Origin of the sequence: Aeromonas sp. QDB34, from assembly GCF_027705405.1 — a bacterium.
Taxonomy (GTDB): Bacteria; Pseudomonadota; Gammaproteobacteria; order Enterobacterales; family Aeromonadaceae; genus Aeromonas; species Aeromonas hydrophila.
Window position 1 is genome coordinate 168571 of sequence record NZ_JAPDBT010000007.1, and the last position, 56401, is coordinate 224971.

A 56401-nucleotide genomic window follows, 5' to 3' on the forward strand; every position below is an offset into this window, starting at 1 on the left:
CTGTTTGCCACCTTGCAGGAGCGCATCGGCGAAGAGACCCATGTCGGTGAGTGGTTGCTGGTCAGCCAGCAGATGATCAACGAGTTTGCCGCCGTGACCGGCGACAACCAGTGGATCCACACCGATCCGGAGCGCGCAGCGGCCGAGTCACCGTTCAAGACCACCATTGCCCATGGCTTCCTGACCCTGGCGTTGTTGCCGCGGTTGACGGGCAGCATCAACGAGGCCGCTCCCGAGTTTCCGACCGCCCGCATGGTGGTGAACTTCGGCCTGGATCAGGTGCGTTTCCCGTATCCCATCAAGGTGGACAGCAACATCCGCGCCCGCACCAAGCTGGCTCGGGTTACCCCGATCAAGGGCGGGCTGGAGCTGCTCAAGGAGATCAAGGTCGAGATCGAAGGCATTCGTCGCCCAGGCTGCGTCATTGAATCGGTCACCCGGATCTACTTCTGACGGGGTGACGGTGTCACCTGCTGGCACGCATCGTATTGAAAAAAACAGGCTCACCTCGGTGAGCCTGTTTTGTTTATGGCGTTTGTTGCACTTGCCGATGTCGCTTCTATATAGGCGCCGCTCGCGCATCCATGGCTTGCCCCGAGGGCTAGAAGCTGGCCCCCAGGCTTATCAGATGACGCCACTCTTTGCCTGATAAGGGTGTTTGCACACCTTGATAGTCCAACCTGGAGTCTTCCCAATCGAGCTCGCTCGACCAGGAGAGGCGCAGATGATCGTTGAAGTAGTAGCGCATCCCCAGGCTGCCCTGCACGGCCTGCTCCCGGGTGATGTAGGGGGATGGCTGGTCCAGATAGCGCTTGTAGGTGCCCTTGCTGAACAGCTCCAGTTGCTCCGACCAGAGCGCGATGGGTTGCCGGTAGTCCCAGCCAAGGCCCATCAGGGGATAGTTGATGATCCTGTCGTTGAACAGATCGATGATAAAGATGGTGTTGATGTCATCCGGCCGGAAGTAGGAACGCTCCAGCCCGGCCTGGCTGATCAGCTCCAGCCGTCGCCGCTTGTCGTTCCAGAACCGGTAACCAGGTCCGGCCACATAACCTACATCCATGTATTCGGGGCTCAGCATATGATATTCAAAGTCGACGGCGGAGCGTAGAAACCAGCGCTGATCGAAGAAGAAGTCCAGCATGGGCTTGAGCCGGTACTCATGGCTGTTGGTGACGTTGTTGGCGGTCTCGTAGATGTACTCCCCATCCAGCGTATAGCGCCAGTCGAGGTTGGCCACCTCGGTGGAGGCTTTCAGGTTGACGTTGTTGGTCTGCTTGTCGCTGTGCTTGAGCTTGACGTTCAGATCGCTGCTACCGCTCCACAGCCAGGCTTTCTGGTCATCTGGCGTCAGGGCCAGCAGGGTAATGCCGGTCTTGACGGTCGGTTTGGGTTTGTCCTGCTTCTCGATGCGCCAGCGCTTGACCGCTTCGCGCTTGACTGTGATGGGGGCGCTGTAAGGGAGCGCGATGCGCACTTGCTGGTCACCTATCTCCTCTATGGTGCCGGTCAGCCGGTCACCGTTGTCCATCCAGAGGATGTCGGCCGATACCGCCGGGCTCAGCAGCAGGGCCAGCAGATAAAAAATGCGGTAGCTCATGAAGATCCTCGTGAACATGGTTGGCCATCAGCCGCTGACGGGACGGGGGATACCGTTCTTGCTGTTTAGCACGCTGGCGGCCTTGTCACCATCGACTTCCGGTTTGGCGATGAAGGCTTCCACCTCAGGGGAGAGGATCAGCGGGGCGCCCTGTTCCAGTTCCAGTTCGGTACGGGAGAGCGGTGAGTGCACCTCCAGCCAGTGGCGGCCATCAGGCTCGATGGCGGTTTTGACCGGCTGGTTGATCACCCGCACCTGAGTGCCGATGGGGACAATCTTGAACAGGGCCTCGATGTCGTCGGGGCGCAACCGAATGCAGCCTGCGCTGACCCGCAGACCGACGCCAAAATCCTTGTTGGTGCCGTGGATGAGGTAGTCCTGCTTGCCATAACCGAGGCGCATGGCGAACTTGCCGAGGGGATTGTCGGGACCGGGCGGCACCACCGCCGGCAGGGTGATCCCCTTTTGCTCGAGCCAGGACTTGCGCACCATGGGGCCGGGCACCCAGGTCGGATTAGGATTCTTGGCGATCACCGTGGTGGTCATCTCCGGCGTCTCCCGCCCTATGTCACCGATCCCGATGGGCAGCACCATCACTTCGTTTTTGCCTTTCGGGAAGTAGTAGAGGCGCAGCTCCGGCAGATTGATGACGATGCCCTCGCGAGGCACGTCCGGCAGCAGCATCTGGGTTGGCAGGGTCAGCCGGGTGCCCGGCTTGGGCAAATAGGGATCGACCCCTGGATTGGCTTCGAGCAGCGCCAGAAAACCAATCTGGGTGTGCTTGCCGATGAGCTCAAGATGTTCATCTGGCTGGACTATGTAGTCCTCCAGTTCGCCGATCAGGCGGCTGCCTGCCGGGGGCAGCGGATAGATGGTGGCGAGGACCGGAGCCGTCAGCAGGCTGGCGGTCAGCGCCAGCAATGAGAGGGTTCGTGCTATGAACATGTACTTCCTGTCTGATTGAGATGAGGGGGCCGCGAGGCGACCCCCTTGGGTAAAAGGGGGAAATTGTCAGTCAAACGGGTGACGATTGCCAGCTTGGTAGGCCAGGGTTACAGCCGGGTCCCGACGTGGCAATCCATCATGTTGACCGTTTCTTGCCCGTTTTTAATGCAAGGCAGCATAACCTGCAATGAACAGCATGCTTGGAGGGCGGTGGGAGAGGGGATGAGTGGTGAGTAGCGCCGGCGGCACCCATACAGGGGGTGTGTCTCGGCGTCGGTACTGCATCGACAGCAGGCACGACAGCGGGGAGCATCTCGCCACCGGGTGCGCGCTCATCTGCTGGTTTTATGTGCAGTCGTTTGATCTTTAAAGAGATTCAAGTTGATTTCCAAAGGCGGCTCCGGTAACAATGATGCCCCGTGGAGAGATGCCGGAGTGGCCGAACGGGATTGACTCGAAATCAATTGTGGCAGCAATGCCACCCAGGGTTCGAATCCCTGTCTCTCCGCCATCTTCAAGGCCCAAGCTGCTAGCCAGCTTGGGCTTTTTCGTTTTTGCGTCTACGAGTATGCCACCCCGTATTCCATGCCAGTGGATCCCCCCGGCTTATCTAGCCAGTGTTGAGCTGTTCGAAACATTGCTTTCACCTTATTGGCTCCCCCGTTGCTCTGCACGGCCTGCCTGCCAGCGCTGCAGGCGCTCCTGCGCCCCGATGATGAAGACAAAAAAGACCGGCACGAAGAAGATGGCCAGCAGGGTGCCGCTGATCATGCCGCCGAACACGCCGGTGCCGATGGCATGCTGGGTCTCCGCGCTGGCACCACTGGCAAGCATCAGCGGCACCACGCCTAGGGTGAAGGCGAGCGACGTCATCAGGATGGGGCGCAGACGCAGGCGTGCGGCGGTCACCGCAGCGTCAAGCAGCGAGCGCCCTTCGCCGTGCAACTGGCGGGCAAACTCCACGATGAGGATGGCGTTCTTGGCCGACAGCCCGATGATGGTGATCATGCCCACCTTGAAGAAGACGTCGTTGGGCATGCCGCGCAGCATCACCGCCGCCACGGCGCCGAGCAGGCCCAGCGGCACCACCAGCATCACGGAGAGCGGAATGGACCAGCTCTCGTAGAGCGCGGCCAACACCAGGAACACTACCAGCGCCGACAGCAGCATCAGCAGGGGGGCTTGCGCCGCCGACTGGCGTTCCTGCAGCGACTGTCCCGTCCAGGCCACGGCGAAGCCTGGCGGCAGTTGCGCCACCAGCTGCTCCATCTCCGCCATCGCGGCGCCGCTGGAGATGCCTGGCGCCGCCCCCCCGGCAATACGCACGGCGGGGAAACCATCAAAACGCATCATCTGTTGCGGTGATTCCCGCCAGACCGGCACCACCACCTCCCGCAGCGGCACCATGCCGCCGCTGGCATTGCGTACCCGCAGGCCGAGCACATCATCGAGCTGCATGCGCGACGACGCATCGGCCTGCAGGATGACCTGCTGCATGTGTCCGCCGTTGGGGAAATCGTTGACATAGAGGGACCCCATCGCCGCCGACAGGGTACTGCTCACGCTGGTGAACGAGAGCCCCATGGCCTCGGCCTTCTGCCGGTTGATCTCGAGGTGAACGCTCTGGCCGGGGGGCAGACTGTCCGGGTAGACATCGCTCACCACCTTGCTGTTGGCGGCCAGCGCCAGCAGTTGTACCTGGGCGGCCAGCAGTGCGGCTTCTCCCCGATTGGCCCTGTCCTGCAGAAAGAGGGTGAAGCCGGAAGCGGTGCCCAGCTCGTCGATGGCAGGCGGCATCAGGCTCATTACCGTGCCTTCATGGCTGTTGGCCATGGCCGCTTGTGCCTGCTCTGCCTCTTCGGCGGCCGTGGCACCATGACGCTGATCCCAGTCTTTGAGCATGGTGAAGGCCATGGCCGCATTGGGGCCGGCGCCGGAGAAGCTGAAGCCTTGCACCACCAGGTTGGTGTCGAGCGCCTCGCGAGAGGCCACATGGGCTTCGAACTCCTTGATGACGGCCAGGGTGCGCTCGCTGGTGGCACCGGTCGGCAGCTGGATGGAGGTCATGAAGTAGCCCTGATCCTCGTCCGGTAGAAAAGAGGAGGGCAGCTGGGTGGCCGCGATGGCCAGCACGGCGCAGAGGGCGGCGAAGGTGGCCATCACGCGTCCGCTGCGCCCGACTAGCGAAGTCACCCGTGCGCCGTAGCCCGCCGTGATCCGCTCGATGCCCCGGTTGAAGGCGCCGAAGAAACCGCGCTTTTCATAGTGATCCGGGCTGATCGGCCGCAGCAGGGTGGCACAGAGCGCTGGCGTCAGGGTCAGGGCGAGGAAGGCGGAGAAGAGGATCGACACCGCCATCGACAGGGTGAACTGCTGGTAGATGACCCCCACCGAGCCGCCGCCGAACGCTATGGGGATGAACACCGCCGTGAGCACCAGGGTGATGCCGATCACCGCCCCGCTGATCTCCTTCATGGCCTGCGACGTTGCCTCCCTGGGTGACAATCCTCGGCTGGCCATCAGGCGTTCGACGTTCTCCACCACCACGATGGCGTCGTCGACTATGATGCCGATGGCCAGCACCATGCCGAACATGGTCAGGGAGTTGATGGAAAAGCCGGCCAGCAGCATCACCGCGAAGGTGCCGAGCAGGGCGATGGGGGCGACGATGGCCGGGATCAGGGTGTAGCGCAGGTTCTGCAGGAACAGGAACATCACCAGAAACACCAGCACCATGGCTTCCAGCAGGGTGTGGATCACCTTTTCGATGGAGACCTTGACGAAGGGGGCCGAGTCGAACGGGATGGAGTAAGCCATGCCCGCCGGCAGGGTCGGTGCGAGCTGGGCAAGGCGCGTGCGTACCGCATCGGCGGTGCGCACGGCGTTGGCGCCGGGGGAGAGCTGGATGGCGGCGCTGGTGGCGGCTACGCCGTTCTCGCGGTTGGCAAAGGCGTAGGATTGTGCTCCCAGCTCGACCCGGGCCACATCACCCAGCACCAGCTTGGCGCCATCAGTACCGGCCCGCAGCACGATGGCGGCGAACGCCTCGGGAGTCGTCAGCTGCCCCTCTACCGTGAGGGGGACCGTCAGGCGCTGGTCAGGCAGGGCGGGTTCGTCGCCGAGGCGCCCCGGTGCAATCTGCACGTTCTGCTGCTCGATGGCCTGCGCCACCTCGCTGATGGTCAGCCCGTAGGCGGCGAGCTTGCCCGGATCCACCCAGATGCGCATGGCCTGCTCGGCGCCGAACAGCTGCACCCGCCCCACCCCATCGATGCGGCGTAGCTCCTGCACGATATTGCGCGCCATGTAGTCGTTGAGGGCGACCTCATCGAAGCGGCCATCCGGTGAGGTCATGCCGACCATCATCAGAAAACCGGAAGAGGCGGATTCCACCTGCAGGCCATTTTGCCGCACTGCTTGCGGTAAACGGGGTTCGACCGCCTTGATGCGGTTTTGCACGTCCATCTGGGCCAGCTCCGGATCGGTGCCCGGTTTGAAGGTGGCGGTGATCTGCGCGCTGCCGGAGGCGTCTACCGATGACTCGAAGTAGAGCAGGTTCTTCACCCCCGACAGCTCGCGCTCGATCAGGCTCACCACCGCATCGTTCAGGGTCTGCGGTGTGGCACCGGAATAGGTGGCATAGAGGGTCACCGATACCGGCGCCACCGAGGGGTAGCGGGAGATGGGTAGCTTGGGGATGGCGATGACGCCTGCCAGCACGATGAAGAGGGCGATCACCCAGGCAAACACCGGGCGATGAATGAAAAACTGCGGCATAGAAAACTCTCCGATTCAGCGGGTGCCGGCATCAGCCTGCTGGCTGACTGCGGGGGATGGCCAGGGATGGGCAATGACTTGCGCCCCCGGGGTCAGGCGGTCGATCCCCTCGATCACCACCTGTTGTCCGGCGCTGAGTCCGGATGCGATGCGGTAATGGCGCGCCACCAGCTCACCGGTTTTGACCGGTATCTGCTGTGCCTGCCCCTGGTCATCCAGCACCCACACGCTGGTCTGGCCCGATGTACGCACCACCGCCTGCTGAGGCACGCTCAGGGCGTTGGCATAGTGAGCCCGGGGAATGCGCGCCTGCACGTAGAGACCGGGCAACAGGCGCCTTTCGGGGTTGTCCACCAGCACCCGCAGCAGCACATCGCCGGTACCTGCATCCACCTCGATGCCGGAGAAGAGGATGTGTCCCTGCATCCCCAGCGGCTTGCCGTCGCTGCCGAGGATCGCCACCGCCAGTTCCGGTGCCGTCGAACCAGCCTGCTGGCGCAGGGTGTCCAGCACAGAGGCCGGTTGACGCACATCGACGTAGACCTGATCGATCTGCTGGATCCTGGCCATGGGGGTGGCATCGGTAGGGGACACCAGGGCCCCTTCACTCACCAGCGCCTGATCGATGCGCCCGGTGATGGGAGCCTCCACGCTGGCAAATTGCAGGTTCAGCTGGTGCCGGGCCAGGGTTGCCTTGGCCTGGGCCACGTCGGCGGCCGCCTGATCCCGCTGGGAGACGGCATCGTCATAGGTCTGGCGGCTGATGGCCTCGGTGCGCAGCAGCGGTACCAGACGGTCAATCTGGATACGGGCGCGGGCCAGTACGGCCTGGGCCCGCTGCAATGCCGCGGCGGCGCTGTCGACATCCGCCTTGAAGGGGGCCGGGTTTATCTGGAAGAGCACGGTGCCTGTGCTGATTTCGGCGCCCTGCTCGAACAGACGGCGCTGCACGATGCCGCTGATCTGGGCCCGAATTTCGGCGCTGCGTAGCGCGGTCACCCGGGCGGGCAGATCCTCGCTGATGACCAAGTCCTGACCTGCCAGCGTCATCACCGACACCTGAGGAAGGGCCGGCACGTCCTGTGCTTGCGGCGCCCCATCGCAACCTGCCAATCCGAATACGGCAATGACGGCGAGCAGGGCGCCCGCATACCGCTGTTTGACAAACATCATACTCACCTCGTTAAACCGTCTCCCGGGCATGGTGTTGCCGTGAGAGAACATAGAGCGGGCATTATGGAGAGGGGCTATTGCGAATGATTCGAGGCTTTGTGGAGAATCCATGGAGGCGGTGATAAAGTTCAAGCCCACCATTTTCGAGTCAGACCATGTCGTATCTTCCTGCTTCCGCCAACCCGGCGGCCCAGTCACTGGTACTGATTGCAGAGGATGAAGCCGAGATCGCCGACATCCTCGCCGCTTACCTGCAACGCCACGGATTGCGCACTTTGCATGCCGCCGATGGCCGCGAAGCCCTGGCCATGCACCAGACATGCAAACCCGATCTCCTGTTGCTGGATGTGCAGATGCCACGGCTCGATGGCTGGCAGGTACTCAGCGAGATCCGCGCCCGTGGCGACACGCCGGTGATCATGCTGACCGCCCTGGATCAAGACCTCGACAAGCTGATGGGGCTGCGCATGGGGGCGGATGACTATGTGGTCAAGCCCTTCAACCCGGCCGAAGTGGTGGCTCGGGTACAGGCGGTGCTCAGACGCAGCCAGGCAGCAAAACAGGCTACGGCCAGGGTGCTGCGGGTCGGCCCCTTCCAGATCGATCTGGAGAGCCACGAGGCCAGCATTTGTCGCGATGAGGGGCAACAGATGCTGGATCTGACCCTGACCGAGTTCAAGTTGCTTGCCTCCCTGATGCGGGCCCCAAAAAGGGTGTTCAGCCGCGCTGAACTGCTGACCCACTGCCTGCCCGAGGGGGATACCCAGGAGCGCACGGTGGACAGCCACATCAGCAAGCTGCGCAAGAAGCTGGAGGCACAGGGCATCCAGGGGGTGCCCGCCAGTGTCTGGGGCGTCGGCTATCGCTTCGGGAGCGATGCGTGAAATCGGCACCCGGCCTGCGCAGGCAGATTATCCACTCCCTGGGCTTGATGGCGCTCGGCATCATCTCCCTCGCGGTGATCGGCACCTATGTGTTCTACGCCATTGCCGTGACCTATGTGCCTGGCAGCATCTCCGAGAGCTGGATGCCCTCCAGGGTCGAGATGATCTGGATAGGCTCAACCATTCTCATTGCATTGGGGATGGCGCTGTACGTGGCGGTGCGCCTCTCTCGTCGCATCCTGACTCCCCTCAACTCGGTGGCGAACAGCCTGCGAGAGGTGGCACAGGGTAGGCTCGACGCCCGGGTGCCGCTGGATGAACAGGCGATCGGGGAGACGGCGCAACTGGTGCGCGATTTCAACACCATGGCCGAGCGACTGCAGAGCATGACCCGCGAGCGGGAGTTCTGGAATGCAGCCATAGCCCACGAGTTGCGTACCCCGGTGACCATATTGCGCGGCCGCTTGCAGGGGCTGGCCGAAGGGGTATTTCCGCCAGAGCGTGCGCTCTTTGAAGGGCTGCTGCGCCAAGTGGAGGGATTGACCCACCTGATCGAAGACTTGCGGGTGCTCAGTCTCAACGACAGCGGCCACCTGGAGCTGCAACGAGAGGAGATCAGGCTGGCTGACGAGCTTGCCGTGGTGCTCGAGGCGTTTGCCACCCCTCTGGCCGCGAGCGGTTTCACCCTCAAGCGGGAGCTCGATGCCGAACTCTGTGTCGGTTGTGATGCACTTCGCATCCGTCAGGCCCTGATGGCGCTGCTGGAAAATGCCCAGAAGCACGCGGTGCCCGGCATGCTGACTGTGCGCCTGCATCGTTCGGGCGTCCAGTGCATCCTGAGCGTGGAGGATGAGGGGCCTGGTATCAGCGAGGAGGTTGCCGCCTATATCTTCGAGGCGTTTCGCCGGGGGGATCCGTCACGCTCACGCAAGAGTGGCGGCAGCGGGCTCGGGCTGGCCGTGGTCAAGGCCATTGCCGAGGCCCATGGCGGCAGTGCGGTTTGCCAACCAACCGAACGTGGCGGAACGACATTCACGCTCTCCTGGCCAATCTAGGCCAACAGCCTGCCGGCAAGAGAGGCTATTTCCCCATCTCATGGTGATGGGGTTGAGGCATGCGATGGGGGCATGTATGTCACGGGAACGACAAGGGGATCAAATATGAGGCCCAAGCTGCCAAGCAGCTTGGGCCTCATATTTGCACGCTTGCCGGCTTGTTACCCGGCAGGGCACGTCACGGCGTTACATGCTGGAGAAGACATTCATGATCACCCCGCCCGAGATGATCAGCGCCATCGCCAGGATGGCGGGCAGATCCGGTTTTTGCTTGTAGAGGAGCATCGAGCAGATGGTGACCCCGACGATGCCGAAGCCACACCAGAGCGAATAGGCTACCCCGACCGGAATGGTGCTCATGGCACGGGTGAGGGCGAAGTAGCACAGGCTGTAGGCGCAGACGACCAGTATGGATGGCCCCAATCTGCTGAAACCGTTGGTCTTCTTGATCATCGAGGTGCCGGTGATTTCAGAGCCGATAGAGAGCGCCAGCCATAAAAATCCGAAATTAAACATGGGTCATTCCTTTTGTGTCAGTTGGCGATGTTGTTGTTCATGGGGGGAGTGAGCGGCTCGGCGGAGGCATCGCTGCCCTCTTCGCTGCCCATCTTGGAGAACAGGTTCATGATGACGATGCCGCTGGCGATGACGGCCATGCCGATCATGGCGGCGGTGTCCGGGTGTTGGCCGTAAAACGCCATCCCCAGCGTGGAGACCACCAGAATGCCGGTGCCGGACCAGGTGGCGTAGGCAAGCCCAACGGGAATGTCTTTTACCGCGCGGGAGAGGGAGTAGTAGCAGGTGCAATAGAGCAGCACGAGCAGACCGAGCAGCAGCATCTTGGTGGTTCCTTCACTGCTGCCAAACATCTTGAGGGTGGAGGTGGCCGAGGTTTCGGACACGATCACCAGCAGCATCCATAGCCAACATTTTGTTTTTGAAGACATAAGTTAAACTCCGGGTTTGTTATTTAAGGTAAGGTTGTTTTTCTTTTCTTCTGCTTTTCAAAAAATCGATGGCGGCATCGGTCAGCTGGGCCTCGGCCGTCTGTGCCAGCGCGGGATCCTTCTCTACATCGCTGACCGTGAGATAACGGCGCGCCGTGCCCGCCGGCACCGGGGCCGCGTTGTTCGCCGGAGCCAGCCTCTCCAGCAGCTCATTCATGGTGCACAGCACCACACCGATCTCGCCCAGACGGCTGAGCGCCGCCTGCATGTGCCCGGCGTATGGCGCGCTCGCTTGCGCCCCCAGCAACTGGTTCAGTTCGCTGGCGGGATCGCAGTGATAGCGCAGCGCCAGCACCGGCAAGCCGCTCAGCAGGGCGTCGTGCAGCCGCCGGGCGACGGGGCTGTGCAGCGAGCCGCTCAGCAGGTCCATCGCCAGCGGATAGTCGAGAAAGGGCAGCACCAGCGCGCGATAGGGGGCGGGCGGCAGGGCCTGTTGCCAAACGCTGGCCGGCACTGTCTCCCCCAGCGGTTGCCACAGCGCGCCATCCTCGATCTCTGCTGCCAGCGCAAGCTGCAGGGGCTGCCCACAGCCGGCCAGACGGTTTCGAATGGCCTGCCGATAGCCCTGGGCCGCGGTCACCATCACCAGCAGTGGCGGCTGCAGGCGCCTGAGCATCTGTTCGACCAGGCGTTCAATCTGTTCGTCGGTCATGGGGATCTCCGTTAGCCGAGCAGCCTGACCTGCGCGCCGTTTTTCAAGCCGGCGGCGTTGGCCTCTTCGGTATCGATGTGAAATTCCAGGGCGAAATCGTCGCGCACCCGCACCACCACCTCATCGAAGGTCAACTGGCGCTCACCGTCGCTGCGCACGCTCACCTTCTGGCCGTGGGTCACGTTCAGCTGGCGGGCATCTTGTGGCGAGAGGTGGATATGGCGCCAGGCGCAGATCACCTGGGAGCGCAACTCCACGTGGCCGGCGGGGCCGATGAGCAGGGCGCTGCCGGTATTTTCCAGCTGGCCTGACTCACGGACCGGCGCCTTGATGCCGAGGGTGAAGCAGTCGGCGCGGGAGATCTCCAGCTGTGAAACCGGCCGGGTCGGGCCGAGTACCCGTACCCGGGTCAGCGAGCCCTTGGGGCCGACCACGGTGACGCACTCTTCGGCGGCAAACTGGCCCGGCTGGCGCAGCGGTTTGAGCGGCGTCAGGATGTAACCCTTGCCAAACAGGGCCTCCACATCCTGTTGTGCCAGGTGAACGTGGCGATTCGAGATGCCGACCGGGATCGCCGGGCTGACCAGGCTCAGACGGGCGGCGATCTTTTGATGCAGCTGGGGATCGATCATGCTTTCTTCCCTTTTCTTGCCGCGGCCTGTCGGTCTTCCGCCTGATCGGCGGCAGGCTGGGTAGCTGGTGGAGTGGCCGGCTCGGCCTCGACACCGGTTGGCGGTGGCAGGGCCGAGGTGTCGCTCGTTGCGGCTGTCAGCTCGGTTCTGGTGCTGGCCGGTGCACGCGGCGGGTAGCCCTTGAGGTTGCCGAGCGCCGCTACCGCGCTTGGCTCCGGACGGGCAATCACCAGATAATGGACCTGCTGGTCGATGGTGGCGGCCACCGCGACGCCACGCTCGATGGCGGTGTGGATGGCGCTGATCTCCCCTTCGAAGCAGACACTCACCAGCCCGGAACCCACCTTGCGATAGCCGATGCAGCTGACGCCTGCCGCTTTGCAGGCGGCGTCCACCGCCTGAATGGCGGCGACCAATCCTCGCGTTTCAATTACGCCCAAACTTTTCATCGTCGACTCCTGTTAATGGCGGACCAAGCGAATATCGAAATCAAATTGTGCAAAGAAGCTCTCCAGCCGATCCAATTCGTCCGGTGTATAAGAGGGGTCTTGCGCAATGGGGTAGGGCATATCCAGCCGCTCATATTTCTTGCGGCCCAGCTGGTGGTACGGCAGCATGTCAATCCGCAGGATATTTCCCCGCTTTGCCAATTTCTGTACATATTCGATGGCGCCGGTAATGGCATCCCATGAATCGTTATATCCACGGATGAGCGGCATGCGCACAATCACCTTGGCGCCGTAATCAACCAGCCATTCCAGATTGCGGCGAATACCTTCATTGCCGATACCCAGCATCGCCTTATGCTGTTCACTGTTGATTTGCTTGATATCGAACAAAAAGGTATCGGTGACGGGCGCCAGCTGCTGGTAATTGGCCAGCGAGGTGGTGCCCTGGGTCTCGATGGCGGTATTGATCATCATCTTCTTGCATTCGCTAAACAGCGCGACGGCAAAGTCGGTCTGCAGGCTCATCTCGCCGCCGCCGATGGTGACGCCACCGCCGGAGGAGATGTAAAAGTCATAGTCCTGCATGATGATCTCCATCAGCTCGCTGACGGTGACATCCTTGCCCATGATGTCCAGCGCATGCTGGGTGCAGACCTCTTCGCATTTGCGGCAACCGATGCAATCCTTATTGCGATCGACGAAGTGTTTCATGCTGCCGTTCTCTTCGGCCCGGTAATGGACTCCGGCCGGACAGACATTCACGCAGTCACCGCAGTTGATGCATTTGTCGTGCGAAAACATCACCTGAAATTGGCTGCTGAGCCCTTCAGGGTTGGCGCACCAGGGACAGCGAAGGTTGCAGCCCTTGAAAAAAACCAGCGTGCGAATGCCATCGCCGTCATATATCGAATATTTCTGGATATTGAATATGCGGCCGGTTAATTCATTATTTGCGATCACGCTTGCCTCCTCTCCGGATGTGGCAGGTCGCAGTCGCATTATTTGCGACCTGCCATGACGGAGTACTTCCGGTTATTTTTGCGATTAAGAAAGACGGGTTATCAACGCATCGATCAGAACTTCTCAATCACGGTGCGGCTGATGATCTCGTCCTGCACCTCTTTGCACAGCTCGACGAAATAGGCGCTGTAGCCGGCGACGCGCACGATGAGGTCGCGGTACTTCTCCGGCTCCTGCTGCGCCTTTTTCAGCACTTCGTTGTCGACATAGCTGAACTGCATCTGGCCATTGCCGAGGATGGAGGCGGTACGCAGCAGGGTGATGAGGCCATGGCGTCCCTCCTGGGTATCCAGCAGCCCCTTGAGGAACTTGAAGTTATGCACCATGCCGATGTTCATGGTCTCCACGTTCATCTTGCTGACGGACTTGATGATGGCCGTCGGCCCCTGCTTGTCCGCCCCCTGGGTCGGGCTGATGCCGTCGGAGAGCGGCATCCAGGCCAGGCGCCCGTTCGGCGTGGCGTTGGTCAGCTCGCCGATGGGGGTGTTGTTGGAGATGGAGAGGGTGCCGTGGCTCAGGGTGGAGTAGAGCATCTTGTACTTGCGGCACTCTCGCTCGGTCCACTCGGTGATATCCAGCGCGTACTGGTCGACGTAGTTGTCGTCGTTGCCGTACTTGGGCGCATTGAGGCAGTCGCGGCGCAGCGCTTCGAACCCTTCGAAGTTGGCCAGCAGGGCATCGCGAATTTGTTCGAGTGTGTATCTCTGCTCCTCGAACACCAGCTTGCGGATTGCCGCCATGGAGTCGACATAGGTCGCCAGCCCCGAGAAGATGAGGCCTGGACCGTGGTTGACCACGGCGCCACCGGCGGCAACGTCCTTGCCCTTCTCCATGCAGCCTTCCACCAGCAGTGACATCAGCGGTTTCGGCGCCACGTCGCGGTGCACGCGCTGGCTGATCACGGTGCCGATGGCCGACAGGCGAACGATGTGGGCAATCTGCTGTTTGACCGCCGCATCGAACTGTTCGAAGGTGCGCAGCTCGCGCAGGTCGCCGGTATCCAAACCCTGATGGCTGTCGAACAGCACCATCCGTCCCCGGTTGAGCACGAACTCGATGGCGATGGGCCACTGGGTGTAACCGGTGGAGGTCCACTGATAGATGCGCCCCGATTTTTGCGGCTCGACGCAGCCCATCAGGCAGTAGTCGCGGGCGTCTTCAAAGTCGAAGCCCTTGCGCAGCATCATCTTGATGTGGGAGTCGTCGAAGTGGCAGGCCGGGAAGCCCATCCCCGCCTTCACGACGTCGACGATCTTCTCCATGTATTTCTGCGGTGACTGGTTGTGAATGCGGCAGGCCAGCGACGGCTGGTAGACCTTCACGAACCGCACGGCATCCATGATGAGGTAGGTCAGATCGTTGCAGGCATCGCCGCCGCTGCGCTTCTGGCCGCCCACGGTCAGGTTGATGAAGGGCTGATAGCCGGCGAAGTATTTCGCCCCCAGCTCGCTCGACATCCACATCAGCTCGGCACACTTGATGATGAAGGCCTGCATCAGCTCGAGCGCGCTTTCGTGGGTCAGACGACCCTCGCGGATATCCGCTTCGAACATGGGGTAGCAGTACTGGTCGACCCGACCGAGTGACAGACCGGTCTGGTTCTCTTCGATCTCGAACAGCGACTCCACCGTCCAGATGCTCTGCAGCGCTTCTTGCAGGGTCTTGGGCGGGTTGGCCGGCACGTTCTCGTTCACCTCGGCGATGGTCAGCAGCTCGGCGCGGCGCTGGGCATCCTGCTCTTTCACGGCCAGTTCACGGGCATGGGCCGCGATGCGGCGGGCGTAGTTGACCACCCCTTCACAGGTTTCGATCGCTGCCTTGTAGTAGTAGATGCGATCGATGTCGTCCGGGTTCTCCATGCTCAGCTGGTCGAGATGGGCCTGGGCGTCGGCCTTGATGCCGTTCATCCCCTTGGTGAACAGCAGCACGTCGTAGCCCGGGCAGGTGTCGCCACCCCCGTTGATCTGGTGGTAGGAGAGGTCGCTGACGAAGGTCTCGCCGCTGAAGGCCCAGACGCCGGCTTCCCGGTACTGCGCTTCGCAAATCTCGTCCAGCGAGCGACCTTCCCAGAACGGCACTATCTCTTCGCGGATGGTTTTCTTGTCCGCCTCGCTGATTTCAAAGGGATCTTGCGGACGGGTGCTCATGGTATCGAGCTCGTCGCGTACCCAGCGCCAGGCAATGTCCGGCGAGAAGGCGCCGGCGCGCGGTTTGCCGCACGGGTGGCCGACGATCAGCTCGTCGTTCTGGATAAGGATGGGGGCGGTTTCACAGGCGTGACGAAACGCCTTGGCCCGCAGCAAGATGGTCGGCATGCCAGGGTTGGCCTTGACGACCTCGGTAAAGGCCAGTGCCCGGTAGATGGAGACGCTGGGGCGCACGGTCAGATAGTGGTTGCGCAGGCGCTGCAGGCGCGGTGTCAGCCCCTCCATCACCGGCGTATCGGCACAGGCGGCGAACGGGGCGACAGAGACGTGCTGCACTCCGCGAAAGAGGCGAACCGGCAGCTTGAGGGCGCTCAGGTTTTGCTGGGCGCAGAGGAACATCTCGGAGAGCGGGTTGATGCTCGCTTGCTCCAGGCTGGCGCCGTGCAGCAGGGCATCAAACATGGGGTAGCCGTCGATGGCGCAGGTGGCGCGCACTTCGCTCAGCTCTGCCAGCTTGAACCACAGGCACTCGACGATCTCGTACGCCTGCTGCTCGGTCAGCGCGCCGTTGGCGATGTCGCGCTGGAAGTAGGGCAGCAGCGCCTTGTCGGCCCCTTCCGGGTTGACCGCATAGCTGCCGTTGTCGAGTTGGAGCGCCAGCTGGAACAGGTAGAACGACTGGCAGGCCTCTTTGAAGTTGCGTGCCGGGTGGGCCGGTACATGATGCAAAATGGCGGCGCTGTCGCGCAGCTCGGCTTGGCGGAACGGGTTGGTTTCGGCGGCGGCCAGGGTTTCGGCGCTGTTGGCCAGGTTTTGCGCCAGTGCCATCAGGGCGTCGCAGGCATGGATGGCGGCGCGGCAGCCGTTGACCTCGTCCATGCCGCTGCGGCTGACGGCGCTGCCCAGCGCGCGGGTTTTATCTTCCAGCTGCTGCCTGATGGCCAGCACGCCCTTCTCCACCACCAGCTTGTAGTCGGGGGAATCGATGGCGCTGTTCAGATTCAGGAACTGGAAGGTGGACGGGCGCTGCCCGGCACTTTCGTCGTGGAAAATGGCGCCGTGCGGGGTGCGGGTCTGGTTGCCGACAATCAGCTCGTCGGCACTGATGGTCAGCGGCAGCTGGCGCATCAGCTCGTAAAAGCGGCGTGCCGGTTTGACGGCGGCGGGAATGCCCGCGATGTCGCCATCCAGCCCGCTCAGAATCGTGGCGTGTTCGCTGCACAGGGTGCTGGTGTGCGCCAGTAAACGTTCAGCCAGCACGTTGACGCGCGGCGTTAAGCTGTAGTGTGCCATGAGGTAGGTTCTCCAGTTCTTGTTCTTAGTGGCCGGCGGCGAGAGTGCCGCACCATGCCTTGCGATAGAGTTCGGTCAATGCCCGGGCATCCGGTGCGCGCGGGTTGGTCGGGGTACAGTTGTCGCGCAGCGCCTGGCTTACCATCTCCGCCAGCCGCTGGTCGAAATCGGCTGCGAGGAGGCCGGTATCGCCAATGCCGGCCGGCATCTTCATCTCCTCTTTGAGCGCCTGGATGGCCACCAGCAGGCTGTTGACTCCCTCGCGCGGCGTCTGGGCGGGCAGGTCCAGCAGGTGGGCCAGGCGGGCATACTTGTGGGCGGCCTGGGTATCGCACTGCCCGTCGTGGTCGGCGTTCCATGCCACGACCTGCGCCATCAGGAGTGCGTTGGCACGCCCGTGCGGGACGCGGAACACGCCGCCGAGGGCATGGGCCAGGCTGTGGGTGATGCCGAGCGAGGCGTTGGTGAAGGCCATGCCCGCCATGCAGGAGGCGTTGTGCATCTTCTCCCGCGCCAGCAGATCGTGGCCGTCGCGCCAGCAGGCGGGCAGGTAGCGAAAGACCTGCTGCACCACCTTCTCCGCCAATGCGTCGGAAAAGTCGCTGGCCGCCCGGGAGACATAGGCCTCCAGCGCGTGGCACAGCACGTCCATCCCGGTGTCGGCGGTGATGGCGGGCGGTACCGATGCCACTAGCGACGGATCGAGAATGGCGATATCCGGCAGCAATGACGGGTCGACCAGTACCAGCTTCTCGCTGCGGGCCTTGACCACCGAGAAGCTGGTCACTTCCGAGCCGGTGCCGCTGGTGGTCGGGATGGCCACGAAGCAGGGGCGCTCGCGCCCCAGGTTCGGGCGGGTTTGCGCCAGGGCGAACATGACCGCTTTGGCTGCATCAATCACCGAACCGCCACCGAGCGCGATCACCAGATCCGGATAGCAGCTGTCCATGAGCTTCATGCCGCGCACGACCGTGGTGATGTCCGGATCGGCCACTACATCGTCCCAGCTCTGGAGCGGGATGCCGCGCTGGCGCAGGATCTGCGTCACCCGGTCGGCCAGGCCAACTTTCACCATCATCTGATCGGTGACCAGCAGCGCCTGGCGGGCGGGCACTTCGGCCAGGGCGGACAGGGCGTCCTGACCGAAGCGGATCCGGGGTTTCAGCAAAAATTCACTCATTGGGTCATTCACTCCTCAAGCGTCCCGAAACACCTTCTCGACAATGGCGACCACCGACATGGCCTTGTAGCGGTCTCTGTTGAGCGCGAGGTACTCCTCGGCCAGTACGACGTCGTGCATGCCTGCGCCGACGCTGTCGACAGCGACCCAGGAGCGGTCCTTCATCGGTTGCTGCTGATCGTCCAGCTGGGTGATGAGCAGCAGGTTGCTGCCGCGCAGCTCATCGCACTTCTGCGTAGCGACGACATGTCCGGTTACCTTTGCGAGAATCATGGTTTTTATCGCCTTATCTCAATGGGTTACTTGCCAAGGCGCTCAAGCACCTGACGGATGACCCGCTCCACGTTCTGCTCGCTGATCTCACCGCCAGCCTCGGCGCTGGCGCCGGCAAAACGGTCGTCGGCGCTGTGGCTGGCCGGTGCCGAGGCACTGAAGCGGGCATCGTCGAGGATGCTGCAGGGCTGGGGCGCGGCCGGGGCGGCGCTGGCGGGCTGCACTGCAACCGGCTGGATGGGGGCGCGCAGCTCTTCAATGGTGCGCACGCCGTAACCCACCTTGCGGATGTTGAGCAGGTTCATCGGGCCGACGTTGTCGGAGCTGGAACCGCCGCCGACGGCGCCGCAGCCGAGGGTGAGTGCCGGCGTGAGGTTGGTGGTGGCACCGATGCCGCCGAGGGCGGCCGGGGTGTTGATCAGGATCCGGTTGACCGGTTTTTCCAGGCTGAACTGGCGGATCACGTCCTGGTTGCGGGTATGGATCACCAGGGTGTGGCCCAGCCCTTCGTTGGTCAGCAGCTCGACCACCCGATGACAGGCGGCGCGCCACTCCTCTTCCACGTAGAGGCCGAGCACCGGGCAGAGTTTTTCACGGGAGTAGGGGTTGCTGTGGGAGACGGTGGTCTGCTCGGCCACCAGCACGCGGGTGCTGGGGGGGACGCTGAAACCGGCCAGCTGGCTGAGATGGAGCGCCGTCTTGCCCACCACTTTCGGGTTGATGGTGCCGTTCGGGCGCAGCAGCAGGGCGGCCATCTTGGCTGCTTCGTCTTCGTTCATGAAGTAGGCGCCCTGGGCCGCCAGCTCGCGATGAACCTCGTCGTAGATGCAGCGTTCGACGATGATCGACTGTTCGGAGGCGCAGATCACGCCGTTGTCGAAGGTCTTGCTGGTGATGATGTCCTTCACCGCCTGGTGAATGTCGGCGCTGCGCTCGATAAAGGCCGGGCCGTTGCCCGGGCCGCCGCTGATGGTCGGGGTGCCGGAGGCATAGGCCGCGCGCACCATGCCTTCGCCACCGGTTGCCAGGATCAGCGACACGTCCTTGCTGTGCATCAGCTCGGAGGTGGCCTCCAGGGTCAGCTGGGTGACGCCGTCCACGATGCCCGCCGGAGCACCGGCGGCTTCGGCGGCGCGCTTGACGATTTCGATGGCTTTCCAACTGCACTGGCGTGCGCCCGGGTGCGGCGAGAAGATGATGGCATTGCCCGCCTTGAGGGCGATCAGGGTTTTGTAGAAGATGGTGGAGGTCGGGTTGGTGGAGGGTACCAGCGCGCAGATCACGCCCAGCGGCACGCCCACGTCCATCACTTTTTTCACCTGATCGTCATGAATGATCCCGACGGTCTTCATCTCTTTGATGGCATCGTAAACGTGCAGCGAAGCGAACCGGTTTTTCAGCACCTTGTCTTGCCAGTTGCCAAAACCGGTCTCTTCTGCGGCCATTTTCGCCAGCGTTTCGGCATGGCGCGCGGCTTCTTCGGCCACGTTCTTCACGATGGCGTCGATTTTCTGCTGCGAAAAGGTGGCCATAATCACCTGCGCCTGTTTGGCGTTGCGCACCAGTTCTCTCGCGTTCTGGCGGGAGAGCAAATCGGTATCGAGTTCAATCATGAATCTATCCTTCATCAGACTAAAAAAGTGCGGGCGGGGCGTGCCCTCTCAGGTCATGCCTTGTGCTGCGCCGCGATTTTTTCGATGTCGTTGTGCGGGCGTGCGATGACGCGAGAGGTGACCACTTCGCCAATGCGTTTCGCCGCTTCCACGCCGGAATCCACCGCCGCATTGACCGCGCCGACGTCGCCTTTCACCATGGCGGTGACCAGGCCAGAGCCGACGTTCTCATAGCCGATCAGCTCGACGTTGGCGGCCTTGCACATGGCATCTGCCGCTTCGATGCAGGCCACCAGGCCTTTGGTCTCAATCAGACCAAGCGCTTCTTTCATCATGTTCTCTCCCGTTATTCGGCAATTTTGTAGTGGGCGACAATCTTGCTGATGTCGTTGTGCGGGCGGGCGATGACCAGCGAGGTCACCACTTCACCGATGCGCTGTGCGGATTCCACGCCGGAGTCCACCGCGGCTTTCACGGCCCCTACGTCGCCTTTCACCATGGCGGTGACCAGGCCAGAGCCGACGTTCTCATAGCCGATCAGCTCGACGTTGGCGGCTTTGCACATGGCATCCGCCGCTTCAATGCAGGCCACCAGGCCCTTGGTTTCAATCAAACCCAATGCATCACCCATTTGCGATCTCCCGGCCTCAAGCCTTGTGTTTAATGACGATTTTGTTGATGTCGTTGTGCGGACGGGCGATGACCAGCGAGGTCACCACTTCACCGATGCGCTGTGCCGACTCCACGCCGGAATCCACCGCCGCTTTCACCGCGCCGACATCCCCCTTCACCATGACGGTGACCAGGCCGGAGCCGATGTTTTCATAGCTGATCAGCTCCACGTTGGCGGATTTGCACATGGCATCCGCGGCTTCAATGCAGGCCACCAGCCCCTTGGTTTCGATAAGCCCCAATGCATCACCCATGGTGATCTCCTCAGAACAGATTGTGTGGTGTGGTTAAGGAACCCCGTCCGTGTCACGGTGTTGAGCCACGGTTGCGGCGTTCAATCGCCACTATAGGTATTGGCGGCATTTGTGGAATTTGAATCTGTAAAACTGAGATATTTAGTTTGTTATTCTGTATTTGTGATTTTTATAAGCCGTATTTATCTATTTATGCTGCGACCACGAGGCTGTTTTCGCCTTGCATAAGGCCGAATTCAGGCCCGGGAAAAGATCGTTGGTCGATGTTAATGAGTTGTTGGGCAATGGGGGCCGAGAGGTAATTTGGCCGGCTGCTAACTGTGGCGGAGCTCATGTTTTGCCGGCGAGGCTAAATGTAAAAACCGAGCCGGGTGTGACGGGAAGAAGAGATAAAGGCGGTGACGGCGAGTCAGGCGGGGGGAGGTGGCATTGAGAGCGAGGCGCGCGTCATGTGGATGCCGGCGCGAGAGTGGATGGGACGGGCTGGAAAAGTAGCGGGAACCGGTCCTGCCTAGTGATGCGCAAGGGGCGTCTTGTCAGTACGGATGTGCAGTCGGGGGAAGGGGGGGGCAGGCAGCCACCACGGCATTGCCTTCACGGCAAAAGGGCGGGCAGGCCGCATGAGGGCAGAGTTATCAGGGGCTTGCGCGGGTCAGGTTGTGGGGGCTGGGCGATATGTGCGCGTCATCGGCGCTTGGGTCGGGATCGCTGCCGTATTGCCGGGACTAGTTCAGTTCGCTGCCGGATTTGAGGGTGCAGATCCAGAGCGGCGAGTTGATGGAGCTCAGCAGTATGGCCTGCTGATTGAGTCGCTGGGCACTCAGAAACAGCCCATCGTGACTGTCGGACATCTCGCGCATGAAGTAGTCGAAGATGACGTCCGGCGACTGATCGATGGAGGAGGCGCTCGCTTCCCATTTGTTGATGCGGTACTGACGCTCGGTGGCGGAGACCCGGTTGCTGCTGTAGGTAAACGTGACGTAGCGCTGGAGGTAGAGCCAGCCTGCGGCCGAATCGGTATAGCCTTCAACCACCATGGAGCCTTTCCCCTGGCGGCCGAAATTGAAGTGGATGTTGCCGTTGACGTTCTCTTTGTGCATGTCCTCAAAGCGCATGATGCCTTTGGTGGCGCAGCTCATGACGCCATCATTTTGGGTCGGCAGCTGGTAACAGGCATAGAGTGCCGCGGCGAGGAACAGGGTGCAGGAGAAGAGAAAGAAGGGACGCGGCGCAAGTCTCATCACGGCTTCCAGGAGTAGTAGAAATAGTTGTCGCAGTAGCTGAACGGGTTGTCTTCGTGCATGGCGCAGTGGGCAAGAAATACCCGGCCCAGGCCGTTGGTTTCCAGTCTGTCTCCGTAGAAAAACAGAAAACGCTCACCCGGTTTGCAGCTGATGTTCAAACGCTGGCGCACCTGCTCGAAATGCTCACCATAGGTCGTGGCGCTGACCGAGCGCAGCATCTCGTCGCTGGCCAGCAATTCGCACTGGCTGTTGGGGATCCCGGTCAGGGTGACGGGGCGGGGCTCACGGCCATTCAACAGACCGAATGCCACCAGCATGAGGGCAAACGCGAGCATGCAGCCCCCCGCGATGTACCAGCAGATGCCGCGTGAACGGGGGGTGAGGGGAAGTGGCCACTCGGCAGAGTCGAATGCCGGCTCGGCGGTGGCAACCGTGGATGGCGGAGGCACTATTTCAATGGACGGTGCAGGCGCATTTTCAATAGGCTCGATGATGACCTCGGGATTGAGCTGCAAATAACCGCGCGACACCGTGATGATGATATTGTCGATATCGTAGTGACGAAAAGCCTTGCGCAATATGCTCAGGTATTGGTTGAGGTTGCTGTTCGATGAGGTTAATCCGTTATCGTCCCAGACTTTTTTAAGCACTTCCTCCCGGCTGACTATCCCGGTATTTCGCAAGAAAAAATAAAACAGCGCATTGGCGGTGATGGATAATTGGCTGTCCGGCTCAACGCTTTCCCGCTGAGTCAGGGAACCATCGGTCGCGTCATAAATGAAGCGGGCATTGATGTGGTAGCGCATCTCGGCCTCAATCCATCCGCTTCACGTGGGGAGTGTCATATTATGCAGGGTCTTGACCAGCGCCTGACGGTGCTCGGTGCTCATGGTGCGCCCTTCGGTCAATTCCGATAGCCAGATGCCGTCTGCGGCATAACGTACCAAGGTGCCGATATGGCCATTATCCAGCTCATCCCCTTGCGCCAGATGCGCCAGCATCCAGTCACGCCAGCATTGTCGCAGCACCGGTTCATCCGGCATGGCCAGCGAGAGCACCATCAGCTGGCGGCTCTCCTGAGTGTCCGTCAATTCAGGAGCAGAAAGATAGTGCAGGTAAGCACGGGTAAAGCGACCGTAGGCAGTCTTGTCTGCCGCCATCAGCGCTGAGATGGCCTCTTCCATGATGGCCAGCAGACGCGCAAACAGGGCAAAGATCAGCGCCTGCTTGTTGGGGAAGTGGTGCAGCAAGCCCCCCTTGCTCACCCCGGCCTCAAAGGCAACGGCGTTCAACGACAGGGCGGCGATACCGTCCCGGCCGGCAATGGTGGCTGCCGACTCCAGCAGTTGTCGATAAAGACGTACAGGGTCTTTTTTTCTATGTTGGGTTTCGATGTTCATGGCCCAATCATACCGACCAGACGGTATGATCATTCTTGATCGCCATCAATATGAGGAAATGGGGAACGGGAGGAAAAGTCGTTATTGTGTGGTGCTTCACAAATAGCCTTTAAATAAAGATGGAAGAGTCGCTTTAAATATTTAAATTGGATTTGTTTGAGAACTTAATTTGTCAATTAGTCACGACTTGCTTATCTCCTGGTTAAAGTCATTTTCAATGAGAAATAACTATTTTAAGGAGTCGGGATAGGGATTAAGTTGTCATTTGCATACCTCATTGCAGCAAACATTTTCCTGAGGATTTATCTCTTCTTGTTAACCAATTAACGGTTGCTTTTTAGCGGGAAGGTATATATTTCTGCCACCTTTGGTTATGGCAGAAATATAAAAATAAGTGTGCCTGTTGGCGTCACCTTATTTTTCAAGGGGGGCGTCAGCCTCTTGCACCAGCTCGAGGAAGGCGCGCATGGCGGGGGTGATGCTGTGCTGGCGGGTGATGAAGGCGGTATGGCCGATGTCGCGTTGCGGCGTCAGCGGCAGGCAGACCAGATCCGAGAGCTTGCTGGCGGAGCGGGCGAGGCCGGCACTGACGATGGCCCAGCCCAGCCGGTGGCGCACGGCGCTCACCAGGTGAAACAGGGAGTCGGTTTCCAGCACCACGTCAAGCCGGATGCCGGCCCGCTCGGCGGCGCGGTCCAGATACTTGCGAAACTGCATGGTGCGGCTGGGCAGTACCAGCGGCCGCTGCTGCAGTGTGGTCAGGGTCAGCTCGTCGCCGGGGAGGCGCTGATCCGCCTCGTCGCGGTTCATCAGTACCGCCATCTGGTTGTGGCCCTGGGGATAGAGGTGGAAGGCCTGTCTGGCGGCGCCGGTGAGCGGCTCGTCAAACCCCAGCCCGATGTCGCACTGGTGCAGCTCCAGCTGTGACAGCAGGGCTTCGTTGCTGAGCACCGAGAGACGAATGACGATGTCGGGGTAGCGCTGCTTGCAGCGGGCGATGAGTGGCATGATGTCGACATTGGACTGGGGCACGATGCCGATGCGCAGGGTGCCGGAGAGCTCGCCATGAAACAGTGCCAGCTCCTGCTTGAGCGCTTCCTGCTCCAGCAGCATCCGCTCGGCATACTGGCGCACCAGCTCGCCTGCTTCGGTGAGGGCGACGAACTGGCTGGTACGCACCACCAGATCGGTGCCGAGGTTCTTCTCCAGTGCCGTGATGCTGGCTGAGAGGGTCGGCTGGGTGATGTGGCAGGCCTTGGCCGCCCTGGCAAAATGCTGGTGTTTGGCCAGTTCGTGGAAATAGTGCAGCTGCTTGATGTTCATGATCATGCGGGAGACGAGGATGAATCTAAAAATTAATCAATTGAAAAAACTCCGTCAATAGAATAACTCTATTGCCATATAGATTTATTTCATTGGTTTTGCGTCTGCCGCCTCTCTAAACTTGAATGCAGTTTGCATTTTTAGGCCAACCTGCATGCCTGCCTACACGCCCGTCGACATCCCCGTCAATTTGCCTGCCTCGCCCGCACTGGATCATCTGGTGGAGGAGGTAGCCGTCGCCATCAACATCAATGGCATCAACCATGCGGTGATGATGGCGACCCCGGACGATCTCGACGACTTTGCCGTCGGCTTTCTGTTTGGCGAGGGGATCATCCGGCATAACCACGAGGTCCATGACATCCAGATCGCGCCGGCCGAGCAGGGGATGGTGCTGGACATCACCATCGCCAACCGTTCCCTGGCTGCTCTGGCCCGGCACAAACGCCGGCTGACCGGGGCGACAGGTTGCGGCATCTGCGGCGTGGCGGCGGTGGAGCAGGCGCTGCCCGCACTGCCGGTGCTGCCGCTGACGCCGCCGCTGGATGGGGCCTTGCTGGCGGGGCTGCGCCCGCAGATCGCCCTGTGGCAGCTCAAGGGACAGCAACACGGCGCCCTGCATGCGGCGCTGGCGCTGGATGCCGAGGGGCGGATCCTGCATTGCCGGGAAGATATCGGGCGCCACAATGCCCTCGACAAGCTGATCGGCCTGCTGCTGCGTCAACACAGCGCGTGCGACACCCTAGTGGTGACCAGCCGCTGCGGCAGCGAGCTGGTGCAAAAAGCCGCCCGTTTCGGTGCCCGTCACCTCATCTGTCTGGCATCGCCCAGCCAGCTGGCGGTCAGGCTGGCCCTCAAATACAACCTCAACGTCGTTCATATTCCCAAGTTTGATGCCCCGGTCAGCTATTCGAGCTATCGCCCGGCGGATCCCATCGGAGAGTGCCATGAGTCATATTGAAAAGCCCGCCAAAGCCGGCGGTTTTTCGTCCCTGCAATCCACCATGAAACAGGTGCTGCGCAGCCAGAAGACCCGTCAGAACATCAAGAACCTGCTGCGGGTCAACCAGACCGACGGCTTCGACTGCCCGGGCTGTGCCTGGGGGGACAACGACCACGGCACCTTCCAGTTCTGTGAAAACGGCGCCAAGGCGGTGGCCTGGGAATCCACCGGCAAGACGGTGGGGGCCGAGTTCTTCGCCGCCCACTCGGTGCGCCAGCTGGCTACCCAGAGCGACTACTGGCTCGAGTATCAGGGGCGGCTGACCGAGCCGATGCGCTACAACCCGGCGACCGATCACTACGAGCCAACAAGCTGGGACGATGCCTTTGCCCTGATCGCCGATACCCTCAAGGGGCTGAATAGCCCGGACGAGGTGGAGTTCTACACCTCGGGGCGTGCCAGCAACGAGGCTTCTTATCTTTATCAGCTGTTTGGCCGCCTGTTTGGCACCAACAACTTCCCCGACTGCTCCAACATGTGCCACGAGGCGAGCGGGGTGGCGCTGATCCAGTCGGTCGGCATCGGCAAGGGGACTGTGGTGCTGGATGACTTCGACCAGGCCGATGCGGTGTTCGTCTATGGCCAGAATCCGGGTACCAACCACCCGCGCATGATGAATGCCCTGCGCCAGGCGGCGCGCGGCGGCTGCAAGATCGTCAGCTTCAACAACTTGAAAGAGGTGGCGCTGGAGCGTTTTGCCAGCCCGCAGAGCCCGCTCGAGCTGCTGACCCCGGCGGCCACCACCATCAGCCACCAGTACCTGACGCCGAAACTGGGTGGCGACATGGCCGCCATCCGTGGCATGGCCAAGTACATGCTGGAAGAGGCGCCGGAGGCGGTGGATCGCGACTTCATCGCCCGCCACACCCGCCACTTTGCCGAGTACGAGGCGCAGGTGCGTGCCACCGACTGGGCGGCGATCGAGCAGCAGTCCGGCCTGACTCGCGCCGATATCGTGCAGGCAGCCAAGGTCTTTGCCGCAAGCCAGCGCATCATCAGCTGCTGGGCCATGGGGGTGACCCAGCATCTGCACTCGGTCGATACCATCCGCGAAATCGTCAACCTGCATCTGATGCGCGGTCAGATTGGCCAGCCGGGGGCGGGGCTCTGTCCGGTACGGGGCCACAGCAACGTGCAGGGCAACCGCACCATGGGGATCAACGAAAAGCCCACTGCCGCCTTTATCGACCGGCTTGAGCGTCACCTGCAGGTAAGCCTGCCACGGGCCCGCGGTCACAATGTTTACGAAGCGCTCAAGGCGCTGGACGAGGGCAAGAGCAAGGTGCTCATCTGCCTGGGTGGCAACCTGGCGGCAGCGGCGCCCGATACCGACTTCACCTACGGGGCGATGAAAAAAGCCGAGCTCAACGTGCAGATCAGTACCAAGCTCAACCGCAGCCACCTGCAGGTGGGCAAGGCGGCGCTGATCCTGCCCTGCCTTGGTCGTACCGAGCTCGATATCCAGCGCAGCGGCAACCAGAAGATCACGGTAGAGGACACCTTCAGCATGGTGCACGCCTCGACCGGTGCGGCCGAGCCGGTGTCGCCCCTCTGCCTTTCCGAGACTGACATAGTGGCGCGGATGGCTCACGCTACCGTGGGCAGCGAGCGGGTCGACTGGCTGGCCCTGCGCGATGACTATGGCCGCATTCGCGATCTCATCGAGCAGACCATCGCCGGTTTCACCGATTTCAATGCCCGCATCCAGCAGCCGTGCGGTTTTCACCTCGATAACTCCGCGGCGCTACTGACCTGGAATACCGCCAGCGGCAGTGCCGAGTTCCGTGCCAGCACCCTGCCGCAATCGGTGTTGCCGGAGTGTACCCGCCATGCCGAGCAGATGGTGGATCAGCCGGTGTTGCTGCTGCAGAGCCTGCGCTCTCACGATCAGTACAACACCACCATCTACGGCATGGATGACCGCTATCGCGGCATCAAGGGCCAGCGTAACGTGGTGTTCATGAACGAGGCGGATGCTCGCCAGCTTGGTTTTGCCGAAGGGGATCGGGTCGATATGGCGGCCATCTGCAACGACGGGCGCGAGCGCAGCGTGACCGGTTTTGTGGTGGTGATATACCAGATCCCGCGTGGCAACATCGCGGCCTACTATCCGGAAACCAACCCGCTGGTGCCCATCGACAGCATAGGGGCGGGCTCGTTTACCCCCACCTCCAAGTCCATCCCTGTGCTGGTGACAGCCTCCCGTCAACAGGAGAATCTGTTGCTGCTATGAACCGAGAGGTTGGCAGGCTTGAGCCGGTTCAAGCCTGCCAGCCCAATACGGCAGAGCCCGGACATTCTATAAACAACAACGCCGCATAAGACATGCGGCGTTGTTGTTTACGTGATTGGTGCCGGTAAGAGGAGTTGAACCCCCGACCTTCGCATTACGAAGTCAATAAACTCACGTTTAATCCTGTCTTGATAAATCCAACAAACAAATTAATTTACATTAAATTCAATGGGTTAAATACACATCAAATTCACTCTTGTCCAACAACATACAACCCTATACGATGCCAAATGTGGTACCCCATGTGGTACCCCAATACGAGGTTTTAGGATGATTTCTCAAGATCGACAAGTCGCGGCAGCAGAGCTTAAAGAAGGTGCAACCGCAACCCGATTTGCTATCAGCTCTAAACATGGTAACGGGTTATCACTCGAGGTTCGGGCCGGTAAGCAAAAACGCTTCGTGTATAGATTTAGGCTACTTGGCAAGCAACAAACCATGGTCCTTGGACTATACCCTGCGATGGGACTTGCTCAAGCTCGTGAGCGACATTGTGTTGCGGTGGGGCAAGTCAAACAGGGCATCGATCCCCGTCAGGTTGTTGCAGAGGCTAAACAAAAGAACGAACAGATGCTCGTGCTTGATGAACTGTTTGAGCAATGGCTTAGCCACAAAGCCAGCGTAAAACGCCGTGATGGCGTTCGATCAGAGATTAGCCTTCGAACTGTCACTGATTATCGTCGAATTTACCAAACACACTTGCAAAAGGTCCTTGGTAAATATCGAATTTGCGATATCACCATGGCCGTCCTCCACCAACACTATCAGAAGCTACAGAAGGTCTCTCTGGAAGGGCTCCGCAAAGCAATGGGGATAATGAACCAGGTGATGGAGGAGGCTATGCGACGACAGCTTATCGAGATGAGCCCCACGTTGGCACTCAAACCCAAAGTGTACAATGCGACCCCCAATCCACCTCGAGAGCGTTGGCTACCAATCTCTGAATTACGAGCCTTGTGGCATGCATTAGAAGAGGGCGTTGAAGGTGGCGGAGCGTTAACAGCTGGTGGCCGTGGCATTGCTACGACTTCTGTTCTTTCTGGAAGTGTCGCCAATGCAATTAAAATCGTCATATTGAGCGCGGTTCGTCGAGGTGAAGTGATATCGATGCAATGGGCACACTTGGATGGTGATCGCTGGACGATCCCGGAAACCAAAAATGGGCGCCCGCATGTGGTGACCTTGTCACCTTTGGCTCAGGAAATCATTTCAGAGCAGCGAATGATAACCTCCTCTACCAGTCCATATGTGTTCGAATCGACGACGAAGCTGGGTCATGCCATCACTGGTGACGCACTTATGCGCGCCCTTGACCGGCTACAGAAGCGTAAGCTGGCTGAACTTGAGCCTTTTAGCGTACACGACCTGCGGCGCAGTGTTGCAAACTGCTGTGGAATTGAACTTGGTGCAGGACCTCTAGAGATAGAGCATATGCTGAACCACCAGATCAGTGACAAACTCCTGCGAACTTATCAGGCGGGTGCTTTACGTAACCCTGAAAAACTGAGAAGTTTATTTCTTCGGTGGGGGGATATTGTGAAACATCAAATAGCCCAACATGAAGTAGAAAAATCACCTGATGTTATGGGGAACGTAATCCAAGGGACATTCGGTAAACGCTGAGTTTTCAGCTCAATCAGACCTAAGAAGGAAACGGCCGATGGCCGCTTCCTTCTATGAGCCTGTTTAGCCTGATATGCTACGCAGCCACCTGATGGGCATACAGCTGATGCGGCGTCTTCCCTGGCCATTAGCCTTGCCTGTCAGGTGGTCTGCTGCAGGTGATCCTGATAGACCTTCTGCCACTTGGTATACTCCGCCTTATTACCTCTGGCCTGCCAGAAAGCACAGATGCTCTCGGCCAATTCTGCGGCCATAGCGTGATCTCCATCACGACGGCAAATCAGATACTGGGCCAACCATTTTTGGTACTACTGCATTTTCAATCTGTTCTCTATGTTTAGAGCTCCAAGACTCATTGCAACAAGGCGGCCATTTCTTTCATGCCATTGGCTTGCTGGTTGGTCAATTTAATACTTTCCTTCACGCTATCATCCACCTTGGGCAAGGTGGCACGCTCGCCGGGTTCAAGATATTTGGCTTGGCGATGCAGTTGATAATTGGCATCACTGTTCACTTGTTCCTTCAGTTGCTGACTTTCTTTCGCAACCTCTGCTTGTTCACTACGAATGGCCTCTTTAGGCAACTGCATGGCATAGAGGTAGCATCGCTCCAATCCATTGGCCTCGATGGGTTGAACTGCGACAGGTAACAGGGACTGAGCCAGTACACGCGCATCGGCTTGCAAGAATGCATCAAATTGGGCTGGCTTATCTTTATCGATGCTTGAGTGAGCCACTTGCTTGATTTTTTTAGCCTGCTGTTCGAAATGAGAGGGTGTACCGTGGTCTTGGCAAAGGCGGTCATATAAGCGATCACCTAAATAGCGAGCATAGTTTGTTGAGCTATGCTCTGGCGCGTCAATGGCTTTTCTATCAGGATTATCAAGGTCAGCACGGCTATATTGCCTAGTGACTAACTCATATGCTTTCTGAGCATTCGCGCCAATTAAGGAAGGCGCAAGTAGCGTTTTAATCTGGATATTTTTTCTGTGCTTGCTGGCATAAGCCGCAAACTGCCCTCTGCTTTCGTAGCCAGTACCACTATCTAAATAAGGTGTATTTCCTGTATCATAATTCATGCTGAAAGCAGCAAAGTGAATTATTTTCCCGTGATGCTGATAGTCTTGATTATCGAGATGACGGCGAACTTCGGGTGAATATTTCGCAGGGGTAGGATATGGCAATAGCGCGGTGCTAAGAGCCAACAACATGCGCATGCTAAAGGATGTTTTGAATAATGTCATTAGAGCTGACCTGAGTCATGCGACAGATCATTACCGAATATTCCAGGTTCGTAGCGACGAGGGCTGTCATTAATTGGGTCACGGAGCCTGTAAACAGAAAGGCCACACCGTGAGGGCATGGCCTTGTCTATTTAGATGAGGAAGTCATCCAGCTGACGACCTTGCTCGAGCTGCTCAGCCAGGAACTTGGGGGTTCGGCCCTGACCGGTCCAGGTTTTCTCTACGCCATTCTCAACGTAACGGTATTTCGGGGGCCGAGGTGCTCGTTTAGCTTTCGTGTCGATTGCTGCAAGCAGTTCGGCCGGTTCAATCCCTGCCTTTTCCATCAGCGCTTGGAACTCAGCCAGCTTTTGCTCATGTGCTGTCGGCATCGTTTGCCCCTGCTGCATCGAGTTGATAACCCACCCTTTTTGTGCCCCTTTACCAAAGGTACGAATTTTTTTGCCACTTGATAGCGTAGTATCTGCATACGCCAGCACATCTTGAATAAACAAGTCGTTAATATCATTAAGCATTTTTTGTTTATTGGTAGCCGGTTGAAGGTTAATGCGGCTTCGTGTGCCTCGATACGAGAACACATCTCCATTTTTAACCTTCGCCCGCCACATCTCACCAATTGATTCCATGATATTAAAATGTTTATCCCAGTTTTCTTTTAAAAATAAAATAACATGAAGGTAGTGCCCCCTGATGGAGCAGTAATCCATCTTCCATATATAACCATCAATGTATTTCATTATGGGGTTTTTAGCACCATTTCGAAACACTGCATTTCTGCCGGTACGTAGCATCATTAGCCTGTAGTCATTTACCTGAGAGGGTGTTTTCAATCTCAATTTCAACGCCTTTTCAAACTTAATGTCATACTCATCATCAAACGGGCAATTGAACCCAAGGCAAAAGCGTATGGCATGAGCGCTACCATTTTTCATGATGGCATTAGCGTGCTCCATCACTGAATTCACGTTCTCCTGCACATTAAATAGCCGTTTACTGGTTGCTTTTTTATAGGCTGGTTGATTGAATATCAAATTGAATCGGTTAACGAATGCAGTAATCAAATCTATCGAAAAGTAATTTTCAAAGTCACAGCTGTTTGTTATATCTATTTTGTTTGCATTAACAGTGTTGATGAAAAGCGACACCGCTGGGTGCACATTGAAGTGTTGCAAAAAATCATCATGTCCCAAAATGGCGCTCACATTCATTTTCAACAAATGCCTTATTCTCTCCTTTATATTTCTTTTTTGTGCCTTGGTGAATACACGCCGTTGATTTACATTTTCTATTTGCACGTTACTTTGAATATCTGAGTTCAAATCTTCCAGACTGTTGTATGTCTCGAGTCGGCGACCAATCCGAGGGGGTGTGTGAAAATTAAATTCTCTGATAGAGGAGATAAAGCACAGAATGTCATATATGCAAAGAAATGTATCATAGTCGACTGTCAAAAATTTTTTGTCACTGTACACTGCATCAGATGATTTGTTTTCCGCTATAAATATATCTATCTCGGCATTGTTACCTGCACTCAATCCTTTTTCACCTAATCCCTCTCGTAAAAATGCACCATGTATGTTTGTCCTTGTTCGCTTGGCGGCGGCAATCCATGCATTATTGCAATCATATATTGCATAGGGTCTCGATATATTGGGCTCACTTTTTTTCTCATTCTTTTTTTTGGGGCTTCTTCTGCGCGAGGGTTTTAAGTGTGCTTTAGGGGATGCTACTTCTCCCTCATTGGATGAGCTGCCCGCGGAGGGTGAATTACTGGATGTAAGCTTATCATCTTTATTCTCTGACTTTCTAACGCTAACTCTTCGTTGGTTTTTTGCCACTTCTCCAATTTCGCGCGCCAACTTACTTTTTACTTTTTTAGCCATCTCTTCACCGCCACTCAAACAGACAATATCAAAATAATTAAAGTGCAGGATAGCGCATTACTTCAAGGTAAGTCACGCTTGTTTGACATTATTTCAATCAGCATCACATGCAAGAGTCTTAGGTATCTTTTGGTATAACGTGATTGCAGTTGACAGGTTGTGTGTAATGGTCGTTTTACATGGTGTGCGCCACCGAATGGCTATCAAAAAGCCCACTCAAAACCTACATGATGTGGTACGTGAAGCAATGCCTGACATGCCTACAGCTGACCTTAATAAGGTAGGGGGTATGCCTCCATGCAATGCTAAATAGTTGCTGGCTACAATGTAATTTTTTCATTGGGCTCTCACCCGCTAGAGCTAATCATGTGTTTTTTAACTGGCCCGCTCTTCTGATGAAACAACCCACTACATCATCAGGAGTACACCATGAACAACACCATCAAAGTCCTGCGCATCAAAGACCTCACCAACAAGATTGGCATGGCCAGGTCTACTATCTATGACTGGCTTAATCCCAAGTCTCCTCGTTATGACGAGACCTTCCCTAAACCCTTCAAGATAGGGCAGTCCTCTATTGGCTGGTTTGAGCACGATGTTGATAGCTGGCTTATTCGTAAAAGCCAGTCTTGAATACATTTTTTCCATCCCTAGTGAGCTCCATAACTTCCAGTGTTATAAATCATGCCTTGATAGGCTCATGGGTTAGGGAAATAGCCATTCCTTCTTATATATGTTTTGGGTGTTTTCGTAGGTAAGGCATGCGTATCACGTTTAGGTATATTTATTATTTAATATCACTACCATTCATTAAACATCACTTCTATTCAATACTATTCCTACGCTATGTACAGCCACCCATATACAACCAATAACCATTACCACTATCGCATACCATTACACCACTCCCATGTGGTGGTCATGCTACCACCAACATAGTTAGCCAATACCACTCCACCAATCGCCCCTATATACGCGTGTGTCTATCACACAGCGTAGGGTTACTCTTGCCTAAGCGAGGCCAGCATGTTTAACTCAGTCAGACTATTAGATATCCTATCCATAACAGACCTGTTCCAAAATACAACGCTTCCTATTGTCAGGGCTGTTGATTCAGCCCCTGGTAAGTCACGCATCACTTGCATTGACCGTAGGCAATCAACCAAACTCTTTAATGCGTTGGATACCGTATGTGATTATTTTTATTGTCATGAGGAGGTATCGTCAGCGCATCCAACGGTAGCGCTATTCCTAACGCATATGCGAGAGGTTTATGGATTGCACCTCATCCATGAGAGATCTCTCGATAGTGATGTCGGTGACGAATTAGCCAGGGATATCAATAACGCGCTGTATGCGTTTCTAAGAGAGCTCAAGAGTAAGGCGCACCGTAAGCGCCTCAATAACCTCAAACGCGTTCAGAGCCGCAATCAGTGCAGTATAGCGACGTATGTTAATAGCCTATTCGACCAGCATGCCAAGCTATTAGTCATCCGATTGGATATCGGCTATCACGAAGACTACTACGACCAGCTCACGTTAGACCTCGTGACGAATGACCGGAATTGTTACCTTCGTCGCATACAGAATAAATATCCTGCATTGGTGGGGTATATCTGGAAACTGGAGTACGGGGTTGATAGACGTTTTCATACCCACATTACGTTCATTTTTAATGGGGCTGTACACCAACGAGATATCTCGCTGAGTAGAGCGATAGGGGGGCTGTGGGAGGATATAACCGACAATAACGGGATCTATTACAACTGCCAGGTCAGGCGGGAGGAATATCAGAGATGGGGTACTGATGGGATTGGGATGGTGCACTACAGCGATACAGTCAAGCGTATACACCTGATTAATGCGCTGAGTTATCTGACCAAGCTGGATACGCAAATACTGGCAATATTGCCAGCCGGTCGTCGGACCTTCGGGCGTATGGAGAGACCATCACGCCAACCTCGCCTTGGCAGGCCAAGGAGAGAGGAGGAGAGTCGATAGTTTTAAGGGATATTCTGTCCTTCTTTTTGTCGTGGTCAAGTTGGTTGGTATGGAAAGGACACATTATACGCTTTAGGACGCTGGGCCTTGTCAACGGTGTGATAGATTTGATCACTTGCTGGTAGACAATGCAGAGTAGCAGGCTTACTGCTTAACCAATGTATGGTCGAACTAGGGGGCTAACGCGATAGTCCTCACCTGTTTTTCTTGATCAGCCAGCTCCTGTACGAGCGCACTAACCAGTGCCTTTTCCTCGACCCGAATTTCTTCCAAGTACAGACCAGAGAATAGCTACAGCGATGCTACATAAGTCTCATCGCTGTAAGCTCTTCAAGATTGGAGTGCTCCCATATCGGTTCAAGCAGAGGATGAAATTCACCGGCTAATCCGAATCAATGTTAAACGATACCCCTCGGCACTTTCGAAACTGATTGTAAGCTTATCGCTCTAATTCTACAGCCAGCGTTGAAGCCATGCTTTAAGTCGAGTCCAGATACTAATTGACTGGACAGGAGAACACTGTTCTCGGGGAGGAATAGCATTCGACAACTCAGTACATGATTCATTCAATACACGGTAGTGTGCAGCCTTGGCTTTTTTGTCGCGTAATCGTTCCGCCTCTATCTGGCCTTGCGACCAAGGTCCCGACTCTAAAACACGTCCTCGCTGAATGATGTAATGCGACCGACATTTCTGATTCCAGTTGCCTATGGAGGGGTGGAGCGAGATGGACTCTCCATCGAACGTCATTCGCCAGTCGGTCGGGGTGAATGGGGTCACCACGCGGTCCCCGCAACCGCAGCAGCATGAGTGCACTGCGGTTGCATAGTCCATCGAGATATACAAGATGCCAGGCTCCAACTCGCGTGGAACATTTCGCACAAAACGATGTTCCAGACTCTGATAGCGAATCATGTTTGATCTCCGTTGAGCAGCATGCTCCCATCGGTCGTGTACGTACTGTGATGCTCGCCCTCCAGGTCTCGATAGAATCCGCAAAGCTTTTTCCACTTCACGACTGCGAGACAAGCATTCAAGGCATTAAGGTCGGCCACCTGGATATTGGATGCGTACACGTCCTGACCTCCGCCACCAGCAAAAGAAATGCGCCCTGCGTGGACATGCTCGCGTTTCGCCGGCGTGCTAGTTGTCACCCGCAGAATACCGCCCAAGCTACCGTTGCTAAGTTCAAGCCCCATCCCGACGTCGATGAATGGCACTCCAAGTGCTTCGAGTTTCGCCACCACGGCCCGCTTTTCCTCACCCGCGTCCATGCTGATGAACGCAAATGTGATGCCGTCAAGCAGCCCCAGCGTCTCCGTTTTCATCTTCACGGGGTGAGCCACGATCCCGCGATGCATCCGTTCATAGATGCCCTTCAGGTAGTGCACCTTTTTGGGGGCGTCCCGCAACTCCTCGAGCGATGGTGCCCCGGGCGCACGGAACGCGTTGTGGGAAAGAAAGTCGTCATCGTCGAAGATCCGGATTTCCCTAACCGGCGTTTTCGCGACCAGATCGAGGATGTACCCACCGGTACCACCTGCGCCGAGGATGCCCACCACCTCACCTTCCAGCTTGCTAGATAGCGCGCCCAGGCCTACCCGGCTGGATGCTGTATCGAGGTAGTTGAAGACGCTGGGCTCATTCTCATCGTCAGCACCACGGATCAGCCGTGGGCTGACTCCGGGCTGCAGGACGGCCGCCGGGCCGGCCAAGATGGTCGCGTACGTAGCCATCTTGGCGTAGTAGTCCGGGTAGCCATCCGGATTGGGTTTACTGGAAAAGCTGTGCCTTGCGGTGAGCCCGTAACCGAGGTCGGTGTTGGGCGACGCATGGGAAATGCCTGGCAAGGGCGTTCCATTCGCGCTGCAGGGGAAGTCGCCGTCCCAGTGGATTACGTGTGTCTCTGGCTTGCGCGTCCGATCCCCAGCCAAGTCAAGGTTGGACACCAGCGAGCCGGTACGCACACGGCATTGAGCGTCGACATAGGGTACTTCCAGCATGACTAGGAGACTCCCCTGAATGCGAACGAAGTAGCCCTCCGTACGCAACCGGGCCAGATCGGCATTAAGACTGAACAGTTCTTGTGACATTGAAAATTGTCCCCTGTTTTTTGACTTCAACGGAGCCACCCTCAGCGAGTTCACCAGCGCGGGGGTGCGAGGCAGCATTGCGGTACGTCATCGAGAACTTGACGTTAGTCTCTGCTGGCGCGTTCGGATGGGACAAATTGACCACCTGCTCGAAGGTGACATGCTTGTCAGGCACAATCTCCTCGACAGCATTGACCACGATGACGTAGCTCTTTTGCGGCTTGAGGGCGGTGATAAACCGCTCAATGCCAGGGTTGTCGAGATTGATTTTGTCATCCGGCTCGATGAGGATGTCTTCGCCGCCCCGTACTTCCAGGAAGATGGCCTCTTCGGGCGAGGCTTCGGCTAGGTCATACAAGACGCCGCCAGTCAGCTCCGTATGCCCCCACGCCATCTGGCGATCGTTCAATGAAAACTTGAAGTCGCGGTCGGACTTGAACGCAATGAAGCGTTCAGCACCCTTGCCTCGCAGATCCACTGTCTCGTCGAGACGAATGTCCTCAAAATCACCCGAGGCGAGAAGTGCATAGAGTAGATAGTCGCTGCGGCGATCGAGCCCCGCGCTGTCCAAGATTTGCCGGCCAGTGGGGACCGGGTCAGGCACGTCAATGTTACGGAAGGTCAGTCCTTCCAAGCCGAAACGGATGCGGTAGGCGCAGGCCTCTCGCAGTGGACGATCTTCACGGATCGCGTCACCAACGTCGTCAAACGGAGAGTTTTTCATATGGTCCTCTAAAGTGTTGCGACAGAGTTTGTTCTGCCTTCAACTCTCTAATCGGACCCAGCGACTGCCGCCGGTAAACTTTTTTCAGAATTGTTTTAAGAAGGTTCCATGGGGGGCTGCACCACACACGAAAAAGGCCGGGCAGTTCGGGCAAGTGGCGTCCGAAGTATTTGTTGGGAACTGGCCGTCTCGGATACCGCGGAAAATCTCGCCCAATTTTTCTTGGCGATTGCTCAACTCTTTGGGACTGAGTTTCAATGGCTTGATTTCAGCATCAGCTAGGTAGACCAGTTCCAGCTCAGCACCCGGGAACTCCGCCTGGGCCGCTAGTACAAATGCAGCTGCACCAACGTCCTTGCTGTCACGGCTGGGCGCATGGCCAGTTCTCACCCGGCGTATGGCCCGCTTTCCGTCTTTCACGAGGACATCATCCGGTGTTACCTCGATCTCATGGCCGTCTAGCACAATTCGCAGTGGGGTCGGAGCTTCAACCTGCGCGCCAGCCCTCGATGCCAGGAAATATTGGAGCATGGTGGAGGCTATCGTACGGTAGTCATCGATATAGCCATGTTCATGAAGCCCCTGAGTCGCGAAGGCCTGAGAAAGCAGGTCCTCCCACTCAGCACTAGAGCTGCCCTGCGCGACGATCTTCCGGTAGACCTCACGAATCGCTTCATGCATATGCATAAATGAACTCATGCCGCGCCGGCCACCCACCTGAAGCAAGTGTGTGTAGAGGAATCGCCGTGCACACGACTCGTAAAGCGCGACCGCATCTGAGCTGAACCGCGGGGTTCCCGAGAAGACGATGGGTATTTGCGTATCGTCCGGGGCAGGAGGTAATACAGTAGTAGGCGTGACGGCGCGCCGTTGAGCTGGACCAATGCGATCCAGGAACTGCGATAGCGGCCTGGCACGCCCATTTGATGTTGAGGTTGCTCCGTAAAACGCCAGACGTGTCTTCGCCCGGGACATTGCGACGTAGAACAAGCACTCCTGCTCTTCGTTGTGGGCCGTCCGTGCAATATCCTCTACGCTCCCTTGACCACCAGCGACCATGCCTGCGGGTAGTGGATACTTTGATGTCCGAAGCGCCCCTGGGATGGAGTCCTTGTTGACGCCCGCAATGTGAACCACTGGAAATTCCAATCCTTTCGAGCCATGGATAGTCATGAGGCGAACCGCATCAATCCCCTGGGCTGCCGTGGGTAGCTGCCTCAAATCTCTATCGTCCCGAAGGCGCAGCAGTCTCCTCACGCGATCAGAAAGCCGCTGGATCGGGAGACCCTGGCCGTTAGGCTGTGCCCGAACGAAGTTCATGAACTGCCAGATTGCGATGCCCTGAGCCTGGTCCGAGACGCAGGCTGAAGACGCTATGCGGGCAGCATGTCTAGTCCGGTCGAGCAGAAGGGTTGCCAGCACGGTCCAAGGTTGGGAGGTCGCGTCGAAGCCTGCAAGAGCTGCATTGAGGTAAGACAGAGCAGCCTGACCAGCAGGTGTCAGTTCAGCTGGAATGCTAAGTCGCCAAGCGCCAGGTTCCGCGTCGGTACCTCGTAGATGCTCAAAGACACAAACTACATCCTCCAAACTCATGGCGAATTCCGGCCAACAAGCCGTCCGGATCATCCCCATCGCGCGCCGATCCACAAGTAGTGATAGCACCGCGACAAGGTCTTTTACTTCCGGGCGCTCAAACAGACTGCCTAGGAAAAGCACTGGAATGCCGGCACGCTCGAGCTCACGTCCAATTTCCGAAAGTCGATCGTTGCCCCGGCAAAGGACTGCCTGGTCCCGATACCGATAGCCCGACTTACTAAGCTCTTGAATGCCATCAGCTATGGCCGAGGTCAGCAGGGAGGCGTTGTTCACTGTGATGACTTCGGGCAGCGTTCCGCTTGGGCCTCTATCCGCCTCAAGGGCCTCTTCTCCATCAGCTGTGGACATACCTGTAGCAAAAGCAGAAAAAGCATGGACAACTTCAGGGGTGGAACGGTAGTTGATTTTCAGGCTGTCCCGGACCGCTCCAGGGAAATCTTGGCAACCGAATCGGGCCATGTTGAACGAAGAGGCGCCGCGGAACCGATAGATTGACTGCTTGGCGTCCCCCACCACCCAGAGGTTATTACCTGACGGCTTCAGTGTCGTAAGAAGCCGAACGCTACTGTGGTTCACGTCCTGATACTCGTCGACTAGAATGTGGTCATAGTCGCTCTGCAACTGCCTTCGAACGGCTTCATCGCTCTCCAGTAGTTGAACCGGGCGCATAACTAGGTCACCAAAGTCGACACACTGAGCGAGTGTTTTGAGCTCTTCATAGCAAGCGTAGACCTTGGCGACTTCTGCTGCTTTCTCCGCAGCCTCCACTTCGCTCGGGTTACTCGCCGCGTTAGCCATTGCATTGGCTAGCGCAAGATAGGCCGCCGCATCAACAACTTCATCCTTGGCTCGTGAGATCGCGGTCAGGATATCCGCAGCTGTCTGGGATGGATCGTAAAGATTGCGATAGTGGGTTAGACCTAGCCGAGGAAATTCGTTTTCAAGCAGTTCTACTGCTTCGGTTCGGTCCATTAGGCGGGGATCGACCGGAAGGCCACATCGATCGTTGAATCGTCTGAGGATGTCCAAGCCAAAGCTATGGAAGGTCCCGATGCAAAGAGCTGCGGCTTCCGCTGGCCGCGTCAGCGCAATCCGCTCGGACATCTCCGCAGCAGCCTTGTTCGAGAAGGTTAGGAGAAGGATACGTCTTGGATCTACCCCCTCATCCAACAAGCTCTCAACTCGCGCCACCAGCGTACGGGTCTTCCCGGTGCCTGGTCCTGCTTGGAGAAGGAACGCGGCCCCACGATGGTTAGCTGCTGTTTGTTGCTTCTCGTTGAGTGGAATTTCAACAGGCGCTTCTGCTGCAACTACTGGCACTGGGGGGAGCAAAAGCGCATCAAGCATCTGCTGTGCGACGACCTCGAAGGGAGCCCCCAACCGGTTTGCAATCTCCGAACAGGTCTTCCCTTGAGTGACGTGCAAGTCGAAGACTCGCGACCGTGGCAACAGCAACTCTCTTGCGAAGAGGTCCATCTGAACTTCTCGGCGCTGCCGTCGGCTGTAATCGACCACTCGTTCTATCCCAACTGGCGAGACCTCAGAGGTTCGTGTTGGATCGATTTGAGATGCTGACCCTTCCTCTTCCTCACCGTCGCCAAGCACGGCGTGCCCGATTTCATGAGCTACGAGAAAGGCTTGCTCGAACGGAGTTCCTAAGTCCTCATGAACAATCAGCGGCAAGGCGGCATCAAACGTTGCGCGTGCCCCATCGAGGATTGAAGCACCGGGGACGCATCTTTCAACCAAGATGCCCAGCTTCTCCGCTATGTCTTCGGCGAACCGATAAGGAGACCATGGATCGGTGCCGTGTTGGACAGCTTCATCATGCAATTGTTTCGCGTACTGTCGAGCAAGTTCTATTGGGTCCATGGTCACTCATCGTCGAGCAGTTGCTTTGAAATGCTTGCCTCATCCATTCCCGCCTCTCTTAAAAGGCGTTCAAGCGGGACTTTTTCGGCTAAGGCGGGTTTGTCATCGGACTTGTTTGAACGAACTGATGAAGCCTGCGCAGGCAAAAGGAGAAATGACTGAACAACAGTTACTGATGTTTGTAACTCGTTCGCTAAACGTGTGAGGAACCGGCTTGGCAGCGTCGCAACATCAATTCGTCGCTCGCGAATGGCGACTCCGACTTGTATGGGTAATCCGAGAGCTTTGGCTGCGGCAGCGAAGATCTTTGGCGAAGCAGTTTGCAGCGTTTCCATCGTGACTGTGGACTCGTGGAGCCGATCCATTTTAGCGCTTATGGCGGCAAGCTCTTGCACGCTCAGCGGAAGGTCCTCGTCGACTTCCCGAGAAAGCTCTCTGGCAAGATCGACAAGATCGGCAGCAAACTGGGGGTAGTCAGCTAGATACTGTTTGAGGATGTCAGTCTTAGGCTCGAAATCCATCGCGAAAGCGTTCATGACGTCTTCGCTAGAAATAGGCGAACGCTTAGTCATCACTGTTTCCCCTTGCGTTCAAGGCGCAATCGTAGAGTTGCAAAGGCCTTGTCACGGTGTGTTCGGATAGTCTTCTCACTCTTGCCCAACGCTTTGCTTATGGTAACGGCAGAGGGCTCTTGAGAGTCGATGGGAATGTCTTGAAGGAGCATTTCGATGATTCTTCTTTGGATTGCAGGTAGACCATCAATCGCATTGTCGAGCTGTAGTCGGTAAGATTTTTGATCAAGATCGTGAGGGTCAAAAGGATCATAGCCGCTGATTGCCGCCCCAGCAGCAAGAGATACATCATCTGTGAATAACTCTTCACTCCGATTTTCATGCTTCCAATGGCGCTTGCTAGCATCCGCACGGTCTTTCGCAATGGCCGAATTGAAGTTGATCTCGTAGTAGTCCAGCCGGTCGTCGTATGACGACCTGTCACTAAGTAATAGATCGATGAATCGGTCTATAACATCATCTCGGATGTTTGCCTTGGTTAGTGAGAGGGTTGATTCATCTGAATTTTCAGCGCGAGGAAGACGACAGTAAACTCGTTGGAGTAAGAATTCGATTGGCTTCTTTCGAAGCCCCCCTTCTTCCAAATTCCGAACAAGATGCACTAATGCTTCTGATGAAACAAAGCAGGGATCGGTAGGTGAGAGAATTGACGTTCTGTATTCAAGTTCCGCTTGGCTAACGGTTGCCAACTCTTGAATTTCAGCTTCAACATTTTCACGACGGGAGTACAAGGTTCCATCAAGTTTGCTTTTGCGAAGAGGGCGAACCACAGATATTCCTCTGTTTTATTTATACTCCGGCCCTTTTAGTAAAGGACGCTAAGGTAAAGTAATTTAGGTGTATTACTACGCTATAAGTACCCGTACAGAGCTTATCATCGCAGTCAGTGCGATTGAATACAATCTCAGATAGATATCATCAGGAGACACCAAGCAAAGATCGCCGTAAGTCCGCTTGGGAACGCCATTGCGGCCTCCCAAGTTATCGGTCCTAGTATCCCATCGGTCTGTCATCGATGCGCACTGTGAGTCATTAAGGCGCCAGTCGTGCTACCAGCTTATCAACCACCTCCAGCACCAGCGCTCTGTCAGCTGTATCGAGTTTGGCCAACTGCTGGCTGAGCACAATGCCTTGTTCGGTGGGGCGGTTGCTGGTCTCACGCAGAAAGTCTGCAAGCTCACAGCCAAGCAGCTGAGCCAGCTCAGCGAGCCGCACGACGGTCGGCACCACGAGGCCTCGCTCCATTCGGGAGACGGCTTCCATACCTATCTTCAAGTGCTCTGCCACTTGCTCCTGAGTCAGCGCCGCCTGCTGGCGTTGGCGCCCAATCGCTTTGCCCACGCTCTTGGCCAGCTCTTCAGAGTTGATGTTTGTCATAAGTCCTCCAATCAACCCTGATAGTTGACTATGGACTTTTATTGACATTAAGGACCCTTTGCGATGAGGATCATCCCATTAGATCTAATTTATTGAAATAGTCACCCCAACATCGAAAGGAGTTCGACACGACCTAACCTCACTCCATCCACTTGGTGGCATTTGGCTATCAGCCCGCACCACCATTAACTCATTACGTTTGCCCCCGTTAGGCCGAGAGGTTCACCTCGTCGGTCAGGCATCCTTTTGCCATTTTTATTAAGGAGAGATCATGAATCGCACACTGCTTTATCCCTTGTTGCTGGCCTGTGGCCTATTACTGAGCGCTTGCGATACTGCATCCGCTAATGGCCCCGAGTTCAGTCTGGAAGTGGAGTACACCGCCATCGGAAGACCACAGATACGCGTCACCTCGCTCAACGATCAAGTTACCATTCAGAAAGTGCTGATTAATGGCGGCAAGAGTAAATGCCGGGTGATGCTGCGCAATGACTTGATGGGGTCGGTGGGAGGAACCCATTTCCCACTCAAGCTCAATTACACCGAAAGCTGGCGGCTGGTCATGACCGAGCCGTGCCGATTGAGAGAGGTGACCCTCTTCACCAATCTGGGCAATGCCTCTTACACCATTGAATAATTTGTCTGGAGAGTGACATGACAGAAAAAATCAGACTGGCACTGTGGTGCACATGGTTATCGCTGTTTGCTTTACCGACCTGGGCTGCGCCTGAATTCACTGTGCCAACAGTCACTAAACGGGTACCGGCCAACGTTGAGGGCACCCTCAATTTCGCCAGCATGCAGTTTTGGATAGAGACCGCGAAAGGGGAACGCATCATGTTGATGCCGCTGGATGAAGATGAGCCACAGCTCATTCCCAGTATCACCCAGCAGGTTTCACTGAACGGTTTTATGCTGACCTATTCAGATGGCAGTCGTTACTTCGAGCCCTCCTTTGCACCTGCGTCAGCTGCATCAAGTACCACGTCATTGACCATCGTGAAAAATGACGATGACAGTATCGAGATCCGGTATGGGGGTGAGGTGCTGCTGCGCACCGATGAATATGACGCCATCAAACTCACGCACCGTTTGCCGCTGGCCAACGGGCAGGCGGTCTTGTTTGAGCTGCACAGTGGCGGTGTGGCATGCCCGGTGCTCTATCAGTTAGCGGTCGTTCAGGCGGGGGCATTGACCATGCTTTCATCGCCTTTTGGTACTTGTAGTGATGAAGGCAAGCTGACCTCCGAACCCAACGGTTTCCTCCTCGACCTGCCCGGCAATCCTCGTCAGCGCTGGGTATGGGATGCCAACAGCTTGACGCTGCGCAAGCAATCCTGACCACCAGCCACCACACATTCATCACCATCAGGGCACCTTCGGGTGCCCTCTGTTTTATGCCGCATTTTATTTAAGGAACTGTTCATGCCATTACCACAATCAGGGGACCACCTCGTTTCCCCCCGCACCGGTTACCAGCACCACGGTCTCTATCTGGGGGACCATCAGGTCATCCACTACCAGGGGGCCAGTGCCGGTATACATTCCGGTCAGATAGCTATCACCACCCTTGCCGAGTTTAGCCAAGGGCGGGGCTATCGCATCCAGCACCATCGCGCACGAGCGTTCAACCGGAAGGAGAGTATCGACCGCGCTTACTCCCGTCTTGGAGAGGCGCACTACAGCACGCTCTTTAACAACTGCGAGCACTTCGTGCTCTGGTGTATCGAGGGCTTTCACTACAGCAAGCAGATTAACCAGCTGATTGCCACGGGGTGTATCGCACATCAGGCGCTTCGCACTGTGGCTCGGCAGCCTACCCTTGCGGCCCTGCCTGGCATGGCCAGCAGCACGGCACTGAACCCATCAGCAACTACCGCTGTGACCGCCGCAGTCGGTGCGCTGCTTGGGAGCTCGGCCACCTCGCTGGTGGCCCCTTTGGCTGCCACCTACGGCCTCTACCGCGCCTGGCGCTGGTTCAGGGATTAACGGCTCTCACATTCGATATAAAAAGGACACACCATGATGACCATGCCATTTCACCTGGCAGGGATGACCCTGCCGATCTCGCCTGAGCTACCTGACTTGCTGCGCCGTGTCGTGCGGGAACAACAGCTTGACCTCACTCACCTCTCGACCCTGACCTTCAACTTTCGCAACCCCGGCTACAGTGCCGAAACGGGTGGCGTCCATCCGGTCGAGTTGCGGCTGATCCGGGGATTACACGGCTGGGTCTTCGATTACATCACCGACTTCAGCTACCAGGGCCTCGGCCAGGATGCAGAGCTCGGCAAAGAGCTCGACTTCAACCTCTCCTGTGATGAGCACTATCTGCAGGGCTGGGGACCACTGCCCGGCATGGAAGCGCGGGAACTGTTTGCCCTGTGGCAGAGCAATTTCATCGCCTATGGTCAGCTGGGGTATTTCACCGTCATCGTGCGTGGGGATTAGGAGGTGTGTGATGACTAACGAACTGCCGCTGTCCCACTACTCGCGCCAGTGGTTGGGACTGCTCGCGGCCAAAGCCGAGCTGCAGCCGACTCGCCAGGGCGAGTGTTGGTTGCTGCACCTAACTCCTGGTAGCACAAACGCCCGCACCGTCACGCTGCATCTACGTTGGTCTGGCATGCAGTGGCAACTGCGCTCTCTCACCAATGCCGAGGATTGGCGCTCCATGAGTCAGCCCGTGGATGAAATCTGCGTTGATCCCAAGCGGCACTGTTTTTGGCGCAGCCAGGCAGGACCGGTTCCACTCTCTGAGCAGCCCCGCGTGCTGGGGCGCTTTTTGAGCAACCTGCAGCGTACCTGCATTCATCACGGCTATCGCGTCGAGAGTGATCCCTTACCCCAAGAGGAGGCACACGATGCCCAAACAACCGATAGCCGTTGAGCTGGAAGCCATCAATCGAGATGGCGAGACGCAGGTGGTGCGTGACAGTGGCCTGACCGTACACGGCTACAGTGTCTACCTGCGAGCGATGGAGGCAAGCGAGCTGGCCCTGGCTACCTGGGTAGCTGACTACGACACCATAGGACCGGCCTACCAACTGGCAGAACGGCTGAGTGTGGCACTCGCTATCCCGCTCACCATACTGGTCCCCGGACCGCTGATGCCGGTGAAGCGGGAACCCACAGCCACGGCAAGCCCCATCACCACGGGCAGCTGAACCATCCTGAAAGAGAACCAACAACCGCTCTACCTTTGACCCCGACATGCTTCCTGCGTGCTGGGGTTTTGTTTATTTGGAGAACCCTACATGCGTTACCACAAACTCAAAGCCGGAGAATGCCCCGGCACTTATGTCGTCACCGAACCCGTGACCGAGCAAGACCTGCTGCGTATTGCCAATCAGATTGCCCGTAAACGCCTGGCCAAAGGCACTGCCATTACCAGTACCACTGAGGCCGCCGAGCGGCTGCAAACCCTGCTGCAGGACCGGGAGCATGAAGTGTTTGGGGCACTGTTCCTCGACTCCCAGCATCGCGTACTGGCTTTTGAGGAGCTGTTTTGGGGCACCCTAGACAGTGCCAGCATCTACCCACGGGAAGTGGTCAAGCGGGCCTTGCTGCTTAACAGCGGGGCCATTATCGCGGTCCACAATCACCCCAGTGGTGACCCGGAACCCAGCTACTCTGACCGGGTCTTTACCCAAGCCCTCAAAGAGGCCTTGGCGCTGGTGGATGTCCGGTTGCTTGACCATCTGGTGGTCGGTGCTGAGGGCGTGGTATCCCTGAAAGAGAGAGGTCAGCTATGAACTTGGTCCCAGGCACATCACACCTCACCGCCCTCGATATCCTCCTCGAATTGCGCTTTTGGCTGGCAGACAACGTCGAGATGCAGGCAGAGCCCGCCATCGTAGCCCACCTGCCTAACGGCTACCAGCTCACCCAGGCTGACTGCATCGAGGTCATTGATGTGCTGCTACATCAGCTACACCATTAGTTGCACCAAGAAGGGACAAGCACCATGCGATTACCCAATCCCTATTCCCTTGAGGAAACGCTCGAGAAGCTACGCCATTGCCTGAAAACCACCAGTAATGAGGATGCGCTGACGTTGCTGGAAAAGGCCTTCACCAAGGCTCGTGATGACGAGGTTTATGCCAAGCAATTTGAAGAGACTTTGCTGCATGGCTCCACCATCGAGATACGCGAATGTCTTAGCTGCTTTGGCGACTACTTCGAGCGTTCCAGAGATGTACCGCCCTATTACCCGCATCACGATGCCGTCAACGGCATTGATTGTGCGCTCTACGCCATCCTGTTTGATGCTGCTCACCCAGACGCAGAGCAGGCACACGAATAACGCCAGCATCCCCAAAACCGGATCATCAGCGCCAACACAATGATCCGGATATCCCGACATCACCCACAAGGCCACCTCACCGAAGGTGGCCTTTTGCATTTCAAGGAGTCACCCCATGTCTGCCTTCATGATCGATCGCCAGGATTACCTTGCCTTTGCCGTGCAGTTACACCGCTTTTGCAATGCCCCGATGCCACCGCACTACACCCTTGAGTTGCTGCGCTCCCTCTGGTGGCTACCGCCAGCAGACACCACCAGTACCTGGACGTGGCGGGTAGATCGGTTAGTACGACTGATGATGCTCGCCAATCGGCGGGCGGTCTGGCATCGCTATCAGCTAGGGCGTCAGCAGGATCAGAAGGAACCACGCCAGCACTGCTCTACCAAACTGAGTCCATTTAAACCTGCCCACCGTTACCACCAGGCACCACTCACCGATAGCGAGCTGGTGGCGCTGTACAAATTCACCTGCTGCGCCCTGTACCAATCGAGTGAATGGAGCGGGAGCCCTGAGCAGGCTCCCCGGCTGGTGAAAGTGATTCAGCAGTTGCAACAGGCTCTCGCGCAAGACGTGCTGACCCGGTTGTCACTGTGGGAGCAAGCCCCTTGGGGGGAGATGTGATGGACCTTTCCATCACTCTGACAGTGACAAGCTCACCATCGAGCTCAACCGCCCAGATAGCACAACGTATCTCTGATGACATGGCATACCTGCATCACCGTCTCGGGGATGGGGTCAGCGATGAACTGAGCATCAGCATCAGTTACCTCGTTGAACAGTTTGCGCTGCTGGCAACGGCTTACCGAGCACCTGCAGAAAGGGAGAAACAACCATGATTGAGTTCAATGACAGCTTTAGCCAGGCCGCCGTAGCGGAGGCCATGTGTGCCCATCCAGCACTCGCCAAGCTCATCAGTCAGCAGTTGATGCTGCCGGGCTTTGCCTATGCCCACGATGTAGAGGGGCGGCGTATTGGTGGCCCGCTGGTGGCCCCCAACCCGGTGTTGCACAAGACCACGCTCTTTGTCAGTCCACGGGATATGCGTGAGCACCTGCCACGAGAGATTAACTTCGCCCGCTTTCGCTGTGCCTGTAATGCTGCGGGTCAGCCGGTCGGCGAGTGGCAACGGGTGATAGTCGGAGCCTACGTCAACCATGGCAGCAACGACGCGCCGGATTGGAGCAGCCATACATGACAGCGCCCACTGCATCACCAATGGCCCCAGAGGCTGCTATCGCCAGTCTCCGAGCACATATCGAGGAGTTCATTGCACTGGAGCTGACCCAAAGGCTCGATGTACAGCTGGCTAACCTAGTGCGTTCCGGCGTGTTGGACCTGGATAACTGGGACGGGGCAAATCTGGTTTTGCCTCGCACAGTGACCACGGCACTGCTGGAGGCTGCCGCCGAGCGGGTGATTTGGCACAGCCACCGCCGTCGCTATCAGCGAGACATCAACCGCCTCAAGCAATCGCTGTAGACAATCCTCCCCACAACCTCATGCAGCCCCTCACACCGAGGGGCTGTTTGCATTTTAAGGAACCCACCCATGCACGACCTGCGTGATTACAAGACCCTGACCGCTCGGCAGCTCACCACTGCCATCGGTCAGCTCAACCACAACACCGCGCCGAAGATAATGACCCATCTGGCCTTGCGGGCCACACAGCAGCATCCGCTCGGTAATCAACGCAGCAGAGCCAAGGCGCTCAAGCTGCTGCGCCGAGTCAAGAAGGCTCACAAGGCGGGGCGTATCCAACTCGAGCTCACCGTAACCGGCTGCCGCATCGACCGGGGTAGCCATCAGGCCGACCGTTACTACTACGACCGAATGCTGCTGGCCCAAGGCTGGCAGCAATACGACACCGAGGAAGATGCATGGTATTTCGGCATCTGGATTAACACCGAGAAGCTGGAGACCTTTACCTATGCCGAGGGGGATACCCACCATGTGATTGCGCTGAACGTCGAGGCGTTTCGGGCCGAACTGGCGCGGCTCTATCAGTACCACCCGCAGGCCCCAGCGTTTATCAGTATCGACCCAGAGGCTGGCGTTGTGACCCACCATTTTGAAACCAAGCCGGAGGTGTGAGATGGCCAAACACATCACCATCAAAGTACCGGGCAAACACCCGCAGACCGGTGAACTCACCAGTTTTGAGCTCAAGGGCCAGCGCATCGATATCGACATCGGCGGCCAGGCCGTGCCTTTCCTCATTCATGGGAGGGGCATTGGGACCTCGCTCACCCACATCCCGAGTGGCTATCGCATCGCGCTGATCGGTGGCTGGCTCACCGCTCGTTACGCAATACCAGAGAATAAGCCCAGCAGAACGGCCTGTGCCCAGATGGCCATAGACCGGCTAGTGGCTCAGTACGGCTCGCTGCACCTGCAGGACCGACTCAATGGCAAACCGGTTATCAATCAGCTGTAACGTACAGCCAAGACAACAAGGAACGATGCAATGACCAACACCCTACCTGCAACAACGAACCCACTGGCAGGCCATCCCGTGATGCAGATGCTGGATGTCGCCATGAGCGCCATCGTTGGCGATTACGATGACGCAGACCTTGTGCCGGAATGGCAATGGGTCAAGCGCATGGTCTCCCATGAACATGTTGGCGTGAAGGATGACTCCGCCTATGAGTACACCCTGAACCTGGCCGTGGATCTCGATGCCATCCCGCCAGCACTGCAGCCCCTGCTCACTGCCGCCCAGCAGGCTGGCGTGAACTACATCCTGTTTTACAACGGCTAGCCACCGTGACCTGGTAGCGGTCAACAACCACAACCACCCAGCCCCCCTTATCCACAAACAGCATAAAGGGCCAGCCCTCACAGGCTGGCCCTTTGCATCATTGGAGTCACCGAACATGACCCGTCTTATCACAGGGCTCGAGGTACATCGCTATGCCCCCGAGCTCAACAAGCTACACCTGCGCAACCGCCAGACGTTACCAGCGCCCGGCATCACCACCATCAGGGAAGCCAAAGCTCGCCTGTTTGGCCGCTGGCAACCAGGGCATCAGGTGACCATCACCGTGAGCCATCCTGACTACGTCAATCTCTCCCGGCTCTACCGAGGGCGACTGACAAACCTGACAGATCTCCCAGTGCACCTGACCAGGCTACGCCAGCGCCACAACGTGCCCGGCACCTGTATAGACATTCAACTGAGGTATCGCTAATCATGACCACGACCCATCCCACACACTCTCCAGAGCACCAGACTCTCACACCGCTCCCCAGCATTTGCTGGGGTCTGCCGCGTGATATCTCCCCACGCTTTGGCGCTCGTCTGATACAGAGTCGCTACCGGCTCGATTTTCTATCCGATCGAGCCAGTCTGATAGGTGAATGGAGTGAGACGCAGATAGCCAAGCTCGACCTGGCCTTCCCGGCAATCATCAAGGCACTGGAAGCCAAGCTGCTGACCTGCGAATTGGATGCCCAGCTCCAGCACTGCATCACTATCCAGCACGGCGGCTTTACCTGCGAAACCGATACCCTTGGCAGCTACGGCTATGTGTACTTGGCCATTTACCCAGCGACCAACATGGGCGTCAATCCTGAGCGCAAGGCGTGACCACCAATCCGCTTGTGGTTACATTTTGGCACCTACTCATCCGTGATTAATGGGATAGGTCGTGGGGAAGGCCAATTCATGGCCTTCCCTTTGTTTTTTGTCCGCCAACTTGAGGCGTTGACCATTTCATCTCTGCAATAACAACGATGCTCCGTGATCGCCATTACGCGTGACATTACGCATAGTGCTGCGGGGTTCATTTGTATAAACTGCCCGCCAGATAATGGATAGACGACTGACGGGCCGGACTTTTTCTCGCCGATGCATCATCTTGGCTGCATCGCCTTCTGTTGACCCACCACCCTGAATAGGTCCCTGCTGTGCCCGCGAGGCTCGGCATGTGCCGCCCCGTCAGTCTTACAACTTGGCCCGCATCCTCACCTTGGTTTTCGCGCAGGTGGGTTGTGACGGCAACACGCATAACCGGAGAACCCCATGACCGACCCCAACGAGCTCAGCCAGGCGCTGCTGGCCGCCGTTCCTGAAGATGGCAGCAGTATCGGCAACCAAGCCCTGATGGAAACCTTGAAAGCCCAATTCAGCGACCTGACCGATGAAGCCTTTACCGCCGCACGCGAGGGCCTGCTGGAACAGGGCGTACTGCGCAAGGGGCGTGGGCGGGGCGGTGCAGTGCTCCGGGTGTTGGAAGGCGAGGCTGCCGTGGTTGCACCGCGCAAAGCGAAGGCCAGTGGCAGGGCTAAGCAGGCCAAGGATGCGCCGCAAGCTACCGGCATCGAGGGGCTGAAGAAGACCCTGTGGGCTGCCGCAGACAAGCTGCGTGCCGACATGGACGCCGCCGAGTACAAGCACATCGTGCTGGGCCTTATCTTCCTCAAGTACATCTCCGACTCCTTCGCCGCCCGTCGCGTCGAGCTGACCCGCCGCTTTGCCGATGAGAGCGACGAGTACTTCCTCTACGACTGTGACGATGAGCTGCTGGCTGAGGAGCTGGAAGACCGTGACTACTACCGTGAAGTGAACGCTTTCTGGGTACCGGAAGGGGCCCGTTGGGAGGGGCTGCGTGCCCATGCCAAGCAGGCCGATATAGGCAAGCGCATTGACGATGCGCTGACCCTGATCGAGCAGGAGAACCCGCGCCTCAAGGGCATCCTCGACAAGCGCTACGCCCGTGCCCAGTTGCCCGATGGCAAGCTCGGCGAGCTGGTGGATCTGGTTTCCAAGATTGGGTTTGGCAGTGATGTTGGTGAAGCGCGCGACATTCTGGGGCAGGTCTACGAGTACTTCCTTGGTGAGTTTGCCAGTGCCGAGGGCAAGAAGGGGGGCCAGTTCTACACGCCTGCCAGTATAGTCAAGACTCTGGTGGCGGTACTTGCTCCCCATCATGGCCAGGTGTACGACCCCTGCTGCGGTTCAGGCGGCATGTTCGTGCAGTCGGAGAGGTTTATCGAAGCCCATGGCGGCAAGCTGGGTGATGTCTCCATCTACGGTCAGGAGTCGAACCCGACCACTTGGCGGCTGGCGGCCATGAACCTCGCCATCCAGGGGATGGACTACAACCTCGGGCGCGAAAACGGTGATACCTTCACCCGAAACCAGCATCCTGACTTGCGTGCAGACTTTGTACTGGCCAACCCGCCGTTCAATATCAGCGACTGGTGGCATGGCAGCCTCGAAGGGGATCCGCGTTGGGTCTACGGCACACCACCTGCGGGCAACGCCAACTACGCCTGGCTGCAGCATATGCTCTACCACCTCAAACCAACTGGTCGTGCCGGTATCGTGCTGGCCAACGGCTCAATGAGTTCCAGCCAGAACAGCGAAGGCGACATTCGCCGTGCCATGGTGGAGGCTGACGTGGTGGAGTGTATGGTGGCGCTGCCGGGCCAGCTGTTCTTCAACACCCAGATACCGGCCTGCCTCTGGTTCCTTGCCAAGAACAAAACCCGCCGCCAGGGCGAGGTTCTGTTTGTCGATGCCCGCAAGCTGGGTACCATGATCAGCCGGGTGCAGTGCGAACTCGATGAGCTAGCGATTGCCCGTATCGCCGATACCTTCCACGCATGGAAAGGGGATGGGGAGTGCGATCAGCCTTACGAGGATGTAGCGGGCTTCTGCCGCAGCGTAACCTTGGCCGAGATTGCCGAGCACGGCCATGTGTTGACCCCCGGCCGCTATGTGGGCGCCGAAGAGGTGGAGGAGGACGATGAGGCCTTCGCCGACAAGATGGCTCGCCTAACCAAACAACTCGGCGACCAGATGACCAAGGGGGCCGAGTTGGACCACTTAATTAAGCAAAAGCTGGGGGGGCTGGGATATGCGTTCTGACTGGGCAGAAGTTCAAACTATCGGCGAACTATTGGCCCGCGAAGGCGGTTCAATCAAGACTGGTCCATTCGGGACAGCACTAAAAGCCAGCGAGTATGCTGATGTCGGAGTCCCGCTGATTTCGGTCAGAGAGATCGGTCACGGCACATTTCACATCGACAGAAAAACCCCTCGCATTTGTAACGCTACGTTAGCGCGCCTTCCTGAATACATATTACAAGAGGGCGATATTGTCTTTGCGAGGAAGGGGGGGATCGAACGTTGCGCTTTGATTCGCAAACCACAGTCTGGGTGGTTTCTCGGTTCGGATGGCATTCGACTTCGACCACCAACAGCTTGTGACGCACGATTCATCGCATATTCTCTTCAAACGAACGCGGTGAAAGACTGGCTGGTTCAAAACTCGACAGGTTCAACGATGGCATCGTTGAACCAAGCAACGATTGGACGGTTGCCAATCGCATTACCAGCTATTTGGGAACAAAAAAGGATTGCGGACGTACTTGAGGCGTTCGACGACCGCATCGCCCTGCTGCGCGAGATCAACGCCACATTGGAGGCAATCGCTCAGGCGCTATTCAAGTCGTGGTTTGTTGACTTTGACCCGGTCCATGCCCGTGCTCGTGGCGAGCACCCAGCAGGTATGGCCCCCGAGGTCGCGCCCCTGTTCCCCGACAGCTTCGAAGAGTCCGCTCTCGGCTTGGTGCCGAATGGGTGGCGTTGGCGCACTATGGATGACGTATCGACAGTCGGCATTGGAAAAACACCGCCTCGGAAAGAACCTCAATGGTTCTCCGAAAATCTGGATGATGTTCCTTGGGTGTCGATCAAGGACATGGGCACCGCTGGAGTTTTTATAAATAAGACCAGCGAGTTTTTGACACCTGCGTCAATTGACCGGTTCAACGTCCGAGTGGTGCCAGACAATACCGTTTTGCTCAGCTTCAAACTTACGGTTGGGCGATTGTCCATAACTGATGGTGAAATGGTTACCAATGAGGCGATCGCACACTTCAAGCTAGGTGAAGACTCACCACTATCGAGTGCCTACATATACCTCGCGCTCAGGCAATTCAATTTCGAATCACTCAGCAGTACGTCGTCCATTGCAGAGGCGGTTAATTCAAAGACGGTCAGGGCGATACCAATACTGGTACCATCGCCAAGCCTAGTCGCTATGTTCAACGATCATGCCAACCCAATCTTTGAGCGTATTAAGTTGCTTGAGAAGCAAGCCCAAACCCTTGCCAACTTGCGCGACACCCTGCTACCCCGCCTGATCTCCGGCCAGCTGCGCCTACCAGAGGGCGATGCAATGTTACAGGATGCAGGGATATGACCGAACTTATAGAAAACGTAACACCGTCACGGTCCACCTATTTACTGACGTTCAACCCTAATAATTATCAGAGTGATCGCAATTTATGGGTTAGGGATGGTCAGGATAATCGTTGGGCCTGCCTCTCTACCAAGCCGCAACCTGGGGACAGAGTCTATGTTCTGCGTCTCGGCGAGGAGCGTGGAGGAGTGATCGCTAAAGGTACAGTAACCAAGGGCTGCTTTGAAGACGAGGACTTGCGTAATCCAGGTAAGACTCGCAGCTTTATCGCGTTCCGTGCAGAAGAGACTCGGGTTGATTGTGTCGCAGGCTTGCTGCCCATGGCTGTGCTCGAGAGACTTGGGCAGGGCTTCTTTTGGAGGATTGCAGATGACTCGGGAGTTCTGATACCCACCGATGTGGCGCAGCGGCTTGAACAAGCCTGGGAGGATGGGCGTGGTCAGCATAGCCTTGCACAGTGCGCACGCTGGTATCGGATGCAGTTAGAGTGGCATAACGATAGTTGGAGGCCGCAATACAGTGAGCGCGTTGCGACCTTAGCAGCCATTAAGGCGGGCAAGCAGTTGCTGGATGACGCTATCTTGGATTGGCTTTGGCGTGAAGGAAGTAACGGGGTTTGTACCGTGTCGCCAGGGCATCTATCTACCAAAGAGTACGAACAGAATATTGGGTTATTACGGGAACTGACAGAGTTGATCCTAGAAGACCCAGGGCGTGAGACTTACAACATTGTCTTTGAACGCTGGAGCGAAGCGCAGAAGGAAGGGCGTTTTCGCCAGTGTTCTAGGGCGGTGATACGCCGTGTATTTGCAGCCATAGCCCCCGATCGTTACACCACGCTGGTAAAGGTCGGACACTGTCGCGCACTGCTCAAACGATTTGCCCGCGAATTTGGGACCAAGGCGGTCATGAGCCAAGACTGGATTGATCTCAATCAACATATCAAGGAAGTGATGGATCTGGCGAAGTTGCCTCAGGACCACCCCATTGACAACAACATTCTGGCTTGGTTGCTGTCTAGTCCCATGGATGAGCCCGCCAAGACTAATTCTATCGACGAACCTGCGGCCCCAGCATCAGCAACTAAAACCGTGAATAAGGACCCCGTGATGAACGAGTCCCCGCTTAACCAGATCCTTTTTGGCCCACCCGGCACCGGCAAAACCTACTACACCATCAATAAGGCACTGGCTATTCTGGAACCGGAGTTATTGACTGAACCTGGGGTTACACGAGATGAGCTCAAGGCTGCGTTCGATCGATACCAACAGGCAGGGCAGGTCGCCTTCGTCACTTTCCACCAAAGCTTCAGTTATGAGGAGTTTGTCGAGGGTATTCGGGCTATTACCCGGGATGACGGGGCATTGGAGTATAAGGTTAAGGCTGGGGTGTTTGCCAAGTTATGCGAGCAAGCAAGTCGCGGTGTAACGGCCACCGAGGACTGTTTCGAACAGTCCTTGCGGCTATTGAGGGAACAGACTGAACAGACAGATGACAACCTGCTACTGATGCACACCACCAAAGGCAAGCCATTCAAGGCATGCTACTCCGGAGACAAGACATTCCTTATTTACCCTGCCAGCAATCCAGGTCTGAGTAATGGTTACAGTGCCAACATGGAGCATGTGCGTGCTCTGTACCAGACTGGCGAGAAGGCGGGGTATAACACCTCCTACGTATGGGGAATGCTTGACTACCTCAAGCAGCACTGTCAGTTACCTGCCGAGTACCAAGCACCTCAGCGCGGTGAGCGCAAGCCGTTCGTACTCATTATCGACGAGATCAACCGGGGCAACGTTTCGCGCATCTTCGGTGAGCTGATCACCCTGATAGAACCCAGCAAGCGGGCTGGGGCAAGCGAGGCGCTGACCACTACTCTGCCTTACTCCAAGCGTCCCTTTAGCGTACCGGACAACCTCTACCTTATCGGCACCATGAACACCGCCGACCGCTCGTTGGCTGGACTCGATATCGCGCTGCGTCGCCGTTTTGTGTTTGAAGAGATGC

The 56401-nt window shown here is 57.5% G+C and carries 59 protein-coding genes and 1 tRNA gene (2 of these 60 running past the window's edge); 30 read left to right on the plus strand and 30 right to left on the minus strand.

What is annotated here, in order from left to right:
* A protein-coding gene (locus tag OKC29_RS12090) for a MaoC family dehydratase (protein ID WP_073349412.1) crosses the window boundary here: on the plus strand, positions 1–453 show its 3' portion. 267 nt of this gene lie to the left of the window's left edge; the window shows 453 of its 720 coding nt (coding positions 268–720); the start codon falls outside the window, past its left edge; its stop codon occupies positions 451–453.
* A 148-nt stretch (positions 454–601) separates the two neighbouring features.
* Here OKC29_RS12090 and OKC29_RS12095 read toward each other — a convergent pair whose 3' ends face one another.
* Together OKC29_RS12095 and OKC29_RS12100 are read right to left on the minus strand one after the other, a co-directional pair.
* Positions 602–1600, minus strand: a complete 999-nt coding sequence (locus tag OKC29_RS12095) for a DUF481 domain-containing protein (RefSeq protein WP_073349415.1) — start codon at positions 1598–1600, stop codon at positions 602–604.
* A 27-nt stretch (positions 1601–1627) separates the two neighbouring features.
* Positions 1628–2545 (minus strand): L,D-transpeptidase family protein, encoded by a 918-nt coding sequence (locus tag OKC29_RS12100; protein WP_073349417.1) that lies wholly within the window; start codon positions 2543–2545, stop codon positions 1628–1630.
* A 421-nt stretch (positions 2546–2966) separates the two neighbouring features.
* Between OKC29_RS12100 and OKC29_RS12105 the strand changes: the two genes are divergently transcribed.
* Positions 2967–3056 (plus strand) — tRNA-Ser (locus OKC29_RS12105).
* A 137-nt stretch (positions 3057–3193) separates the two neighbouring features.
* On the opposite strand, the gene OKC29_RS12110 is transcribed toward OKC29_RS12105, so the two are convergent.
* Positions 3194–6322, minus strand: a complete 3129-nt coding sequence (locus OKC29_RS12110; RefSeq protein ID WP_073349419.1) for a multidrug efflux RND transporter permease subunit — start codon at positions 6320–6322, stop codon at positions 3194–3196.
* Between the two features lie 15 nt (positions 6323–6337).
* Positions 6338–7495 (minus strand): efflux RND transporter periplasmic adaptor subunit, encoded by a 1158-nt coding sequence (locus OKC29_RS12115; RefSeq protein WP_162275638.1) that lies wholly within the window; start codon positions 7493–7495, stop codon positions 6338–6340.
* A gap of 155 nt (positions 7496–7650) precedes the next feature.
* On the opposite strand from OKC29_RS12115, the gene OKC29_RS12120 reads away from it, so the two are divergent.
* Both OKC29_RS12120 and OKC29_RS12125 read left to right on the plus strand, forming a co-directional pair.
* Positions 7651–8379 carry a response regulator gene (locus OKC29_RS12120; protein WP_073349423.1) on the plus strand — a complete coding sequence of 243 codons (729 nt, stop codon included), beginning with the start codon at positions 7651–7653 and terminating at the stop codon, positions 8377–8379.
* On the plus strand, positions 8376–9434 hold the full coding sequence (locus tag OKC29_RS12125) for an ATP-binding protein (RefSeq protein ID WP_073349425.1): 1059 nt from the start codon (positions 8376–8378) through the stop codon (positions 9432–9434). The genes OKC29_RS12120 and OKC29_RS12125 overlap by 4 nt, the downstream gene beginning before the upstream one ends.
* A gap of 186 nt (positions 9435–9620) precedes the next feature.
* Here the strand turns inward: OKC29_RS12125 and OKC29_RS12130 are convergent, their stop codons facing one another.
* The 17 genes from OKC29_RS12130 to OKC29_RS12210 all read right to left on the minus strand — a co-directional run bounded on the left by OKC29_RS12130 (position 9621) and on the right by OKC29_RS12210 (position 24599).
* On the minus strand, positions 9621–9950 hold the full coding sequence (locus OKC29_RS12130) for a DMT family transporter (RefSeq protein ID WP_010634671.1): 330 nt from the start codon (positions 9948–9950) through the stop codon (positions 9621–9623).
* Positions 9951–9967: 17 nt separating this feature from the next.
* Complete coding sequence (locus OKC29_RS12135) at positions 9968–10381, minus strand: DMT family transporter (RefSeq protein WP_016350021.1); 414 nt, start codon at positions 10379–10381, stop codon at positions 9968–9970.
* A gap of 19 nt (positions 10382–10400) precedes the next feature.
* A complete protein-coding gene (locus OKC29_RS12140) occupies positions 10401–11093 on the minus strand; it encodes a hypothetical protein (RefSeq protein WP_073349427.1) in 693 nt (230 codons plus the stop codon).
* Positions 11094–11104: 11 nt separating this feature from the next.
* Positions 11105–11725: a phosphate propanoyltransferase gene (locus tag OKC29_RS12145; RefSeq protein WP_073349429.1), complete on the minus strand. Its 621-nt coding sequence runs from the start codon at positions 11723–11725 to the stop codon at positions 11105–11107.
* Positions 11722–12174 carry a BMC domain-containing protein gene (locus OKC29_RS12150; RefSeq protein ID WP_073349431.1) on the minus strand — a complete coding sequence of 151 codons (453 nt, stop codon included), beginning with the start codon at positions 12172–12174 and terminating at the stop codon, positions 11722–11724. The genes OKC29_RS12145 and OKC29_RS12150 overlap by 4 nt, the downstream gene beginning before the upstream one ends.
* Before the next feature lie 12 nt (positions 12175–12186).
* Positions 12187–13134, minus strand: a complete 948-nt coding sequence (cutD, locus tag OKC29_RS12155) for a choline TMA-lyase-activating enzyme (protein WP_025202015.1) — start codon at positions 13132–13134, stop codon at positions 12187–12189.
* Between the two features lie 113 nt (positions 13135–13247).
* Positions 13248–16634 (minus strand): choline trimethylamine-lyase, encoded by a 3387-nt coding sequence (cutC, locus tag OKC29_RS12160; RefSeq protein WP_182859646.1) that lies wholly within the window; start codon positions 16632–16634, stop codon positions 13248–13250.
* A 25-nt stretch (positions 16635–16659) separates the two neighbouring features.
* Positions 16660–17814, minus strand: coding sequence for a 1-propanol dehydrogenase PduQ (locus tag OKC29_RS12165; protein ID WP_073349437.1), 1155 nt, complete (start codon positions 17812–17814; stop codon positions 16660–16662).
* Positions 17815–17829: 15 nt separating this feature from the next.
* Positions 17830–18087 (minus strand): EutN/CcmL family microcompartment protein, encoded by a 258-nt coding sequence (locus OKC29_RS12170; RefSeq protein WP_010634663.1) that lies wholly within the window; start codon positions 18085–18087, stop codon positions 17830–17832.
* Positions 18088–18113: 26 nt separating this feature from the next.
* The gene (locus tag OKC29_RS12175; RefSeq protein ID WP_123785008.1) at positions 18114–19700 is read right to left on the minus strand and encodes an acetaldehyde dehydrogenase (acetylating); all 1587 of its coding nucleotides are present in this window, start codon (positions 19698–19700) and stop codon (positions 18114–18116) included.
* Between the two features lie 53 nt (positions 19701–19753).
* The gene (locus OKC29_RS12180) at positions 19754–20035 is read right to left on the minus strand and encodes a BMC domain-containing protein (RefSeq protein WP_017408466.1); all 282 of its coding nucleotides are present in this window, start codon (positions 20033–20035) and stop codon (positions 19754–19756) included.
* Positions 20036–20046: 11 nt separating this feature from the next.
* Positions 20047–20331, minus strand: coding sequence for a BMC domain-containing protein (locus OKC29_RS12185; RefSeq protein WP_011705244.1), 285 nt, complete (start codon positions 20329–20331; stop codon positions 20047–20049).
* A 16-nt stretch (positions 20332–20347) separates the two neighbouring features.
* The gene (locus tag OKC29_RS12190) at positions 20348–20626 is read right to left on the minus strand and encodes a BMC domain-containing protein (protein ID WP_010634659.1); all 279 of its coding nucleotides are present in this window, start codon (positions 20624–20626) and stop codon (positions 20348–20350) included.
* 725 nt (positions 20627–21351) lie between these two features.
* Positions 21352–21867, minus strand: a complete 516-nt coding sequence (locus OKC29_RS12195; RefSeq protein WP_060388850.1) for a FidL-like protein — start codon at positions 21865–21867, stop codon at positions 21352–21354.
* Positions 21867–22676, minus strand: coding sequence for a winged helix-turn-helix domain-containing protein (locus OKC29_RS12200; RefSeq protein ID WP_073349440.1), 810 nt, complete (start codon positions 22674–22676; stop codon positions 21867–21869). Before OKC29_RS12200 ends, OKC29_RS12195 begins: the two co-directional genes overlap by 1 nt.
* A gap of 21 nt (positions 22677–22697) precedes the next feature.
* Entirely contained in the window at positions 22698–23270 is a 573-nt protein-coding gene (locus OKC29_RS12205) for a TetR/AcrR family transcriptional regulator (RefSeq protein WP_016350031.1), read from the minus strand.
* Between the two features lie 414 nt (positions 23271–23684).
* Entirely contained in the window at positions 23685–24599 is a 915-nt protein-coding gene (locus OKC29_RS12210; protein WP_073349444.1) for a LysR family transcriptional regulator, read from the minus strand.
* Between the two features lie 148 nt (positions 24600–24747).
* On the opposite strand from OKC29_RS12210, the gene fdhD reads away from it, so the two are divergent.
* From fdhD to OKC29_RS12225, 3 genes are all read left to right on the plus strand, one after another.
* Positions 24748–25554 (plus strand): formate dehydrogenase accessory sulfurtransferase FdhD, encoded by an 807-nt coding sequence (gene fdhD, locus OKC29_RS12215; RefSeq protein ID WP_162275639.1) that lies wholly within the window; start codon positions 24748–24750, stop codon positions 25552–25554.
* Positions 25541–27829, plus strand: a complete 2289-nt coding sequence (locus OKC29_RS12220; protein ID WP_073349448.1) for an FdhF/YdeP family oxidoreductase — start codon at positions 25541–25543, stop codon at positions 27827–27829. Before fdhD ends, OKC29_RS12220 begins: the two co-directional genes overlap by 14 nt.
* Before the next feature lie 330 nt (positions 27830–28159).
* The gene (locus tag OKC29_RS12225) at positions 28160–29512 is read left to right on the plus strand and encodes a tyrosine-type recombinase/integrase (protein ID WP_139434724.1); all 1353 of its coding nucleotides are present in this window, start codon (positions 28160–28162) and stop codon (positions 29510–29512) included.
* A gap of 352 nt (positions 29513–29864) precedes the next feature.
* On the opposite strand, the gene OKC29_RS12230 is transcribed toward OKC29_RS12225, so the two are convergent.
* Together OKC29_RS12230 and OKC29_RS23055 are read right to left on the minus strand one after the other, a co-directional pair.
* On the minus strand, positions 29865–30755 hold the full coding sequence (locus OKC29_RS12230) for a hypothetical protein (RefSeq protein ID WP_182859644.1): 891 nt from the start codon (positions 30753–30755) through the stop codon (positions 29865–29867).
* Between the two features lie 131 nt (positions 30756–30886).
* Positions 30887–32638: an H-NS histone family protein gene (locus OKC29_RS23055; RefSeq protein ID WP_406568678.1), complete on the minus strand. Its 1752-nt coding sequence runs from the start codon at positions 32636–32638 to the stop codon at positions 30887–30889.
* Between the two features lie 429 nt (positions 32639–33067).
* Here OKC29_RS23055 and OKC29_RS12240 point away from each other — a divergent pair, with 429 nt between their 5' ends.
* Together OKC29_RS12240 and OKC29_RS12245 are read left to right on the plus strand one after the other, a co-directional pair.
* Positions 33068–33271 (plus strand): helix-turn-helix transcriptional regulator, encoded by a 204-nt coding sequence (locus tag OKC29_RS12240; protein ID WP_059296207.1) that lies wholly within the window; start codon positions 33068–33070, stop codon positions 33269–33271.
* Positions 33272–33898: 627 nt separating this feature from the next.
* Complete coding sequence (locus OKC29_RS12245) at positions 33899–34639, plus strand: YagK/YfjJ domain-containing protein (RefSeq protein WP_182859903.1); 741 nt, start codon at positions 33899–33901, stop codon at positions 34637–34639.
* A gap of 453 nt (positions 34640–35092) precedes the next feature.
* Here the strand turns inward: OKC29_RS12245 and OKC29_RS23060 are convergent, their stop codons facing one another.
* The 7 genes from OKC29_RS23060 to OKC29_RS12275 all read right to left on the minus strand — a co-directional run bounded on the left by OKC29_RS23060 (position 35093) and on the right by OKC29_RS12275 (position 42873).
* On the minus strand, positions 35093–35554 hold the full coding sequence (locus tag OKC29_RS23060) for a DUF6527 family protein (protein ID WP_442865655.1): 462 nt from the start codon (positions 35552–35554) through the stop codon (positions 35093–35095).
* Positions 35551–36732: a ThiF family adenylyltransferase gene (locus tag OKC29_RS12250; protein WP_182859643.1), complete on the minus strand. Its 1182-nt coding sequence runs from the start codon at positions 36730–36732 to the stop codon at positions 35551–35553. Before OKC29_RS12250 ends, OKC29_RS23060 begins: the two co-directional genes overlap by 4 nt.
* On the minus strand, positions 36707–37456 hold the full coding sequence (locus OKC29_RS12255; RefSeq protein ID WP_182859642.1) for a multiubiquitin domain-containing protein: 750 nt from the start codon (positions 37454–37456) through the stop codon (positions 36707–36709). Before OKC29_RS12255 ends, OKC29_RS12250 begins: the two co-directional genes overlap by 26 nt.
* 84 nt (positions 37457–37540) lie before the next feature.
* Positions 37541–40924, minus strand: a complete 3384-nt coding sequence (locus tag OKC29_RS12260) for a UvrD-helicase domain-containing protein (RefSeq protein WP_182859641.1) — start codon at positions 40922–40924, stop codon at positions 37541–37543.
* Positions 40925–40926: 2 nt separating this feature from the next.
* A complete protein-coding gene (locus OKC29_RS12265; RefSeq protein WP_182859640.1) occupies positions 40927–41496 on the minus strand; it encodes a hypothetical protein in 570 nt (189 codons plus the stop codon).
* A complete protein-coding gene (locus OKC29_RS12270; protein ID WP_270669276.1) occupies positions 41496–42266 on the minus strand; it encodes an RNA polymerase sigma factor in 771 nt (256 codons plus the stop codon). Before OKC29_RS12270 ends, OKC29_RS12265 begins: the two co-directional genes overlap by 1 nt.
* A gap of 262 nt (positions 42267–42528) precedes the next feature.
* Complete coding sequence (locus tag OKC29_RS12275) at positions 42529–42873, minus strand: helix-turn-helix domain-containing protein (protein ID WP_182859638.1); 345 nt, start codon at positions 42871–42873, stop codon at positions 42529–42531.
* Between the two features lie 271 nt (positions 42874–43144).
* Between OKC29_RS12275 and OKC29_RS12280 the strand changes: the two genes are divergently transcribed.
* The 21 genes from OKC29_RS12280 to OKC29_RS12380 form a co-directional block, all read left to right on the plus strand.
* A complete protein-coding gene (locus tag OKC29_RS12280; RefSeq protein WP_034165697.1) occupies positions 43145–43510 on the plus strand; it encodes a hypothetical protein in 366 nt (121 codons plus the stop codon).
* 17 nt (positions 43511–43527) lie between these two features.
* Positions 43528–44214, plus strand: a complete 687-nt coding sequence (locus tag OKC29_RS12285) for a hypothetical protein (RefSeq protein WP_034165698.1) — start codon at positions 43528–43530, stop codon at positions 44212–44214.
* 84 nt (positions 44215–44298) lie between these two features.
* Complete coding sequence (locus OKC29_RS12290) at positions 44299–44862, plus strand: lecithin retinol acyltransferase family protein (RefSeq protein ID WP_182859636.1); 564 nt, start codon at positions 44299–44301, stop codon at positions 44860–44862.
* A 36-nt stretch (positions 44863–44898) separates the two neighbouring features.
* Positions 44899–45324: a DUF2787 family protein gene (locus OKC29_RS12295; RefSeq protein ID WP_182859901.1), complete on the plus strand. Its 426-nt coding sequence runs from the start codon at positions 44899–44901 to the stop codon at positions 45322–45324.
* A 10-nt stretch (positions 45325–45334) separates the two neighbouring features.
* Positions 45335–45763, plus strand: a complete 429-nt coding sequence (locus tag OKC29_RS12300; RefSeq protein WP_182859635.1) for a hypothetical protein — start codon at positions 45335–45337, stop codon at positions 45761–45763.
* The gene (locus OKC29_RS12305; RefSeq protein ID WP_182859634.1) at positions 45738–46040 is read left to right on the plus strand and encodes a hypothetical protein; all 303 of its coding nucleotides are present in this window, start codon (positions 45738–45740) and stop codon (positions 46038–46040) included. The genes OKC29_RS12300 and OKC29_RS12305 overlap by 26 nt, the downstream gene beginning before the upstream one ends.
* A gap of 90 nt (positions 46041–46130) precedes the next feature.
* Positions 46131–46628, plus strand: coding sequence for a RadC family protein (radC, locus tag OKC29_RS12310; RefSeq protein WP_182859633.1), 498 nt, complete (start codon positions 46131–46133; stop codon positions 46626–46628).
* The gene (locus OKC29_RS12315; protein WP_182859632.1) at positions 46625–46816 is read left to right on the plus strand and encodes a hypothetical protein; all 192 of its coding nucleotides are present in this window, start codon (positions 46625–46627) and stop codon (positions 46814–46816) included. The genes radC and OKC29_RS12315 overlap by 4 nt, the downstream gene beginning before the upstream one ends.
* Before the next feature lie 24 nt (positions 46817–46840).
* Entirely contained in the window at positions 46841–47179 is a 339-nt protein-coding gene (locus OKC29_RS12320) for a hypothetical protein (RefSeq protein WP_174434933.1), read from the plus strand.
* 115 nt (positions 47180–47294) lie between these two features.
* Positions 47295–47801: a hypothetical protein gene (locus OKC29_RS12325; protein ID WP_182859631.1), complete on the plus strand. Its 507-nt coding sequence runs from the start codon at positions 47295–47297 to the stop codon at positions 47799–47801.
* On the plus strand, positions 47801–48016 hold the full coding sequence (locus OKC29_RS12330; RefSeq protein ID WP_182859630.1) for a hypothetical protein: 216 nt from the start codon (positions 47801–47803) through the stop codon (positions 48014–48016). The genes OKC29_RS12325 and OKC29_RS12330 overlap by 1 nt, the downstream gene beginning before the upstream one ends.
* A complete protein-coding gene (locus OKC29_RS12335) occupies positions 48013–48375 on the plus strand; it encodes a hypothetical protein (protein WP_125602574.1) in 363 nt (120 codons plus the stop codon). Before OKC29_RS12330 ends, OKC29_RS12335 begins: the two co-directional genes overlap by 4 nt.
* Positions 48372–48659 carry a hypothetical protein gene (locus OKC29_RS12340; protein WP_232090958.1) on the plus strand — a complete coding sequence of 96 codons (288 nt, stop codon included), beginning with the start codon at positions 48372–48374 and terminating at the stop codon, positions 48657–48659. Before OKC29_RS12335 ends, OKC29_RS12340 begins: the two co-directional genes overlap by 4 nt.
* A gap of 69 nt (positions 48660–48728) precedes the next feature.
* A complete protein-coding gene (locus OKC29_RS12345; protein WP_182859629.1) occupies positions 48729–49271 on the plus strand; it encodes a hypothetical protein in 543 nt (180 codons plus the stop codon).
* 1 nt (position 49272) lies between these two features.
* Positions 49273–49614, plus strand: coding sequence for a hypothetical protein (locus OKC29_RS12350; protein WP_182859628.1), 342 nt, complete (start codon positions 49273–49275; stop codon positions 49612–49614).
* A 30-nt stretch (positions 49615–49644) separates the two neighbouring features.
* Positions 49645–49941, plus strand: a complete 297-nt coding sequence (locus OKC29_RS12355; protein WP_182859627.1) for a hypothetical protein — start codon at positions 49645–49647, stop codon at positions 49939–49941.
* A 115-nt stretch (positions 49942–50056) separates the two neighbouring features.
* Positions 50057–50371, plus strand: a complete 315-nt coding sequence (locus OKC29_RS12360) for a hypothetical protein (RefSeq protein ID WP_182859626.1) — start codon at positions 50057–50059, stop codon at positions 50369–50371.
* 2 nt (positions 50372–50373) lie between these two features.
* Positions 50374–50769, plus strand: a complete 396-nt coding sequence (locus OKC29_RS12365; RefSeq protein WP_182859625.1) for a type IV toxin-antitoxin system YeeU family antitoxin — start codon at positions 50374–50376, stop codon at positions 50767–50769.
* A gap of 435 nt (positions 50770–51204) precedes the next feature.
* Positions 51205–53055, plus strand: a complete 1851-nt coding sequence (locus tag OKC29_RS12370; RefSeq protein ID WP_182859624.1) for a class I SAM-dependent DNA methyltransferase — start codon at positions 51205–51207, stop codon at positions 53053–53055.
* Positions 53045–54394, plus strand: a complete 1350-nt coding sequence (locus OKC29_RS12375) for a restriction endonuclease subunit S (protein WP_182859623.1) — start codon at positions 53045–53047, stop codon at positions 54392–54394. The genes OKC29_RS12370 and OKC29_RS12375 overlap by 11 nt, the downstream gene beginning before the upstream one ends.
* Positions 54391–56401, plus strand: the 5' portion of a protein-coding gene (locus OKC29_RS12380; RefSeq protein WP_232090957.1) for an McrB family protein. 446 nt of this gene lie beyond the right edge of the window; 2011 of the gene's 2457 nt are visible here — the first part of the coding sequence; its start codon is at positions 54391–54393; its stop codon lies beyond the right edge, outside the window. The genes OKC29_RS12375 and OKC29_RS12380 overlap by 4 nt, the downstream gene beginning before the upstream one ends.

Excerpts from the sequence above, each read along its gene's own strand:
- OKC29_RS12095 (WP_073349415.1), bottom strand. The coding sequence starts at position 1,600 with ATGAGCTACCGCATTTTTTATCTGCTGGCCCTGCTGCTGAGCCCGGCG.
- OKC29_RS12100 (WP_073349417.1), bottom strand. The coding sequence starts at position 2,545 with ATGTTCATAGCACGAACCCTCTCATTGCTGGCGCTGACCGCCAGCCTG.
- OKC29_RS12110 (WP_073349419.1), bottom strand. The coding sequence starts at position 6,322 with ATGCCGCAGTTTTTCATTCATCGCCCGGTGTTTGCCTGGGTGATCGCC.
- OKC29_RS12115 (WP_162275638.1), bottom strand. The coding sequence starts at position 7,495 with ATGATGTTTGTCAAACAGCGGTATGCGGGCGCCCTGCTCGCCGTCATT.
- OKC29_RS12120 (WP_073349423.1), top strand. The coding sequence starts at position 7,651 with ATGTCGTATCTTCCTGCTTCCGCCAACCCGGCGGCCCAGTCACTGGTA.
- OKC29_RS12130 (WP_010634671.1), bottom strand. The coding sequence starts at position 9,950 with ATGTTTAATTTCGGATTTTTATGGCTGGCGCTCTCTATCGGCTCTGAA.
- OKC29_RS12135 (WP_016350021.1), bottom strand. The coding sequence starts at position 10,381 with ATGTCTTCAAAAACAAAATGTTGGCTATGGATGCTGCTGGTGATCGTG.
- OKC29_RS12140 (WP_073349427.1), bottom strand. The coding sequence starts at position 11,093 with ATGACCGACGAACAGATTGAACGCCTGGTCGAACAGATGCTCAGGCGC.
- OKC29_RS12145 (WP_073349429.1), bottom strand. The coding sequence starts at position 11,725 with ATGATCGATCCCCAGCTGCATCAAAAGATCGCCGCCCGTCTGAGCCTG.
- OKC29_RS12150 (WP_073349431.1), bottom strand. The coding sequence starts at position 12,174 with ATGAAAAGTTTGGGCGTAATTGAAACGCGAGGATTGGTCGCCGCCATT.
- cutC (WP_182859646.1), bottom strand. The coding sequence starts at position 16,634 with ATGGCACACTACAGCTTAACGCCGCGCGTCAACGTGCTGGCTGAACGT.
- OKC29_RS12165 (WP_073349437.1), bottom strand. The coding sequence starts at position 17,814 with ATGAGTGAATTTTTGCTGAAACCCCGGATCCGCTTCGGTCAGGACGCC.
- OKC29_RS12170 (WP_010634663.1), bottom strand. The coding sequence starts at position 18,087 with ATGATTCTCGCAAAGGTAACCGGACATGTCGTCGCTACGCAGAAGTGC.
- OKC29_RS12175 (WP_123785008.1), bottom strand. The coding sequence starts at position 19,700 with ATGATTGAACTCGATACCGATTTGCTCTCCCGCCAGAACGCGAGAGAA.
- OKC29_RS12180 (WP_017408466.1), bottom strand. The coding sequence starts at position 20,035 with ATGATGAAAGAAGCGCTTGGTCTGATTGAGACCAAAGGCCTGGTGGCC.
- OKC29_RS12185 (WP_011705244.1), bottom strand. The coding sequence starts at position 20,331 with ATGGGTGATGCATTGGGTTTGATTGAAACCAAGGGCCTGGTGGCCTGC.
- OKC29_RS12190 (WP_010634659.1), bottom strand. The coding sequence starts at position 20,626 with ATGGGTGATGCATTGGGGCTTATCGAAACCAAGGGGCTGGTGGCCTGC.
- OKC29_RS12195 (WP_060388850.1), bottom strand. The coding sequence starts at position 21,867 with ATGAGACTTGCGCCGCGTCCCTTCTTTCTCTTCTCCTGCACCCTGTTC.
- OKC29_RS12200 (WP_073349440.1), bottom strand. The coding sequence starts at position 22,676 with ATGCGCTACCACATCAATGCCCGCTTCATTTATGACGCGACCGATGGT.
- OKC29_RS12205 (WP_016350031.1), bottom strand. The coding sequence starts at position 23,270 with ATGAACATCGAAACCCAACATAGAAAAAAAGACCCTGTACGTCTTTAT.
- OKC29_RS12210 (WP_073349444.1), bottom strand. The coding sequence starts at position 24,599 with ATGATCATGAACATCAAGCAGCTGCACTATTTCCACGAACTGGCCAAA.
- fdhD (WP_162275639.1), top strand. The coding sequence starts at position 24,748 with ATGCCTGCCTACACGCCCGTCGACATCCCCGTCAATTTGCCTGCCTCG.
- OKC29_RS12220 (WP_073349448.1), top strand. The coding sequence starts at position 25,541 with ATGAGTCATATTGAAAAGCCCGCCAAAGCCGGCGGTTTTTCGTCCCTG.
- OKC29_RS12225 (WP_139434724.1), top strand. The coding sequence starts at position 28,160 with ATGATTTCTCAAGATCGACAAGTCGCGGCAGCAGAGCTTAAAGAAGGT.
- OKC29_RS12230 (WP_182859644.1), bottom strand. The coding sequence starts at position 30,755 with ATGACATTATTCAAAACATCCTTTAGCATGCGCATGTTGTTGGCTCTT.
- OKC29_RS23055 (WP_406568678.1), bottom strand. The coding sequence starts at position 32,638 with ATGGCTAAAAAAGTAAAAAGTAAGTTGGCGCGCGAAATTGGAGAAGTG.
- OKC29_RS12240 (WP_059296207.1), top strand. The coding sequence starts at position 33,068 with ATGAACAACACCATCAAAGTCCTGCGCATCAAAGACCTCACCAACAAG.
- OKC29_RS12245 (WP_182859903.1), top strand. The coding sequence starts at position 33,899 with ATGCGAGAGGTTTATGGATTGCACCTCATCCATGAGAGATCTCTCGAT.
- OKC29_RS23060 (WP_442865655.1), bottom strand. The coding sequence starts at position 35,554 with ATGATTCGCTATCAGAGTCTGGAACATCGTTTTGTGCGAAATGTTCCA.
- OKC29_RS12250 (WP_182859643.1), bottom strand. The coding sequence starts at position 36,732 with ATGTCACAAGAACTGTTCAGTCTTAATGCCGATCTGGCCCGGTTGCGT.
- OKC29_RS12255 (WP_182859642.1), bottom strand. The coding sequence starts at position 37,456 with ATGAAAAACTCTCCGTTTGACGACGTTGGTGACGCGATCCGTGAAGAT.
- OKC29_RS12260 (WP_182859641.1), bottom strand. The coding sequence starts at position 40,924 with ATGGACCCAATAGAACTTGCTCGACAGTACGCGAAACAATTGCATGAT.
- OKC29_RS12265 (WP_182859640.1), bottom strand. The coding sequence starts at position 41,496 with ATGACTAAGCGTTCGCCTATTTCTAGCGAAGACGTCATGAACGCTTTC.
- OKC29_RS12275 (WP_182859638.1), bottom strand. The coding sequence starts at position 42,873 with ATGACAAACATCAACTCTGAAGAGCTGGCCAAGAGCGTGGGCAAAGCG.
- OKC29_RS12280 (WP_034165697.1), top strand. The coding sequence starts at position 43,145 with ATGAATCGCACACTGCTTTATCCCTTGTTGCTGGCCTGTGGCCTATTA.
- OKC29_RS12285 (WP_034165698.1), top strand. The coding sequence starts at position 43,528 with ATGACAGAAAAAATCAGACTGGCACTGTGGTGCACATGGTTATCGCTG.
- OKC29_RS12290 (WP_182859636.1), top strand. The coding sequence starts at position 44,299 with ATGCCATTACCACAATCAGGGGACCACCTCGTTTCCCCCCGCACCGGT.
- OKC29_RS12295 (WP_182859901.1), top strand. The coding sequence starts at position 44,899 with ATGACCATGCCATTTCACCTGGCAGGGATGACCCTGCCGATCTCGCCT.
- OKC29_RS12300 (WP_182859635.1), top strand. The coding sequence starts at position 45,335 with ATGACTAACGAACTGCCGCTGTCCCACTACTCGCGCCAGTGGTTGGGA.
- OKC29_RS12305 (WP_182859634.1), top strand. The coding sequence starts at position 45,738 with ATGCCCAAACAACCGATAGCCGTTGAGCTGGAAGCCATCAATCGAGAT.
- radC (WP_182859633.1), top strand. The coding sequence starts at position 46,131 with ATGCGTTACCACAAACTCAAAGCCGGAGAATGCCCCGGCACTTATGTC.
- OKC29_RS12315 (WP_182859632.1), top strand. The coding sequence starts at position 46,625 with ATGAACTTGGTCCCAGGCACATCACACCTCACCGCCCTCGATATCCTC.
- OKC29_RS12320 (WP_174434933.1), top strand. The coding sequence starts at position 46,841 with ATGCGATTACCCAATCCCTATTCCCTTGAGGAAACGCTCGAGAAGCTA.
- OKC29_RS12325 (WP_182859631.1), top strand. The coding sequence starts at position 47,295 with ATGTCTGCCTTCATGATCGATCGCCAGGATTACCTTGCCTTTGCCGTG.
- OKC29_RS12330 (WP_182859630.1), top strand. The coding sequence starts at position 47,801 with ATGGACCTTTCCATCACTCTGACAGTGACAAGCTCACCATCGAGCTCA.
- OKC29_RS12335 (WP_125602574.1), top strand. The coding sequence starts at position 48,013 with ATGATTGAGTTCAATGACAGCTTTAGCCAGGCCGCCGTAGCGGAGGCC.
- OKC29_RS12340 (WP_232090958.1), top strand. The coding sequence starts at position 48,372 with ATGACAGCGCCCACTGCATCACCAATGGCCCCAGAGGCTGCTATCGCC.
- OKC29_RS12345 (WP_182859629.1), top strand. The coding sequence starts at position 48,729 with ATGCACGACCTGCGTGATTACAAGACCCTGACCGCTCGGCAGCTCACC.
- OKC29_RS12350 (WP_182859628.1), top strand. The coding sequence starts at position 49,273 with ATGGCCAAACACATCACCATCAAAGTACCGGGCAAACACCCGCAGACC.
- OKC29_RS12355 (WP_182859627.1), top strand. The coding sequence starts at position 49,645 with ATGACCAACACCCTACCTGCAACAACGAACCCACTGGCAGGCCATCCC.
- OKC29_RS12360 (WP_182859626.1), top strand. The coding sequence starts at position 50,057 with ATGACCCGTCTTATCACAGGGCTCGAGGTACATCGCTATGCCCCCGAG.
- OKC29_RS12365 (WP_182859625.1), top strand. The coding sequence starts at position 50,374 with ATGACCACGACCCATCCCACACACTCTCCAGAGCACCAGACTCTCACA.
- OKC29_RS12370 (WP_182859624.1), top strand. The coding sequence starts at position 51,205 with ATGACCGACCCCAACGAGCTCAGCCAGGCGCTGCTGGCCGCCGTTCCT.
- OKC29_RS12375 (WP_182859623.1), top strand. The coding sequence starts at position 53,045 with ATGCGTTCTGACTGGGCAGAAGTTCAAACTATCGGCGAACTATTGGCC.